This window comes from Paraburkholderia sp. Ac-20342 (genome assembly GCF_017104985.1).
Taxonomy (GTDB): Bacteria; Pseudomonadota; Gammaproteobacteria; order Burkholderiales; family Burkholderiaceae; genus Paraburkholderia.
Genome location: NZ_JAAGPQ010000042.1, coordinates 1 through 57,671, shown reverse-complemented (window position 1 = coordinate 57,671; position 57,671 = coordinate 1). Strand labels below are relative to the sequence as shown.

At 60.4% G+C, this 57,671-nt stretch carries 40 protein-coding genes and 6 pseudogenes; 34 read left to right on the top strand and 12 right to left on the bottom strand.

Annotation, left to right across the window (positions count from 1 at the left end; genetic code table 11):
* The first annotated feature begins 28 nt into the window (after nucleotides 1-28).
* From G3N58_RS18930 to G3N58_RS18915, 4 genes are all read left to right on the top strand, one after another.
* Nucleotides 29-1,798 (top strand): bifunctional alpha/beta hydrolase/class I SAM-dependent methyltransferase, encoded by a 1,770-nt coding sequence (locus tag G3N58_RS18930; protein WP_167037070.1) that lies wholly within the window; start codon nucleotides 29-31, stop codon nucleotides 1,796-1,798.
* 7 nt (nucleotides 1,799-1,805) lie between these two features.
* A complete protein-coding gene (locus G3N58_RS18925) occupies nucleotides 1,806-3,206 on the top strand; it encodes a phosphatase PAP2 family protein (protein WP_167037067.1) in 1,401 nt (466 codons plus the stop codon).
* Complete coding sequence (locus G3N58_RS18920; protein WP_167285033.1) at nucleotides 3,206-3,658, top strand: hypothetical protein; 453 nt, start codon at nucleotides 3,206-3,208, stop codon at nucleotides 3,656-3,658. The genes G3N58_RS18925 and G3N58_RS18920 overlap by 1 nt, the downstream gene beginning before the upstream one ends.
* A 648-nt stretch (nucleotides 3,659-4,306) precedes the next feature.
* Nucleotides 4,307-5,224 (top strand): alpha/beta hydrolase, encoded by a 918-nt coding sequence (locus G3N58_RS18915; protein WP_240162909.1) that lies wholly within the window; start codon nucleotides 4,307-4,309, stop codon nucleotides 5,222-5,224.
* A 333-nt stretch (nucleotides 5,225-5,557) separates the two neighbouring features.
* On the opposite strand, the gene G3N58_RS18910 is transcribed toward G3N58_RS18915, so the two are convergent.
* Nucleotides 5,558-6,826 (bottom strand): hypothetical protein, encoded by a 1,269-nt coding sequence (locus G3N58_RS18910; RefSeq protein WP_167037061.1) that lies wholly within the window; start codon nucleotides 6,824-6,826, stop codon nucleotides 5,558-5,560.
* A 545-nt stretch (nucleotides 6,827-7,371) separates the two neighbouring features.
* On the opposite strand from G3N58_RS18910, the gene G3N58_RS18905 reads away from it, so the two are divergent.
* Nucleotides 7,372-8,583, top strand: coding sequence for an NAD(P)/FAD-dependent oxidoreductase (locus G3N58_RS18905; RefSeq protein WP_167037058.1), 1,212 nt, complete (start codon nucleotides 7,372-7,374; stop codon nucleotides 8,581-8,583).
* Between the two features lie 175 nt (nucleotides 8,584-8,758).
* On the opposite strand, the gene G3N58_RS18900 is transcribed toward G3N58_RS18905, so the two are convergent.
* Entirely contained in the window at nucleotides 8,759-9,727 is a 969-nt protein-coding gene (locus tag G3N58_RS18900) for a LysR family transcriptional regulator (protein WP_167037055.1), read from the bottom strand.
* Between the two features lie 137 nt (nucleotides 9,728-9,864).
* Here G3N58_RS18900 and G3N58_RS18895 point away from each other — a divergent pair, with 137 nt between their 5' ends.
* The 3 genes from G3N58_RS18895 to G3N58_RS18885 all read left to right on the top strand — a co-directional run bounded on the left by G3N58_RS18895 (nucleotide 9,865) and on the right by G3N58_RS18885 (nucleotide 14,420).
* Entirely contained in the window at nucleotides 9,865-11,412 is a 1,548-nt protein-coding gene (locus tag G3N58_RS18895) for an acetolactate synthase large subunit (protein ID WP_167037052.1), read from the top strand.
* Between the two features lie 389 nt (nucleotides 11,413-11,801).
* Entirely contained in the window at nucleotides 11,802-13,559 is a 1,758-nt protein-coding gene (gene ilvB, locus G3N58_RS18890; RefSeq protein ID WP_167037951.1) for a biosynthetic-type acetolactate synthase large subunit, read from the top strand.
* A gap of 327 nt (nucleotides 13,560-13,886) precedes the next feature.
* Nucleotides 13,887-14,420: an Lrp/AsnC family transcriptional regulator gene (locus tag G3N58_RS18885; protein ID WP_275691485.1), complete on the top strand. Its 534-nt coding sequence runs from the start codon at nucleotides 13,887-13,889 to the stop codon at nucleotides 14,418-14,420.
* 327 nt (nucleotides 14,421-14,747) lie between these two features.
* On the opposite strand, the gene G3N58_RS18880 is transcribed toward G3N58_RS18885, so the two are convergent.
* Nucleotides 14,748-15,902 (bottom strand): hypothetical protein, encoded by a 1,155-nt coding sequence (locus G3N58_RS18880; RefSeq protein WP_167037050.1) that lies wholly within the window; start codon nucleotides 15,900-15,902, stop codon nucleotides 14,748-14,750.
* A gap of 102 nt (nucleotides 15,903-16,004) precedes the next feature.
* Between G3N58_RS18880 and G3N58_RS18875 the strand changes: the two genes are divergently transcribed.
* A complete protein-coding gene (locus tag G3N58_RS18875) occupies nucleotides 16,005-16,211 on the top strand; it encodes a hypothetical protein (protein WP_205192497.1) in 207 nt (68 codons plus the stop codon).
* Nucleotides 16,212-16,294: 83 nt separating this feature from the next.
* Nucleotides 16,295-16,576: pseudogene (locus G3N58_RS18870) on the top strand (GTP-binding protein); the annotation flags it as partial.
* On the opposite strand, the pseudogene G3N58_RS34220 reads toward G3N58_RS18870, so the two are convergent.
* A pseudogene (locus G3N58_RS34220) lies at nucleotides 16,544-16,696 on the bottom strand (SET domain-containing protein-lysine N-methyltransferase); the annotation flags it as partial. The pseudogenes G3N58_RS18870 and G3N58_RS34220 overlap by 33 nt on opposite strands.
* 246 nt (nucleotides 16,697-16,942) lie before the next feature.
* Here G3N58_RS34220 and G3N58_RS18860 point away from each other — a divergent pair.
* The 4 genes and pseudogenes from G3N58_RS18860 (at nucleotide 16,943) to G3N58_RS18845 (ending at nucleotide 19,352) form a co-directional block, all read left to right on the top strand.
* Nucleotides 16,943-17,863: an alpha/beta hydrolase gene (locus tag G3N58_RS18860; RefSeq protein WP_167037044.1), complete on the top strand. Its 921-nt coding sequence runs from the start codon at nucleotides 16,943-16,945 to the stop codon at nucleotides 17,861-17,863.
* Between the two features lie 242 nt (nucleotides 17,864-18,105).
* A pseudogene (locus G3N58_RS18855) lies at nucleotides 18,106-18,189 on the top strand (recombinase family protein); the annotation flags it as partial.
* A 403-nt stretch (nucleotides 18,190-18,592) separates the two neighbouring features.
* Complete coding sequence (locus tag G3N58_RS18850; protein ID WP_167037041.1) at nucleotides 18,593-19,108, top strand: DUF2778 domain-containing protein; 516 nt, start codon at nucleotides 18,593-18,595, stop codon at nucleotides 19,106-19,108.
* The gene (locus G3N58_RS18845; protein WP_167037038.1) at nucleotides 19,089-19,352 is read left to right on the top strand and encodes a hypothetical protein; all 264 of its coding nucleotides are present in this window, start codon (nucleotides 19,089-19,091) and stop codon (nucleotides 19,350-19,352) included. The genes G3N58_RS18850 and G3N58_RS18845 overlap by 20 nt, the downstream gene beginning before the upstream one ends.
* A gap of 21 nt (nucleotides 19,353-19,373) precedes the next feature.
* Here G3N58_RS18845 and G3N58_RS18840 read toward each other — a convergent pair whose 3' ends face one another.
* Nucleotides 19,374-19,691, bottom strand: coding sequence for a hypothetical protein (locus tag G3N58_RS18840; RefSeq protein WP_205192546.1), 318 nt, complete (start codon nucleotides 19,689-19,691; stop codon nucleotides 19,374-19,376).
* Here G3N58_RS18840 and G3N58_RS18835 point away from each other — a divergent pair.
* From G3N58_RS18835 to G3N58_RS18830, 3 pseudogenes are all read left to right on the top strand, one after another.
* A pseudogene (locus G3N58_RS18835) lies at nucleotides 19,663-19,932 on the top strand (DDE-type integrase/transposase/recombinase); the annotation flags it as partial. The gene G3N58_RS18840 and the pseudogene G3N58_RS18835 sit on opposite strands and share 29 nt — an antisense overlap.
* A pseudogene (locus G3N58_RS34215) lies at nucleotides 19,929-20,132 on the top strand (IS110 family transposase); the annotation flags it as partial. The pseudogenes G3N58_RS18835 and G3N58_RS34215, both read left to right, overlap by 4 nt.
* A 12-nt stretch (nucleotides 20,133-20,144) precedes the next feature.
* A pseudogene (locus G3N58_RS18830) lies at nucleotides 20,145-20,348 on the top strand (integrase core domain-containing protein); the annotation flags it as partial.
* Here G3N58_RS18830 and G3N58_RS18825 read toward each other — a convergent pair.
* Entirely contained in the window at nucleotides 20,323-22,008 is a 1,686-nt protein-coding gene (locus tag G3N58_RS18825) for a long-chain-fatty-acid--CoA ligase (RefSeq protein ID WP_167037945.1), read from the bottom strand. The pseudogene G3N58_RS18830 and the gene G3N58_RS18825 overlap by 26 nt on opposite strands.
* Before the next feature lie 213 nt (nucleotides 22,009-22,221).
* Between G3N58_RS18825 and G3N58_RS18820 the strand changes: the two genes are divergently transcribed.
* From G3N58_RS18820 to G3N58_RS18785, 8 genes are all read left to right on the top strand, one after another.
* Entirely contained in the window at nucleotides 22,222-22,932 is a 711-nt protein-coding gene (locus G3N58_RS18820) for an ABC transporter ATP-binding protein (RefSeq protein ID WP_167037035.1), read from the top strand.
* Nucleotides 22,929-24,317: an FtsX-like permease family protein gene (locus G3N58_RS18815; protein ID WP_167037032.1), complete on the top strand. Its 1,389-nt coding sequence runs from the start codon at nucleotides 22,929-22,931 to the stop codon at nucleotides 24,315-24,317. Before G3N58_RS18820 ends, G3N58_RS18815 begins: the two co-directional genes overlap by 4 nt.
* An 83-nt stretch (nucleotides 24,318-24,400) precedes the next feature.
* A complete protein-coding gene (locus G3N58_RS18810; RefSeq protein WP_240158699.1) occupies nucleotides 24,401-24,829 on the top strand; it encodes a FixH family protein in 429 nt (142 codons plus the stop codon).
* Nucleotides 24,830-24,912: 83 nt separating this feature from the next.
* Nucleotides 24,913-26,028 carry a DJ-1/PfpI family protein gene (locus tag G3N58_RS18805; RefSeq protein WP_205999922.1) on the top strand — a complete coding sequence of 372 codons (1,116 nt, stop codon included), beginning with the start codon at nucleotides 24,913-24,915 and terminating at the stop codon, nucleotides 26,026-26,028.
* Nucleotides 26,029-26,191: 163 nt separating this feature from the next.
* The gene (locus tag G3N58_RS18800; RefSeq protein ID WP_205989405.1) at nucleotides 26,192-26,950 is read left to right on the top strand and encodes an outer membrane lipoprotein-sorting protein; all 759 of its coding nucleotides are present in this window, start codon (nucleotides 26,192-26,194) and stop codon (nucleotides 26,948-26,950) included.
* A complete protein-coding gene (locus tag G3N58_RS18795) occupies nucleotides 26,947-28,221 on the top strand; it encodes a hypothetical protein (RefSeq protein ID WP_205999921.1) in 1,275 nt (424 codons plus the stop codon). The genes G3N58_RS18800 and G3N58_RS18795 overlap by 4 nt, the downstream gene beginning before the upstream one ends.
* A gap of 10 nt (nucleotides 28,222-28,231) precedes the next feature.
* Nucleotides 28,232-28,954 (top strand): 4'-phosphopantetheinyl transferase superfamily protein, encoded by a 723-nt coding sequence (locus G3N58_RS18790; protein ID WP_167037020.1) that lies wholly within the window; start codon nucleotides 28,232-28,234, stop codon nucleotides 28,952-28,954.
* Nucleotides 28,951-29,355 carry a RidA family protein gene (locus G3N58_RS18785; RefSeq protein ID WP_167037017.1) on the top strand — a complete coding sequence of 135 codons (405 nt, stop codon included), beginning with the start codon at nucleotides 28,951-28,953 and terminating at the stop codon, nucleotides 29,353-29,355. The genes G3N58_RS18790 and G3N58_RS18785 overlap by 4 nt, the downstream gene beginning before the upstream one ends.
* A 16-nt stretch (nucleotides 29,356-29,371) precedes the next feature.
* Here G3N58_RS18785 and G3N58_RS18780 read toward each other — a convergent pair whose 3' ends face one another.
* The 6 genes from G3N58_RS18780 to G3N58_RS18755 all read right to left on the bottom strand — a co-directional run bounded on the left by G3N58_RS18780 (nucleotide 29,372) and on the right by G3N58_RS18755 (nucleotide 35,703).
* On the bottom strand, nucleotides 29,372-30,541 hold the full coding sequence (locus G3N58_RS18780; protein WP_346778278.1) for a cytochrome c peroxidase: 1,170 nt from the start codon (nucleotides 30,539-30,541) through the stop codon (nucleotides 29,372-29,374).
* Nucleotides 30,542-30,674: 133 nt separating this feature from the next.
* Complete coding sequence (locus G3N58_RS18775; RefSeq protein WP_205989388.1) at nucleotides 30,675-31,637, bottom strand: amidohydrolase family protein; 963 nt, start codon at nucleotides 31,635-31,637, stop codon at nucleotides 30,675-30,677.
* Nucleotides 31,638-31,642: 5 nt separating this feature from the next.
* Entirely contained in the window at nucleotides 31,643-32,308 is a 666-nt protein-coding gene (locus tag G3N58_RS18770; RefSeq protein ID WP_167037008.1) for a GNAT family N-acetyltransferase, read from the bottom strand.
* 16 nt (nucleotides 32,309-32,324) lie between these two features.
* Nucleotides 32,325-33,344, bottom strand: coding sequence for a cysteine synthase family protein (locus G3N58_RS18765; RefSeq protein ID WP_205999920.1), 1,020 nt, complete (start codon nucleotides 33,342-33,344; stop codon nucleotides 32,325-32,327).
* A 186-nt stretch (nucleotides 33,345-33,530) separates the two neighbouring features.
* Nucleotides 33,531-35,423, bottom strand: coding sequence for an alpha/beta hydrolase (locus G3N58_RS18760; protein WP_205999919.1), 1,893 nt, complete (start codon nucleotides 35,421-35,423; stop codon nucleotides 33,531-33,533).
* A 13-nt stretch (nucleotides 35,424-35,436) separates the two neighbouring features.
* Nucleotides 35,437-35,703: a phosphopantetheine-binding protein gene (locus tag G3N58_RS18755; protein WP_205999918.1), complete on the bottom strand. Its 267-nt coding sequence runs from the start codon at nucleotides 35,701-35,703 to the stop codon at nucleotides 35,437-35,439.
* A gap of 167 nt (nucleotides 35,704-35,870) precedes the next feature.
* Here G3N58_RS18755 and G3N58_RS18750 point away from each other — a divergent pair, with 167 nt between their 5' ends.
* The 9 genes from G3N58_RS18750 to G3N58_RS18710 all read left to right on the top strand — a co-directional run.
* The gene (locus G3N58_RS18750) at nucleotides 35,871-36,635 is read left to right on the top strand and encodes an iron-containing redox enzyme family protein (protein ID WP_167036997.1); all 765 of its coding nucleotides are present in this window, start codon (nucleotides 35,871-35,873) and stop codon (nucleotides 36,633-36,635) included.
* 22 nt (nucleotides 36,636-36,657) lie between these two features.
* Nucleotides 36,658-38,190, top strand: a complete 1,533-nt coding sequence (locus G3N58_RS18745; protein WP_205999917.1) for an AMP-binding protein — start codon at nucleotides 36,658-36,660, stop codon at nucleotides 38,188-38,190.
* Between the two features lie 83 nt (nucleotides 38,191-38,273).
* A complete protein-coding gene (locus G3N58_RS18740) occupies nucleotides 38,274-40,520 on the top strand; it encodes an AMP-binding protein (protein WP_205999916.1) in 2,247 nt (748 codons plus the stop codon).
* A 39-nt stretch (nucleotides 40,521-40,559) separates the two neighbouring features.
* On the top strand, nucleotides 40,560-46,208 hold the full coding sequence (locus tag G3N58_RS18735) for a type I polyketide synthase (RefSeq protein WP_205999915.1): 5,649 nt from the start codon (nucleotides 40,560-40,562) through the stop codon (nucleotides 46,206-46,208).
* Nucleotides 46,205-50,959 (top strand): condensation domain-containing protein, encoded by a 4,755-nt coding sequence (locus G3N58_RS18730; protein ID WP_205999914.1) that lies wholly within the window; start codon nucleotides 46,205-46,207, stop codon nucleotides 50,957-50,959. Before G3N58_RS18735 ends, G3N58_RS18730 begins: the two co-directional genes overlap by 4 nt.
* Nucleotides 50,960-51,046: 87 nt before the next feature.
* Complete coding sequence (locus G3N58_RS18725; RefSeq protein WP_205999913.1) at nucleotides 51,047-55,468, top strand: thioester reductase domain-containing protein; 4,422 nt, start codon at nucleotides 51,047-51,049, stop codon at nucleotides 55,466-55,468.
* A gap of 660 nt (nucleotides 55,469-56,128) precedes the next feature.
* Nucleotides 56,129-56,911 (top strand): LuxR C-terminal-related transcriptional regulator, encoded by a 783-nt coding sequence (locus tag G3N58_RS18720; protein WP_240158661.1) that lies wholly within the window; start codon nucleotides 56,129-56,131, stop codon nucleotides 56,909-56,911.
* 13 nt (nucleotides 56,912-56,924) lie between these two features.
* Nucleotides 56,925-57,173 carry a hypothetical protein gene (locus G3N58_RS18715; RefSeq protein WP_167036979.1) on the top strand — a complete coding sequence of 83 codons (249 nt, stop codon included), beginning with the start codon at nucleotides 56,925-56,927 and terminating at the stop codon, nucleotides 57,171-57,173.
* Between the two features lie 128 nt (nucleotides 57,174-57,301).
* Nucleotides 57,302-57,671, top strand: a 370-nt coding sequence (locus tag G3N58_RS18710; protein WP_241017171.1) for a DUF3683 domain-containing protein, incomplete at its 3' end; no start/stop codon positions are given.

The window sequence follows — 57,671 nt, the reverse complement described above, 5'->3', positions numbered from 1 at the left end:
TGATTCGAATAACGAAACGAGAGAGCGGATGAGCGCACGTACTGCCCGCGAGGCCAACTTCACCACTCATGACGGCACGACGCTGTTCTATCGTCACTGGCCCGCAACGGGCCCGCGCTGTCGCGGCGCAATCGTCCTGCTGCACCGCGGCCACGAACATTCGGCGCGCGTCGCGCATCTCGTCGACGAACTCGATCTGGCGGATTTCGCCTTTTTTGCCTGGGATGCACGCGGTCACGGCCGCTCGCCCGGCGCGCGCGGCTACAGCCCGAGCGCGGCCGCGTCGGTGCGCGACCTGCAAGCGTTTGTCGAGCATATCCGCGACACGTACGGCATTGCCGTCGAGGACATGGCCGTGATCGGCCAGAGCGTCGGCGCCGTGCTCGCGGCCACATGGGTGCACGACTATGCACCGCCGATCCGCTGCCTCGCTGTCGCGTCGCCGGCGTTTCGCATCAAGCTTTACGTGCCGTTCGCACGGCCGGGTCTGCGGCTGATGTACAGGCTGCGCGGACTGTTCTACGTGAACAGCTACGTGAAGCCGAAATTCCTCACGCACGATCCTGAGCGGATCGCGAGCTATACGGCCGATCCGCTGATTACGCGGCCGATCGCGGTCAACATGCTGCTCGATCTGCACGACACCGCGAAGCGGATCGTCGCCGATGCAGCGGCGATCACCGTGCCGACGCAACTGCTGATTTCCGGCGCCGACTGGGTCGTGCATCGCGATCCGCAGGACCGTTTCTTCGAGCGGCTCGGCTCGGCGTGCAAAGAACGCATCGTGCTGCCGGGCTTCTATCACGACACGCTCGGCGAGCGCGATCGCGCGCAGGCGCTCTCGCCGCTACGCGCGTTCATGTTGCGCGAGTTCGATGCGCCGGGCCCGCGCGTGTCGCTCGCCGACGCCGACCGGCGCGGCGCATTCCACGACGAATACGTGGCGCTCGGCCAGCCGCCCGCGAATCCGCTCTCCCGCGCGTACTGGGCCATCACGCGCATGGGGCTGAAGGTCGGCGGCGCGTTGTCGGACGGCATCGCGCTCGGTCTGCGGCTCGGTTTCGATTCGGGCTCGACGCTCGACTACGTGTATCGCAACCGCGCGCAAGGGCGGCTCGGCGTCGGCGCGCTGATCGACCGCACGTACCTCGATTCGCCGGGCTGGGCCGGTATCCGGCAGCGCAAGGTGCATCTGCAGGAACTGATCGGCGCGGCGATCGGCCGCCTACGCGGCAATGGCACGCCGGTACGGATCGTCGACATCGCGGCCGGACACGGGCGTTATGTGCTCGATGCGATCGCCATGGCCGCCGAACGTGACGGCGCGCTGCCCGACGGCATTCTGCTGCGCGACTACAGTCCGCCGAATGTCGAGGCCGGCCGCGCGCTGATCGCGCAGCGCGGCCTCGCTCCGATCGCGCGTTTCGAACCGGGCGACGCATTCGACGAGGCATCGCTCGCGGCGCTCGAGCCGCGCCCGACGCTAGCGATCGTGTCGGGCCTCTACGAGCTGTTCGGCGCGAACGAGATGATCGAGCGCTCGCTGCGCGGGCTGGCGCGGGCCGTGCCGCCAGGCGGCTATCTCGTCTATACGGGGCAGCCGTGGCATCCGCAGCTCGAATTCATCGCGCGCGTATTGAACAATCACCGTGGCGAGGCGACGTGGGTCATGCGCCGCCGCTCGCAGGCCGAGATGGACGAACTGGTCGCGCGTGCGGGCTTCCGCAAGCTCGACCAGCGAATCGACGCGATGGGCATTTTCACGGTGAGCCTCGCGCAGCGGGTCGATGCGCCATGAGTGCATCATGAGCGAACTCGGCGGCGACGCAAGCGGTCTCGTCGCGCAAGCCAGCCGCCCGCGCGACGCGTCATTCGCGTTGCGCCTCGGCTGGCTGGCGGCGATGGGCGCGGTGTTCTTTTCCACGTACGGTTTCGCGAACTGGCTGGCCGCGCGCCGCGCGTCGGTGCCGACCTTCGCGTTCGGCTGGGAACACGCGATTCCATTCGTACCCTGGACGATCGTGCCGTACTGGTCGATCGACCTGCTGTATGCGCTGTCGTTCTTCTTCTGGACACGCCGCGACGATCTGTTCGATCACGTCAAGCGGCTGCTGACCGTGCAACTGATCTCCGTCGCGTGCTTTATCGCGTGGCCGTTGCGCTTCGGTTTCGAGCGGCCCGACGCGGGCGGCCTGGCCGGCGCGCTGTTCACGCTGCTGATGGGCTTCGACAAGCCGTACAACCAGGCGCCGTCGTTGCATATCGGTCTGCTTGTCGTGCTGTGGGCCGTCTACGCCAGGCATCTGCGCGGCAGGCTTGCGCGTTGCGCGCTACATCTGTGGTTCCTGGCGATCGGCGTGTCGGTGCTGACGACCTATCAGCATCACGCGATCGACGTGCCGACCGGTGCGGCCGTCGGCTGCCTCGCGCTGTTCCTGTTTCCTCTGCGCGATGCCGCAGGCCGGCTGCCCGAGGCCGAGGTCCGGCGGCACAGGGCGAGCCGCAAGCTCGCGCGCCGCTATGCGCTTGCGGCAATCCTCGTCGCTGTGATTGCGATGGTCTGTGTGCCGCGTGCGCCGGGCTGGGCCTTGGTCGCGGGGTGGGTTGCGCTGGCGCTCGCCTGTGTCGCATGGATTTATTGGCGCGGCGCGCCGGGTGCGTTCCAGAAGGACGCGCGGGGGCGTTTCCCGGTTTTCATCCGCTGGCTGCTGGCGCCGACGATTGCCGGCGCGTTCGTCAATTCGCGGCTGTGGACATTCCGGCAACCGGCCCCGGTGCGGATCGACGAGCGTGTGTCGATCGGCCGAACGCCGACGACGCGCGAGGCGCGGCGGCGCGGCTTGACAGGACTCGTCGATTTGACGGCCGAGATGCCGGGCTGGGTCGCGGCCGACGCATCGCTCGCGTATGCGGCCGCGCCGCAACTCGATCTCGTCGCCCCGACCGCGCGGCAATTGCAGCAGGCAGTCGCGGCGCTCGAAAGGCTGCATGGCGAAGGCCGCGACGTGCTTGTCTGCTGCGCGCTCGGCTATGGCCGCAGTGTGCTGTGCGCGGCTGCATGGCTCGCGCTGCGGCGCGGTTTGCACGATGCTCGCGACGCGCTGGTGGCGGTGCGCGCCGTTCATTCGCATGCCGTATGGTCGGACGACGGGGTGGCCGTGCTGCAGGACTGGATCGATCTCCGGCGCGCGATGGGGGCGGCGTGATGCGCGACCTGTCCTCGGCGTTCCGGATTGCCGCCGCGCGTGGCGCGCTCGATGCGGGCGTGTGGGCGGTCGCGGCGGCGCTGTGCGCGGCGGGTGCGGGCTGGTGGGTCGCATCGGGATGGCCGCCGGCGGCGACGGTGCGCGTGCTGCTGGCCGTTGTCAGCACGGGGTCGGGGATCGCGGCGCTGTGGTACGCGATACGTATCGGGATCGACCGCCGGTTGTTCGCGGCGTTGGCAGAGCAAACCGCGGTGCCGGACGCGGACCTCGACGCGATCCTGAGCGGATTGGATCACGCCATGCTGGAACTTGGCTGGATCGCTCCGGCGAAGGCAGGCCGTTTGCTGGGAGAGCGGGTGCAAGGCGCGGTCGGGCTGCTGCGGGCGAGTGTGGTTGTGGCTGGCATACAGTGGCTTGCGGTTGGTGTTGCTCTTGTTGCAAAGGGATTCTGATTCGCAGGCAATCCGGCACGAGTACGCGCGTGCGATGCTTGGGTCGCGGCCGGTTTCGTACGTGGTTGCAACGAGACAAACTGTGCATCGTCGCGTGATCGTGTCAACCAGCCGCCGAAACGGCGGTCTCGCGAGAGCATCGTCTGGTAGCAGGTGTCTGGGCCGAGGCGCATGCCTGAACTTTAAAGCAAAGGCGTGCGTATTCTGGTCGGATTCGGACATGAGCATTGATGCGCGGGACCGCACTGCTGGCCAGGGACGACGCATGTCGGACTTTGCCAGGGAGAGGTTTCCATCCTTGAGCCAGACGTTCGAAACGGCGATGTGCCGTTGCTCGTTGGGGGCATGCTCAGGGTCAAGCGCCGCACAGATCAGGGGCCGGTCTACCTGATGCCGCAACCGGTATTACTTCTTTCATCGGCGATCGATGCTGAATGGAGTACTTTCCGTACGCATGCTCTAACCCGCGAATAACTCGAATGCTCCGGCTTTATAGACGTCACGTTTGTCGACGACCGTGCGTGCATGTTTCCTATTTCAATTGCCCGAAAACCGCCACGAAATGACATGTGCGGAATGTGATCTGGTCATCGTCAATGCTGTTATATCGGCAACGTGCGACAATGCGAAATTCGCATGTGATCGCACATGACGGACATGAACGATTCCGGCTTTGGTCTATTTCATTATCTACTTCCAGGTTATATGGAAACTACTTCATATCGAGCGGCTAACGACATTGCAGTGACCGTACGTCGGCCCGACACGCAGACTCCCGCACCCGTCGTCATCTTGTGTCATGGGTTTTGCGGCATCCAGGAGTTGCTGCTTCCAAAATTTGCCGAAGCTTTTGCCCGCGCCGGCTATGCGGCTGTTACGTTCGACTATCGCGGCTTTGGCGCGAGTGGGGGAGAACAGGGCCGGCTTATCCCGGCGATGCAGATTGAGGATATCCGTACTGTTATCGCGTTTGTCAGGGAACTGCCTTATGTCGACGCCGAGCGCGTCGGGCTGTGGGGGACGTCGCTCGGCGGCGGCCATGTGCTTGCCGCAGCCGCAAGTGATCCGTCCATCAAGGCCGTTGTTAGTCAGCTTGGCTTTGCTGACGGCGAACAAGCGACGACTCGCAATATGACCGAAGCCGAAAAGCAGGCATTCGTTGCGACGCTCGAACGGATGCACGAGAAGAAACAGAGCACCGGCAGGGAAATGTTTGTCCCGATTACGAAAGTACTCACAGACCCGCAATCGAAAACATTTTTCGAGGAGAACCGGAAGAACTATCCAGCAATGGATATCAAGATTCCCTTCCTGACCGTTCGTGAGATATTGAACTACAAGCCAAAGGACTATGCCGTGCGCGTTACATGTCCGGTGCTAGTTGTTATCGCCGGCGAAGATGGTGTGAATCCGCCGAATCACGGTATCGAGCTTTTTGACGCAGTTGCGGCGACCACGAAGCAGCTTCACGTCGAGCAAACTGCCGGCCACTACGACATGTACGATGGGCAACACTTCGAAAGCAGCGTTGCCAGGCAGATCGACTGGTTTTGCAAGCATGTCTAGTTGAATGGGCCTTTTGCCGAACTCATCAGCCTGGGGTTCGGCGGGTCAAGGCATCGCTATTGCTCTCAGCGCTAGTCCCACCAGCGTCATATTGACGCGCGGAAGGGCATCGATTTGGCCAATAACTTCACCTTGAAGTCAAAGTGTTGGGCCGGAATCCGGCGGAGTTTTTTTGCGGATTCCGGCCGTGTCTCATCGTGATGCCGGAGGTGCGCGACACCGCGCCGTCCTTTGAGCAATTCATTGGCAGGGTGTCGTGCTGCGCGGCCGTGTTTATCACACGCACACGGTAAATCTCTAATCGTGCCTGTCGCAACCAGAACCAGCCCACACTCAGAACAGAATCGTCCGCCCCGATGTCTCGGCTTGCTCATTAATCTCGCGCTTCGCCTTCTCGCTGATTTTCGGATTGTTCCGCAGATCGATGTAGCGAAGTTGCGTGTTCGCTGCCAGCGCACGTGCTCCACGATCGTCGATCATATTGGACGAAAGGGTGACCTTGCTCAGCCCCGACATTCCTGACAGCGCGATGGCGCCGTCGGCCTGAATATTCGCGTGACTCATCGCCAGTACTTTCAGTCGTGGGTTGAGCGATAGCGCGATCGCACAGGCGTCGCTGGATTCCAGCGAATTGCTGACATCAAGCTCCTCCAGCGAGGGATGCTCCGCCAGCATGGCAAATCCATTTTCGTCGAGCTCGCTCTCCGCAAGGCCGAGTTTTCGCAATGCACGGTTCTTCATCAGTTCCTGTACGCCGAGATTACTGATGCTGCAACCGTTCAACAGCAACTCTCGCAGATTCTTATTCTCGGCCAGCGCTGCCGCGCAGTCGTCATCGATACCGTGACTATCGCTAAGATCGAGTTCCACCAGCTGTGGGGCGGCAGCGAGCGCTTTTACGCCGGTCAGGGTAAGGTTTTCGTTGCAAAACATCAGCTTCTGCAACAGAGGGAGCTTCGCAATCTTCATTGCTCCAGCGTCGCCTGAGCGAGTGCCGGATGCATTCAGTTCGCGAATCTTTTTACCCTTGCCCAACAGTTGCCTGAGCCCGATACTGCCGAGAGCAGAATTTTCCTGCACGTCGAGCTTCTCGGCCATGCCGAACGCCGGTAGCGTCCCAAGTTTGGAAAACGGCTTGAGCTTGGTCCACACCGGTGGCTGAATATCCAGGCCACTCGCATCGAGGTGTGTGGTATGCGGATAACGCCCATTGTTCATCGCATCCCGAACGTTTCTGAGGTGCTCGCGGTCTGTGATTCTGCGGCTGTCGGTATAAACCTCGGCAATATCATTGAGTCGACGGTTGGCAAAGCGTATCGCGTCTCGTGTTGCGGAGTCACCGTTCTCGACGATTTCACGAAGCAACTCCACCGGCAGGTTCGGACTTTGCGTCGCCTGGTCTGCACCCACCAGCCTGGTTCGATTAGCCGTCTTCGTATTACCTGTCGGCAGATTGCGAAGACCGGAGAGACTTGCCAGCGGCCCGGACATGGAACGGTCTTTCACTCTGTTTCGGACTGCGTCCTGATTCTCCTGAACGCCGTCCGATGGCGGGGTGCTCCCGCTGGTGGAGGCGATGAATCTCGTTAGCACGCTTTTCATGGCTGTATCCCGATCCCGATGCATTGCACAACGACACTCTAGTGATCCGGCGTAACGCGGTCGTGCACCAGACGAACTTTGTGTTTGATAGACGAAGCAGGCTATCCGGCGCTCAACCTTCACGGAACCCGATATTTCTAGCTGACCCGAACCGGAGAGGATCAACGCAAAGTGGGTCCGTCATTGCCGGCTCGCGGAGTCTTATGCGACTGTCGTCCAGGCCGAATTGCCGACAGGCTCCGGGGGGGAATTTCGCGGACGTTTGAACGGCATCTGAAGGTTATTCACCTAAAATTTGATGTAATTGAGGTGAAAGACATTTTTGTACCTGTTCAGTGAGAGCGGGATCGTCTGCTCTCTATTTGTAAGGGGCTTCGCGCGGAAGCCCTGGCAAGCCGATCACGGGCAGTTGCATGCCTTAACTGCGACTGATATAGTCTAAGTTAACGGCATGGTAATGAACATGTCGTCCTGATGGCTGGGACCTTTGTGCCATGCGGGTTCTCGGTCACCCGCACCGCAGACTCTTCTCAGGAGCACGACAGATGTCGCAACGCATTCTTGTTATTGGAGCCGGCTTCGCCGGTATGTGGAGCGCGCTGGCTTCGGCCCGCTTGCTCGATCAGGTCGGACGTACCGACGTAGAGATCACGCTGGTCGCGCCCGAGCCTGAACTTCATGTCCGCCCGCGTCTGTATGAGCAAAATCCGCTGGGAATGAAGGCGCCGCTGCAAGAGATTTTCAAAGCCGTCGGCGTCCAGTTCGTTCAGGGCAAAGTGCAGAACATCGACGTTGCCAGGCAAGAGGTCAACGTCATCGGCGTGGGGGCCGACACTTCGCATCACACCATCCGTTATGACCGCCTCGTGCTAGCCGCCGGCAGCCGTCTATTCTGCCCGCCCATTTCCGGCCTGAAAGAACATGCCTTCAACGTCGATCAGATCGCCGACGCGGCTGTGCTTGAAACCCACTTGCACAGTCTGGCCGAGCGTCCGGCCAGCGTGGCTCGCAATACGGTCGTGGTGGCTGGGGCCGGTTTCACGGGAATCGAGACCGCGGCGGAAATGCCCGCGCGTCTGCGTGAAGTCTTGGGCGCGGATGAGGCGGTCACGGTAATCATGGTCGAGCGCAACGCCGAAGTCGGTCCCGATCTGGGCCCCGGTCCGCGTCCGGTAATCATTGAGGCGTTGACCGAACTGGGCGTGACGTGGAAGTTGGGCTCGAGTGTTGCGGCTGTCGACGCCACGGGCGTCACGCTGGAAAACGGCGAACGCATCGATGCCGGCACGGTGATCTGGACCGCCGGAGCGCGAGCCAGCGAACTGACTCAGCAAATCCCCGCCGAACGCGACAACTTCGGTCGCCTGCACGTGGACCGCAACCTGAAGGTCAAGGGCCTGGACGGGGTGTTTGCCACCGGCGACTGCGCCTATGCCGCCACGGACGACGACGGCAATTACGCGAAGATGTCCTGCCAGCACGCCATGAATCTGGGTCGCTCCGCCGGCCACAACGTAGCGGCCGATCTGCTTGGCGAGCCATCGATTCCGTATAGCCAGCCCAAGTACGTGACGTGCCTGGACCTGGGCCCATGGGGAGCGGTGTACACCGAGGGCTGGGAACGTGAGGTCAAACTGGTTGGCGCCGAAGCCAAAGCCCTGAAGACCAAGATCAATACGGAGTGGATCTACCCGCCCAGCGCGGATCGTGCAGAGGCGCTTGCCCTCGCTGATCCCCGCCGCATTGTCGTGGCATAACGGCTCATCCGGCATGAAAAAAGCGATCCGGGTGTGGATCGCTTTTTTCTCTGTGCCTCAGTAAGGCGGCACGGGTCTGGGTTGGTGCCTTGTGTGAGCGACTCTCGGAGAAATAGAGAGCGAAATCGCAATTCTGTGGAGAAGTTCTCCAGAAAAATAGAACGTCGGAGAAAAATTACTGAGTACGGGTTCCGTTTGACTGCATCACCTGGCTCATATGTTCGGCATCCTTTTCAAGCAGGATCGGAATTTCGGTTTTCAGAAGTTCTGCCCACTCCCGGGTCTTTGCGTCGACGAACTTTCTCGATGGAAAGAGTAGATAGATTCCAATCTCAGGCGATTTCCACTGAGGAAGAACGTGTACCAATGTGCCTCTGCGCAGCGCATCCACGATGTTGTGGCTCATGAGCAAAGCGATCCCGAGGCCGTGAATGGCAGCGTGAACAACGGGCTCTGGGAGATCACCAATAATCGGTCCAACAGGATCAATGGTGAATGATTCGCTTCCATTGATAAGCTTCCAGTGAGTGGTGAGCGATGGATTGACCAGGCGCAGGCACGCGTGATTGACGAGGTCTCGCGGATGTTCGGGCACCCCATGAGTCGCCAGATACTTTGGAGAGGCGCACAGGACCGCAGAGATCGTGCCGAGGCGCTGGGCGATCAAGCCCGAGTCGGGCAGATGCTGGGAAAGATAGACGCTAACGTCGATACCTTCCGAGAGCAGGTCCGGCATGTACTGCGAAGTACTGTATTCAATCGACACCAGCGGGTGTCGCGCGGAGTACTTCGTCACCAACGGTACAACATATCGATTTCCGAAGCTTGCCATGCATAGAACGCGCAGGCGCCCCGCCGGCTGAGCCGCAGCGCCCGCAGCCATCTGCTCGGCCTCGGCCAGGAGTTCCATGATCAGCTCTGCCTGTTTGAAGTACTTTTCACCCGCACTGGTAAGCACCAGCTTGCGAGTAGTGCGTTGCAGGAGCTTGGTCTGAAGCCGCGATTCGAGTTCGGTAACCAGTCGCGAGATTTGCGGCGTCGTAACATCCAGTTGCGCTGCAGCCGCCGTAAAGCTTCCGGAATGCACCACGCGAATAAAGGCGTTCATCGCGTGGAAGACGCCGTTTTCCAGATTCTTGCGCATGATACAAAGATGATTGTAGTAGGACTATATTTTTATATCTTACCCCGGTCGATACGATCCGGCCATGACTACGCCGCGACACTTTCGTCGCCCAGCGTAGGCCGTCAGATCCGAGGATAATCAAGGGGTAAGTAGATATGAATGGTGCTGAAAGTCTTTTGCGTTCGCTCATTGCCAGCGGAGTGGATGTTTGCTTTGCTAATCCTGGCACTTCTGAGATGCACTTCGTGGCAGCTCTCGACGCAGTGGAGGGCATGCATCCTGTACTTGGTCTGTACGAGGGCGTGGTGACAGGCGCTGCGGATGGATACGGCCGCATGGCCGGAAAACCGGCGTGCACGCTTCTGCATCTCGGTCCCGGTCTTGCAAATGGCCTGGCAAACTTGCACAACGCGCGTAAGGCGTCGACTCCGATCGTCAATATCGTCGGCGACCATGCAGCGACCCATGCCCGTTATGACGCGCCGCTGTCATCAGACGTGATCGGTTTCGCGAGGCCGGTCTCCCACTGGGTACATTCGTCATCGAGTTCGCGCACGGCCGGTGCCGACGCCGCGCGCGCGGTTCACGCTGCGCGCTCAGGAGCGGGGCAAATTGCGACGCTGATTCTTCCGGCTGATACTGCGTGGGAAGAAGCGGATTTCGTCGCTCCGCCGTTGCCTGCTCCGGTTCGACAATTGGCAACTCAAAACGCAGTGGATCATGCTGCGCGTCTGCTTCGTAACGGAAAGAAGACAGTAATACTGACCAGAGGCGAGGCTCTTCAGGATCGCGGGCTTCGAGCACTTGGCAAGATCGCGGCGCAGACCGGATGCCGAATTATGTGTGACACGTTCTTCCCGCGTCTGCAGCGCGGTGCCGGACGAATTGAGCTCGAACGTCTTCCGTACTTTGCTGAGCAAGTTGTCGACGTTCTTGCTGGTACGGAGCAAATGATTCTCGTTGGAGCGCCACCCCCCGTCAGTTTCTTTGCATATCTGGACAAGCCGAGCTGGCTGACGCCTGCCGGATGCCAGCTTGCGGTACTCGCGCATCCCCACGAGGATGGTCCCGCCTCACTCGAGGCGCTTCTGCATGCCTTGGGCGCGCACAACGAAACAGCACGCGTGCTGGAACGTAAGCCGATCGGCGTCAAGAATGCAAATGTGCTTGATGCGCAGGCGATTATGCAGGCTGTGGCCAAGCATCTGCCGGAAAACGCAATCGTTGCAGACGAGTCACTGTCGTCCGGGTTTATGCACTACGGCGTTACCGCGTCAGCGTTGCCTCACGACTATCTGAATCTGACAGGCGGTGCGATCGGCAGCATGATGGCCGTGTCGACAGGTGCGGGTATAGCGTGCCCTGACCGAAAAGTCGTAACGCTTCAGGGCGACGGCAGCGCGATGTACATCCTCCAGTCGCTTTGGACGCAGGCGCGGGAGAAGGTCGACGTTACTACGGTCATTTACGCAAACCGTGGCTACAAGATTCTCAGCAACGAACTCAAGCGAGTGGGCGCAACGAACGAGGGGGCGCTTGCAGCTTCGATGTTTGATTTGCAAAACCCTTCACTGGATTGGGTGAGGCTCGCAACCGGTATGGGTGTTGAAGCGGTAAGCGTAGATTCACCCCGCGCATTTGAAGATGCATTCGCGGACGCAATGCGGAAACGAGGTCCTCGACTGATCGAGGCGCTGATCTAACGCGGTTCTCGCACTCCCTCTTCCTGGCGGCAGGCTAATGATGTCTGTGTCGGTTACGGCCGGCTTTGCCGCTATCGAAGGACAGACTTGATGTGCGGCTGCGCGAGTGTGCGGCACAAGTGCTAATCCACATACCCAATGAGCAGTGGTTTGTGCTGAAAATGCCGTCCGGGAAGACGAAATTCGGAATTTCTGAGCGCAGCAGCTGCGCTAGGATTACCAGAACTTCCGGATATTTCGTGGCCGCTTCGGCCTTCGGAGGCAGTCGCTTGCGACTGTGCAGATCCGGTCGACTGCTCGCTCGACTCAGGAGAAACCTGTTCGACCAGCAACGCTCAAGTGACGTCGTTTACGTAGGGGAGTACACCTTGAAAATCGCATCAGCAGAAATGGAGTTTATCGAAGAGGCAAGCAAGCCGGAAGGGGAGGAGAGCGTCGTCATTTCGGGCGCGAAAATGGTCGTTCGAGCGCTAGTCGCTGAGGGGGTAGATACAGTGTGGGGATACCCCGGAGGCGCGGTGCTGCCGATCTATGATGCGCTCGAGGAGACGACCGGGATCGACCATCTGCTTGTTAGGCACGAGCAGGCAGCGGTTCATGCCGCGGATGGTTTCTCTCGCGCAACCGGGAGAGTCGGGGTTGCGCTTGTCACGTCCGGTCCGGGGGTGACAAACGCGGTGACTGGAATCGCAACCGCTTACTTCGATTCGATCCCGATTGTCGTTGTCTCCGCAAATGTGCCTACGGACTCAATCGGGCAGGATGCATTCCAGGAGTGTGACACGGTCGGTATCACCCGTTCTATCGTTAAGCATAACTTTCTGGTTCGGGATGTGAATCAGCTTCCGCTGGTGATGAAGAAGGCGTTCTACATCGCGAGAACAGGACGGCCAGGGCCCGTCGTGGTCGACATTCCGAAGGATATCCTGTTGGCGCAAGGGGCGTTTGTCTATCCCGAGTCTGTCTCGATTCGCTCGTATAGGCCGGCTACCGAGGGCCATGCGGCCCAAATTGGGCGGGCGGCTAAGGCCATTGCTTCTGCCCGCAGACCGTACATCTATGTAGGTGGCGGTGCCGTCGCGGCGCAGGCCGAGGCGGAGTTGCGCATACTCTCTGAACTCGTAGACGCGCCTGTAACGACCACGCTCATGGGGCTTGGTGTTTTCCCCGCAACCGACCGGCGCTACGTTGGCATGCCGGGGATGCATGGGACCTACGAGGCAAACATGGCGATGGAGCATTGCGATGTGCTGATCGCATTGGGAACTCGCTTCGACGACCGCGTCATCGGCAATACGGAAGACTTTGCTAAAGGTGAGCGGACGATCATTCATGTGGATATCGACCCGGCGAGTATCGACAAACGAGTCAAGGTTGATGTTCCAATCGTCGGGGACGTGAAGTGTGTCCTGCGCACGCTCAATGAGCTTCTGACCCGGCAGCCGGTAAACCGGACGTCGCGCGATTCATGGTGGAAACAGGTGGAGACGTGGCGTTCGAGGCGTTGTCTTGCCTTTGAACAGGGCCCGAAGATTATCAAACCGCAGTACGTTATAGAGAAACTTTGGGAAGTCACCGGAGGCGACGCGTTTCTGTGCTCGGACGTCGGTCAGCATCAAATGTGGGCCGCGCAGCTTTACGGCTTCGACAAGTCCAGACGCTGGATTAATTCTGGCGGGCTTGGAACCATGGGAGTTGGTCTCCCTTATGCGATGGGTGTGAAGCGAGCCTTCCCGGAGAGCGATGTTGTGGCCGTAACGGGAGATGGATCGATACAGATGTGCATCCAGGAGCTGTCGACCTGCAAGCAATATGGTTTGAACGTAAAGGTAGCCTCTTTGAACAACGGTTACCTTGGAATGGTAAAGCAACTCCAGCACGTGTACTACGAGGGACGGTACGCGCAATCGTATCTTGACGCGCTTCCTGACTTTGTAGCGCTTGCGCGCGCTTACGGCCATGTCGGATTCCGGGTCGAGCGGCCGAGCGACGTCGAACCGGTTTTGCGTGAATCGATGGCTATGAAGGACCGAACCGTCTTTATGGACTTCATTACGGATCCGACCGAGAACGTATGGCCGATGGTGCCAGCGGGAGCGGGATTGTCGGATATGCTCATGGAGTCGGGTGACGTGGTACACGACTGACGCATCCCGGCCAGTCGATAGCGTTGAAAAGTACGTCGATCGCCAGTTGCAGTGCGCCGATCACGCATTTCCCCGGACGCGACGGATTTAGGACTGTCGCGCTTCTCTTTGCTCCCTCGGTAATGTGTGCCTTAGGTATGCCTGAGCCGAATAGCTCACTCCTTCGGAGTTCTGTTAAATCGTCTGCAAGTTTGGACAACGCCAAACACTAGAATGAAATACGCAGGTGAGTGGAAAGTCACTCCTTGCGGCGCTGACACGTTCTTGCAGTCCTTGCCGAACGCAGCTGAAACTCGCAAGCAGACGGACGTGCTGCCTGGATGCGCAATGAACTTCGCCGAATGCCGGCCAGTTTTCGTCCGAATGGTGTCTCATAGGGTGCATATGCAACTTGATGCAATTGATCAGAAGATTCTGGCGGAACTACAGCGCGACGCACGTTTGACTAACGTCGAGTTAGCTGCCCGCGTGAACCTCTCGCCGTCGCCGTGTCTGACTCGTGTTCGAGCGCTAGAGCGTCATGGCGTAATCCGGCAGCGTGTGACGCTGCTCGATCCCGCGAGTCTGGGACTGAATGTGAATGTCTTCATTCATTTAAGCCTGGAAAATCAGCGTCGTGACGGGCTCGATGAATTCGAACGGGCGGTAGTTGCGATACCAAACGTGATGGAATGCTACTTGATGTCCGGAGACGCGGACTACCTCCTGCGTGTGCTGGTCCGGGACACTCAGGCATTGGAGCGCTTGATCATCGATGAGATATCGCGGCTACCTAATATTCGAAACATTCGGTCGAGCTTTGCCTTAAAGCAGGTCATGTATTCGACCGCATTGCCGGTATCGAACCACCAGAGTTTCTAGTCTTTTCTTGAGATCTGCAGCGGAGCCGGAAAGCGTTGCAGTATCGTTTGATAGACTATGGCAGTGGGAATACGATCCTTAAGTCCGCACGGGGGGAGGGCAGGATTTCCGTGTTCAAGGCGGGTTGAGATTCACACGGATGGTTGAAAAAATAGCGGGCGAATCGGTCTCGCAATTGGCACGCGACTATGGCACGGCACGGCAGTCCATCATGCAACTTCGAAACAGGGCCGCTTCAGCCTGACATTCTCCGACTCGCACGCAAGTGTGGGTACGTAGTGCAGCGACTTCGGAAAATGACAGAAACGAGCGCTTTCTGATTTCCTTTTAAACATGAAATTGGGCAGGCAACTGTTCATGAATTGGCAGTTTCTCTCCGGACATCATGCCTTTCATGATTCTTCTTTCCGTCTTATTTGTAGCAATCTGCTTGCTTAAAGAAAGCCTGCTACCGAAGTAAATGCGGCCGTCTCGGTCTACGGCCGCACCATAGCCGCCGCCTGACTCGTGCCCCGCATGGGCAAAGACCACAGTTGCTCCCGCTTTGTCCGCCGCCTTCATGGCACGTTTAGCAGATTCTTCCTCGTTCCTGGCAAGCAGGGTGACCTCCGCTTTCCCGGACGCAGACAGTGATCCGAAGAATTGGTCAAGCGCCTGATCTGTGACGTATCCATCCACATGCGCCATCGCAACGTTCTCCGATTTTCCCAGAGCATTTTTGAAAACGGCAATTAAAATAACGCAAGAAGTAGCGCCTGCCGTGTACAAACCGTTGACGTCGGCTTTCGCACTCGAAAGAAAATGGGCCTCGCCTTGCCCGACAAATTTCGTATTGTGATTCGTGCCGGAATACTTTTCGATAGATGGTAATTTTTCGACACTATGCGTTTGTAGGCGCAGGGTCATTTGCTGGTCATGGGCGGTACGCTCCATCGCAATTTTCACCTGTTCCTGCGAGACGCCTACGGTAGCCAATAGATCTGGACGCAGAAGGCCGGCGGTTACCAAGCGCTGCAATTTATCCGGAGAGACCTGCGGATAGCCGGTGATACTACGAACCCTCTGCCCATCGTCAGACAGGTTGATATTCACCACCTCTTGAGCATGCCCAACATAAGTCCGGATCAGCTTGTATTCAGGCTCGTACCTCGCCTGAACTTGCCCTCCGTCAAACATCGTCCAATCGCTCCTGCCATTTTTGGGTCCCACGAGCGTGCTTGACGCCACTACATCGCTGAGCGGCAGATCAAGTTGTTTCAGGCTTTTTCCTCCGCTGCGAATGGAACTTTGCGTACTCCCGATGCCTGAGGTTCCGGCCCTGCCAATCGGTGAAACCGACACCGGTTTCGGTTTCAACCCGATGAACCGAGTGTCGGGTAACGGCATACCGGATGAGCGGGACGGATTCTCTGTCCTCGGGGTCTCGCTCTCTGGCAGGGGAACCAAACCAGGCATCCTTCCAACCCCGATATTGCCACCCATATTTAACTCCCCATGCCATCGAAAGGCATCATTTAAGCGCACGTTCAAGTAGCAGCCGGCGCAATCCACGACACACAGTCCTAAAAGGCGAAGATTGACTTTTTGGGGATTTCTAACCAGATCAAGGCCAAATCGATTCCCGGCGTGAAGCGTGATTCCGGCTACCAGGCGCAACAGAAGTGGCTCGTCGGCCTGCCTGTCGGCGACACACATCAGGACCAGGTACTGATCGGCGTTGATATGGACGAGCCAGCATGGCGCCAGCGCCGTGACGCCTGTCTGCTAACCGAGGCGGAAGGTACGGCATGAGCCCGCAGCCCGGCGCGGGCGCCAAGGAGAACGCGCAACGGCCGGATTCGGGGACGCTGGATCAACGAAACGGGGAGTGTGCGATGGACATGATACCTGTCACCCTGCTGACGGGGTTTCTCGGCAGCGGCAAGACGACGGTGCTGAACCGGATGGTGCAGCAGCCGGAAATGGCGGATGCACTGGTGCTGATCAACGAGTTCGGTGAGATCGGGCTCGACCACCTGCTCGTCGCGCACAGTCGTGAAGACATCGTGGTCGAGATGAGCAGCGGCTGCCTCTGCTGCACGATTCGCAGCGATCTGGTCCACACGCTCAAGGACACCCTCACGGTCACGTTCCTCGATCGCTTCGCAGTTGGGGGCACAGCGGTGATTGATCCAGCGTGCCGCATTGCCACCGTTGCGCGCATCGATGCAGTAGCGACCGTCGCTCAGGGCAAACAAAAACGTGTGAAACGGATTTTCAGGATGCCGGCGCAGTGCCGCGGCGTGGGTGATCAGCAGCAGGCGAACGCACCAATTCTTTACCTCCGTGATTAGCTGGTGCAAGGAATAAAATGGTTGACTTGCCTGTCTACCAACGATGGGCACTTTTTTCTGTTATAACGAGTGCGCGCTCAAAAACTGGCTTCCGAATGAGATATTTCTGAGCGGTTCAAGGTGAACCATTTATCAGCTGGGAATCTCTCAAGTTGACCACTCTATCGAAAATGCAAGGAACAGCGACACATGAGTACAGCATCGCAGAACACAAGATCTGACAATTTGAAAGACTTGCTAGGTTCGGGCGACCACACCGTCAATCTGAACGGTGTCGATCTCCACTACCGCGTGTGCGGCGAAGGGCCTCTGTTATTTTTGATTTCTCCGGGTTGGGGAGTAGGTAGCGGTTATTTGCAAAGGGGCTTCAACTTCCTGCGAGAGAGATTTCGCTTGGTTTTCATCGACACGCGGGGAAGCGGCCAGTCTGGACGCCCGGCCGATCGCATGAAGATGAGCAGCAACGATATGGCGGATGATCTTGAGGCACTACGCGAGTATCTAGGACTTTCTACTCTTCAACTTTTGGGTCATTCGAACTCCGGAGCCATCGCACTCTCGTACGCTGAAAGGTATAAGAATCACGTCAGCAAACTGGTGCTGATTGACAGTCAAATGCTTGGCTTCAGTTCGGGCAATGATACGCAGGCATTCCTGGAAGCGAGAGCTGAGGACCCCCGGTATAAGACCGCAGTTCAGGCGGCGATCGGACATTTTTCCGGCAAAGCCAAACCCCTTGCGAGCGATGCTGAACTATCAGCGTTTGTCGCAGAGCTTTTGCCGTTATACCTTCAGAGTCCGGAAAAAAATCTTGCGTTAGCTCGGGAACAGTTACTGGTCGAGCAGATCTCGCTTTATGCATTCGAGGCGCAGAACGCAGCAGACAAAGAGGCTGGCAGCGATCAGACAGCCCTGCTTGATCAGGTGCGCGCCCCGACACTGGTTATGGTGGGTAGGCATGACTGGATCTGTCCCGTGCCGGTCGCGGAGCGCTTGCATGCGGGCATTGGCAACGCTCGACTGGTGATGTTCGAGGAAAGTGGCCACATGCCTTGGATCGAGGAACCGGAAAAATTCGCAGCGGAGTTGATACAGTTTTTAGAAGAGTAACGCGGCGCCGATAACTGCCGATCAGGTCAGTTTGCTGCTGTGCGTGCCAATCAATAACCGACCCACATCAGTGATCCGCCCTCAACGACAGGCTGGCAGACTGTGTCCGATTGGAGCATAACCTATCCTGATGTCAGGGAAATGCTGTCGGGCACATCAGGATGGGGCTGGTTCCGCAATTCTTTGACACCGGACTCGGAACGTCATGGATTTCAAGCTGACATTTCACCCGACGTCCGTCCATGAACGGTCAACGGGTCGGCTATATACGTGTCAGCACCTTCGAGCAGAACACCGAACGTCAGCTTGACGGCGTTGCGCTGGACTACACCAGAACATGATCGGACTGCCCCAGACAAGACGACGCACGGTCCGATGACTGTGCCGAGGCATGCTTGCCATGCTGGCCGAGGACGCTGCCATGACGAACAGCCGTCCCGGTTCGTGGGAAGGCTCCAACATGCAGCAGGTACTCGACAGCCACGGCTACCGACGAGTCCTATGGTGATTCTGTACGTACTCTCCACTGCCTGAAAATCTAAAGTCGATCGAGTAACCGGCGGGGTCGATACGGGAATTTTCTGTCTGTTGGATTAGGAATTTTCTGATTTTTAATAATTTCGTATTGTCTGATGTTAATCGGCAACAAGGTATTATTAAGATGCCCTGCGCTTTCTCTTGTGTGGCATCCTGATTAAGGAATCTGTCGACATAAGAGGAGTGCGGCAATTGTCTTATTATGGAAAATTCATAATCGATGGGGATAATTCTTCATTGACTATTCCCGAAATTGGTACATTTAAAGCGTTTTCAGGTGACAACGTCTATAAGAACAAGGGTGGGTGTACCGCTGTTCCCGATAAAGGTCCGATTCCGGCAGGGTTGTATTGGATCGTGGATCGACCGACTGGCGGGTTAAGATCCAGATCTGTGGCACAGGCCAAAGATTGGTGGAGCGGGAGGGTCGGTCCGGCGTCTCATCATATTGAGTGGTTTGCGCTCTATCGGGACGACGGTGTTATCGATGACCTCACCTGGATCAATGGCATAGAGCGAGGTCAATTCCGGCTGCATCCGGCCGGCGGTCGAGGTATTTCACTCGGCTGTATCACCTTGCCGAGTTACGCCGATTTTGAAAAGATACGGCGCGCACTTCTGCACACGTTCACTATCCCGGCCCGCAATTCAGGAATTCGCGCGTATGGAACTATCGAGGTAGTGGCCAATGGTACGACTTGTCCGTAGCATTTTTAAAGTGGCGCTATTTATCGGACTGTTTCTGCTTTCCGTTCGTTATGTCCATACGTACCCGATGCCAATGCCTGAAAGCCAGCTGGCATTCTGGTTTGCCGCCTCGGATTGGTTTGGCATTCGTGACCCTGACGATCTCTATATTCCGACCATGGTCGTCATCGAACTGATCGTCACGATTCTGGCCTACGTGGCGATCGTGAAGCTCTGGAGACGATACCACCTTTGTCCCCGCTAAGTTCAAATGCCGTACCTCCAGCTAAATAGAAATGTCGGGGTTCAGAGCGGTTTTAGTCTTGCTTCTTTTTATGGTTTTGGGGCGGGGCGGCGCAGCCGCCCCACGTTCCTGCATTGCTTTAGCACTGACTTCCAGAACAGCATGATTGATGTCGGTAACGTCAATTGCTCGCTGTCTCTTCAGCCCGATGAGTGCCTGCTTCGCGCGAACTTCTTCACCGCAATGCGTCCGTGACGGCGAGCCCGAGGCGCAGCGGTCATCACGCATGGCCTGAATCTGCGGTGCCACCTGGAGCGCGCTGGCCAGCCGCTTGATAGAAGAGCTCGAGCTGATTTGCAAGCAGCCGGGTCGCCATGACTACAGGCGGGCTACGGTCGAGCGGATTGATATCCCGAACCATCTCAATCGTGAATTCGATGTTGGTACGCCGAATCAGGTCTGGTGTTGTGACATCACATATGTCTGGGCGCGGGGCCGTTGGCATTATCTGGCCGTAGTACTCGATCTGTTCACGCGTCGGGTTGTTGGCTGGGCGTTCTCAGCACGTCCGGATGTTGATCTGGTCGTTCATGCATTGGAGACCGTGCTGCGAACAACGCCCTATGGACCATTGCCATGGTGCGAATGCGCAGCGACCCGAGGACCCGGGCGTACGTCGAGCGACGAACCAGGGAAGGAATGTCCCACAAGGAAATTCACCGCTGCCTGAAGCGCTATATCGTCAGAGAGCTGTATCCGCTCATTCTGGCCGACCTGGCGGATTCAGCCCGCACTTCTTGACATAGGAGCGTCAACTCTCCGATGGAAAGGCTGTTCCGCAGCTTCAAGACGGAATGGCTACCGTCAGTGGGGTACATGTCGGTGCAGGAAGCACACCGGGATATCAGCCACTACCTGATGCACCGGTACAACTGGATACGGCCGCATCAGTTCAACGACGGACTGGCGCCGGCAGTCGCGGAAGAAAAACTTAACGCAGTGTCCGGGATGGGTTGACCACTACATGTCTATCAGGGCGTGCACTTGCCAGCGTATTTTTTTGCAATGCCTTCTTGTCAACTTTCCCGACGCTGGTCTTGGGGAGACTTTCAACGACGCGAATGTCGTGGGGAACAGCGATACGGCTGATCGTGCCATTTTCGACGAAAGCAGTGAGATGCTGTTGAATGGCGTCCGACGTTACATTGCCGGAAAACTCGACTTTCGGCACAACATAAGCGAGCGGGCGTTCTCCCCACTTTTCGTCCTCGACGGCAATGACTGCAGCCTCGGCAACGCCCTCATGCGAGACGATCAACTCCTCGAGTTGCACGGACGATACCCATTCACCACCGCTCTTGATGACATCTTTCATGCGATCGCGGAGGGTGAGCGTGCCACGCAGGTCGATCGAAGCCAGATCCTGCGTATGCATCCAGCCACCAAGCCAGAGCGCTTTATTTGCGGCTGCATCGGTGCCATAGCTTTGCGTCAGCCAGGGGGCGCGAAGCACCAGTTCGCCCTGGCTGCGTCCGTCATGCGGAAGACTGTTCATCTCTGGATCGACAATATCGACCTGCACCAGCGGTAGCGGCCAGCCGGCACGGCGGAGCGCCGCATCCAGCTTGTCTGGGTGTTCTTCCACATTTCTCGCAATGGCGATTGCGGGTCCCGTTTCTGACATCCCATACCCTGCAAGCGTATCGATGCCAAAGTCAGCGGCTTGCTGACGTAGTGCACGTGTAAGCGCTGAGCCACCAATCAGCATTGTCCATGGTGCAAGATCGGAGGCTTGCTCCGACCGCGCGGCCGCAAGAATCATCTGCAGGACCGTTGGTACGCAGTGTGAAAAGCTCACATTCTCATCGCGTCTGAGCTTCAGCATAAGTGCTGGGTCGTATCGACCCGGAAACACCTGTTTGATGCCTAGCATTGTCGCGACAAAGGGTACGCCCCACGCGTGAACATGAAACATCGGCGTCAACGGCATGTAGACGTCATTGCGTCGCAATCCCTGATTGTCGGGTTGCGCAGCGAGCGTGGTCGCGAGGGCGAGCGTGTGCAACACGAGTTGGCGATGAGTGAAACTGACAGGCTTCGGGTGGCCCGTCGTTCCCGTCGTGTGAAATGTCGTGGCGATTGCATTTTCATTAAACTCGCGGAAGTCGAATTTCGTGCCGGACGCCGCCAACATGGTCTCGTATTCGCCCACATCGTTCTGCCCTGAGAACGCTTCACCGTCCGCGATTACGATGCAGCGACGAAGATCCGGCAAATGAGGCGCGATCGCATTGACGAGTGTCAGAAAGTCCCGATGAACTACGAGCACGGATGCTTTCGCATCCTGCAGACACCAGATCAGTTGCTCCTGCGGCAGGCGGACATTGACCGTCTGGAGTACCGCACCCATCATTGGCACCGCGAAATAGGCTTCGAGGTAGCGATGACTGTCCCAGTCCATGAAAGCGACCGTATGGCCTTCGTCGACGCCTAGCGAAGCAAGCACGTTCGCAAGTCGATGAACGCGCTTGAAAAGATCCGAATAGGTCTGCCGGTGATGTGAGCGATAGACGATCTGCTGATCCGCATGCGCGGTGATCGCGCCATAGAGAATGTGATGGATAAGAAGCGGCTGAAGATATGCTTCGGGAGCGGGTGTGGCGAGGCGGATTGTCATCGTCGATGCGCATGTTGTAGAGAGGATGGGGCAACGATGACATGTTTTTTCCAACATTTTGATGACGAAGGAATCTACTTGACGCGCCAAAGGCCTGCCCCATCGAACAGGTTTTTCCTCGCGGACAAGTTGATATTCTGCGTAAAGGCCGTCGCCGCCATCCGTCTGCGATGAACTCCATTCGAGCTGGGAATTTTTCCATTCGCCAAGACCATGAACGCCGTCAAACTCGAAGCCGTTGAGAAGAGCTATCTCATGGGCGCCGTCAAAGTCGCCGCGTTGCAGGACATCAACCTCGAAATTCGAACGGGTCTTCTTACGGTGATAGCGGGCGCATCGGGGAGCGGTAAATCGACGCTGCTGAATCTGATTGGATGCATCGATCGTCCCGACCGCGGTCGCATCGTCGTCGCGGATGAAGACGTCTCCAGATTGCCGGACGATGCGTTGTCGGATTTTCGTGCGCGGCATCTCGGCTTCGTCTTCCAGAACTTCAATCTGCTGCCGGTGCTGACGGCGCACGAGAACATCGAATATCCGCTGCTGCTCGCCGGCATTCGCCTGACGGATGCGCAGCGGGCGCAGCGCGTGAGGGAGTTGCTCGAGGCGGTGGGCCTTGCCGACAAGGCGGGCCACCGGCCAGGGCAACTGTCGGGCGGTCAGCGGCAACGTGTTGCGATTGCGCGAGCGCTGGTCGCGTCGCCGAATCTCGTGCTGGCCGACGAGCCTACCGCCAATCTCGACAGCGGTACGGGGGATGCGATCATCGGTCTGATGCGCCGCCTGCAACGCGAGCGACAGGTCTCGTTCGTGATCTCGTCGCACGATCCGAAGGTGCTGGCCGAAGGGGACGACGTGATCGGCATCGGCGATGGGCGCGTGGTCAGCGTCTCGCGGGCAAAAGAAGAGGAGGCAGTGGCATGAAGACGCTTTCGCTCGCTCTGCGCAATCTGCTGCGCAACCGGCGACGGTCGATCACGACCCTGCTCGCGATGATCGTCGGTGCGCATGCGGTGCTGCTGTTCGGCGGATACACACGCAACATCACCTATGGACTGCAGACCGACTACGTGAAGTATGGCGGCCACCTGCAGATCGAACGGAAGGGCTATTACGAGTTCGGCAGTGGCGATCCGGCCGCGTATGGCATTGCGAACTATCGCGAGATCGCCGATACGCTGAAGGCCGACCCCGTGCTGGCGTCGATGGTGACTGTCGTGACGCCGACGTTGCAGCTGCAGGGGATCGCCGGCAACTTCAGGGAAGGGGTGTCGCGTACGGCTCTCGCGCTGGGCGTGCTCGTCGACGATCAGAACCGGATGCGGGCGTGGAACGATTATCGATTTCCGGTGACTATCCCGCCGCTTGCGCTGACGGGAACGGATACGGACGCGGCGATCGTCGGCACGGGGCTCGCACGCGTGTTGCAACTGTGCGGCCAGCTGGAGGTCAAGAACTGCGCGCCGCAGACGAGGCCGCACGACAACACGGGCCCTGATCTGCCTGCGGATGTCGCTCAGCTCGCCAGCGCGACCGAACCCGTGCCGGAGAAGGCCGCGCAATATCCGACCATCGAACTGCTCGCCGCGACGGCGCTCGGCGCGCCGAACGTCTCGGAACTGCATGTCGTCAAGGCGGAACAGCAGGGCGTGAAAGAATACGACGACATGTACGTGGGCCTGCATCTGGCCCAGGCGCAGCGCCTCGTCTATGGTAGCGATCAACCGAAGGCGACGGCCATCGTCGTGCAACTGAAGCACACAGCCGAACTGCCTGCCGCCAAGGCACGCATCGAAGAACTGCTGGGCACCAGATTCAAGGGTGAAGAAACGGAAGTCGTCGACTACATGACACTCAATCCGTTCTATGGGCAGGCGCTTGCCATGTTTGCCACGCTGTTCGGCTTCATTGCGCTGCTGATCGCCGCGATCGTCCTCTTCACCGTCGGCAATACGATGAGCATGGCAGTCTTCGAGCGTACCGTCGAAATCGGGACGCTGCGGGCGATGGGACTGCGTCGTGAGGGCGTGCGCCGGCTGTTCCTTTGCGAAGGATTACTACTGGGGATACTGGGCGCATCGCTGGGTGTGCTGAGTGCGGCCGCGCTTGCAGCCATCATCAATCACAACGGGCTCACGTGGACGCCCCCGGGACGCTCGCCCGTACCGCTGATCATCCGGGTGTGGGGCGAGAACGACCTGATTGCGGGAACGGCAGTCGGGCTGCTCGCGGTGTCGGTACTGTCTGCCTTGCTGCCGGCACGGCGTGCGTCGCGCATGAACATCGTCGATGCGCTTCGTTATGCGTAGCGAATGTTTTGATGCGGATGTTTTATGCATGTGGAATTTAATTCATCAATCGTTCTTTTATGGACGGGACAATCGTGCAGAAGATGCTCAAATTGTTACTGGCGGCGTTCGTCCTCTCATTGTTGCTTTGCAATGCGTATGGTCAGCAGGTGCCTGCCAATCTGAATCTTGCACTGACGCAGCAGACGAACGCGGGCAAGTACGTGATTGCGCTCGAACCGCCGGAACGGAACGTGCGTCTCAACCAGATCCAGACGTGGAGCATGACGCTGCGCGCACCCTCCGGTCAACTGGTGCAAGGAGCGGTGATCGACGTCGGCGGCGGCATGCCGCAGCACGGACATGGACTGCCGACGCAACCTCAGGTGGTGCAGCAGGGCGATGCCGGGCACTACCTTCTGGAAGGCATGAAATTCAGCATGCCGGGATGGTGGGTGATCAATCTGAAGGTCAGATCGCCAATGGGTACGGATGCGGTGACATTCAATGTCGTGTTGCCGCCATCGTCGTGATAACCCGGCACGATGGTCCTGCCAGGTCGAAGCAGATGGATGCAGGTTGAAGTACCTGGTGACGCAATTTTCAAGAGGTCTCCATGCGAAGAATTGTTATGTTCTGGCTGATGCTGCTGATCGCCGTCACTCCGTTTGCCGCCGTGCATCTGGCCGTTGCGGCATCGGCGAAGCCGACGAGTGCCAGGCCCGACCGTTTGCCGCCTTATCAGCCGCGCTTCGGTCGTTCGCGTCCGGTCGTGGTCGTGGTGGGCGAGAACTACTACACCGAGCTCACGGACTATGTGGTTCCGTACGGAATACTGATGGCTTCGGGGGCGGCAGACGTCATCCCGCTTGCGACGCAACCCGGTCCGATTCGCATGTTCCCCGCGCCGATGAACGTGATACCGAAGGAAACGACGGCGGAATTCGATCAGCGCGTCCCCGAGGGCGCGGACTACGTGATCGTTCCGGCCGTGCACCGCGATAGCGATGCGACGTTGGTATCCTGGGTTGCGGAGCAGGCGAAGAAGGGGGCGACGATCGTCGGCGTGTGCGACGGCGTGTGGGTCGTGGCGAGAGCGGGGCTGCTCGATGGCCGTCGCGCGACGGGGCACTGGTACTCCATGGGCGATCTGCGCAAGAAGTTCCCGAAGACGAACTGGGTCGAGGGCAAGCGCTATATCGCCGACGGCAAGGTCGTCACCACGACGGGCGTGACGGCGACGATTCCGGCATCGCTCGCGCTGGTGGAGGCCATTGCGGGGCGCGAACGCGCGGATGAACTGGCGGAATCGCTGGGCCGGCAGTCGTGGTCGTCGGAAATTCCGAGTGCGAGCTTTCACCTCGGCTTGCCGTCGATGATGACGATCGCGGGCAACTACGTGTCCTTCTGGTCGCACGACGACTTCGGCATTCCGATCGAGCCGGGCGTCGATGAAATTGCGCTCGTGCTGCAAGCCGACGTCTATTCCACCACTTTTCGTTCTACCGCCTATACGGTTGCGCAAAGCCGCGACCCGATACGCACGAAGCGCGGACTCATGATCGTGCCGGACAGGGTGGCGGGCATCGATGCGCCGAGCCGCATGCTGCCCGCGCCTGATTCCAGCCGGCCGTTGCGGGCGCTGGACGAATCGCTGAAGGCGGTTGCCGACGATTTCGGCAAACGCACCGCCGCGTGGGTTGCATTGCAGATGCAATACCCGGGCTACTAGCCGCCGCGCAAACCTTGCCGCGCGCTGCATGCGCGGCGCTCAACCGATTGTTTCGTTGCCTTCCTTTCAGGGACGGGCCGGTCCCGCACACCCTTTGACAAGCCACATCGCAAGGGAGTCTCCCATGTTGTCGATTCGTTTCGTGATCCGTGGCGCGGTCGCCATGACGGTGGCCGCCGTGGTCTGGTCCGCGGTGCAGGCGGCCTCGGTGGCGGGCGATGCGCAGGGCATCCTTGCCGCCAGCGACGCCATTCGCAATCCCGCCCAGCCGTTCTCGCTGAACGTGACGCTGACCCAATACACGGACGGCAAGCAGACGGATTCGAACGCGTTGCAGGCGTATTCACGCGTCGATCCGAACAGCGGCCAGTTCCGTAGCCTGATCCGCTTCGAGGCACCCGCACGCGATGTGAACAAGTTGATGCTCAAGACGGGCAACGACCTGTGGTTTTTCGATCCGACCAGCAAGGCCAGCATCCGCATCTCGCCGCAACAGCGCCTGCTTGGCCAGGCATCGAATGGCGACGTGGTGACAGTGAATTTCGCGCAGGGCTACAAGGCGCGCATCGAAGACGAAGAGGACGTGCAGGACGGCGACCGGCAGACGCGCCGCGCCTACAAGCTGGCGCTCACAGAAAGCGTGCCGGACATGACGTACAACTCCGTCGAGATGTGGATCGACAAGGAAAGCCAGCGGCCCATCAAGGCGCGCTTTTTCAGCGACAGCGGCAAGCTGCTGAAAACCGCGTTCTATCGACGCTATCAGGAGCAACTCGGCGCGCTGAGGCCGACTGAAATCGTCATCATCGACGGGCTCAATCCGAATCTGGTCACGGTTATGCGCTACTCGGACTTCACCGCGCGGGAGATCCCCGACAGTTGGTTCCAGCATGACTATCTGCCGAGCTTCCAGCCCGAATGATGCGTGGGTGCGTCGTCTTCGCCGTGCTATCGCTGCTGGCCGGCACGTGTCATGCGGATGATGCGGAAGAAGCCGGACTGAAGCTGGCCGATGCCACGCCGACGCAGAAGGTGGACAAGGCGGACTATCAGTTCAGCCTCGAACCGGCCTTGCGTCTTGCGACCGTGCGGCCGGACGACCAGGTGCAAACGGCCGAGCGCCTCGCCATCGAGCTGGCGGTGCAAAAGGCCTTCGCGACAGGCTGGCGCTTCAACTTCGCGGACCGCCTCGATCTGAATGGCCCGCAACGCTTCAGCGGCGACCCCGGCGCGATCAATACACTCAAGGAGTTTTACGTTAGCGGAAGCGTCGGACGCGAGGGACAGAACCTCGTCGATATCGGCCGGATCAACATGCGCCTGGGTGTGGCGACCGGCTACAATCCGACCGACTATTTCCGTGACAACGCCGTGCGCTCCGTCGCGTCCGTGGACCCGGCCAGCCTGCGCGAGAACCGCCTCGGCACCGTGATGCTGCGGGGCCAGCGAGTGTGGACGGGTGGTTCGCTGACTGCCCTGGTTGCGCCGAAGCTCGCGAGCGGGCCGAATGATGCGGACTTTTCCGTCGACCTTGGCGCAACCAACCAGAATACGCGCTGGCTGATGGCCGTGAGCCAGCACATGGTTGCCGATCTGTCGCCGCAGTTTCTGCTCTACGGCGACGGCAAGCCCGGGAGCTCGCCGCAGTTCGGTGTGAACCTCACACATCTGATCAACAACGCGTGTGTGGGGTATGTCGAGTGGACCGGCGGCCGCAGCCCATCGACCCTCGCGCGTGCGCTGGGGCAGCCGGAAAGCGATGTCGCGTTCCGCTGGAGCATGTCGACGGGCTTGACGTGTACGACGTCGCGGAATCTGTCGTTGACGCTCGAATACCAGCGAGACGGCGCGGCACTCGACAAGGCAGGCTGGGAATCGCTTCAGAAAGGCCCGCAGCAGCAGTACCTCGCTTACCGTAATCTCGCCAACGCACAGCAGGATCCGGCGACGCGTGACGATGTGTTTGCGATGCTGCGCTGGCAGGATGCGTTCATACCGCGGCTCGATCTGAGCGGCTTCATCCGTATGAATCTCGCCGATCACAGCAGTTTGACATGGCTCGAAGCACGCTATCACCTCAATCGCACCGACGTCGCGCTTCAGTGGCAACTGAATGGCGGCAGCAGCCTCAGCGAATACGGCGCGATGCCTCAGCAGACACTGTGGCAAGTGCTCGTCAAGCATTACTTCTGAGGTGACTGTCATGCTCGACATCTGGTGTTCGCTGTCCGCGCCGGCACTTGTGTCATGCCTGAGCGACGACGAGCGGCAACGGCGCGACCGGTTCAGCGCCGCTGTCGCGCGCAAGCGCTACGAACGCGCGCATTCGTTGAAGCGCCTGGTGCTTGCGCGATATGGCAACGCAGACTCACCGCTTGATCTTGCTTTCACGAGCAACAATTGCGGCAAACCGCAAGTCGTTGAGCCGTTTCCCTATCGTTTCAACCTGAGTCACAGCGGGGACTGCGTAGCGATTGCGGTGTCGGCGGTCGAGGTGGGCGTCGACGTGGAGTGGCATCGACCGATCTTGGGTGCGGCATCGCTTGCGCGGTTGGTATTCAATGTACGGGAGCGCCGCTGGCTCGAGCGGCAGCCGTGTTTCGACGATGCATTCTTTCGTCTATGGACTTTGAAGGAAGCGCTGCTCAAGGCGGCAGGCACAGGCTTTAGTCGCCCTCCACGGGATGCGTGCTGGCAAGACCTCGACGAAACGCAGCCGGGTGCGTGGTACGAAGGCCGTCAATGGACAGGGCTGAGCAGGAAGATCGGATGCGCGACGCTGGCCGTGGTCGCGAGCGCCGATTGTGCGGTTGCACGTGCACGGCTGTTTTGCATCGACGGCGCATCGGGTGTCGGCGAACTGTACTGGACCGAGATGTCCTGGAAGGCATCGCAATCCCAAACTCAAAGGAGTGACGCACTATGAGGCATTTCGTTACGTCCGGCGAAGGTCTGCCGCAATGGTCCTCGCCGATCAGTCATGCGGTCGTCGTCGACGACATGTGCTATCTGAGCGGCCAGTTGTCGATCGATAGCGATGGCCACTACGTCGCCGGTACGCCGGCGCAGGAAGCACAGCTTGCCTTCGACAATCTGTTTCGCGCGCTGGACGCTGCTGGCTTCGAGCCCGCGAATCTGGTGTTCGTCGATATCGCATTCACGGATCTCGGTGCGCTGCCAGAGGTCAACGAAGTTTTCGCCGGACGGTTCGAAGCCGGCCGACGCCCCGCACGCACGATCTATCAGGTCGCCGCGCTGCCGTTTGGCGGACAGGTCAAGGTGATGGGTGTCGCGATCAGGGAGCGCCGGTCGTCCAATGCGGCGTAAGCGTGCCGCCCGCGCATCACTGCGCGGGCGGCATCTCGATGATGGGACCGGAGAGCGCATGTAGCAGGGCGATAAGATCTTGTTGCTCGGTCTCCGAAAGATCCAGTGTTTTCAGCTCGCTTGTCCCAACCACGGCGTTCGGCGGTTTGGAATAGTGGCGCATCACGTCTGCGAGCGTTGCGAACTGGCCGGCGTGCATATACGGTGGACGGAGTGCGACATTGCGCAGCCCCGGTGTCTTGAACGCGCCTAACATGTGAGGGTCGTCTTTGGCAATGAAGCGCAATTCGCCGCACTGGTCGGGTTTGGTGTCACTGAACGGACCCATGCAGTTGAACTCATCGGTAAGCACTTTTTGAATCGCGGCGGCTCTACCCTGATCTGCATGTCTCGGGTCGGAGGGCGGAACGGCTGCGTTGTGGAACTGATGGTCGGTAAGTAGCGGGCCGGTATGGCAGGTAGCGCATTGCGCCTTGCCGAGGAAAAGATGCAGACCGGTTTTTTCGGCAGGAGTGAGCGCCGCGAGCAGTTTAGGATCGTTCTTCGAAATTCCGTCGATGTACTGATCGACGCGCGAATCTCCAAACCGCAACGTTGCTTCATAGGCCGCGAGCGCTTTGCCCATGTTCGCGAACACGCGCGATATGTCGGTGCGCGCTTGGCTATCGAGCTTTTGCCACGCGGCCTTTTCGGCCTCGGTGCCGAGTGGACTCGCGTTTTGCGGGAGCTTACCCAGGTCCGGTACCGGGCCGAAGAGGGCCTCGTAGCCGGTTCGATAGTGCTCCTGTACCAGATGCGCGTCGTGCAGGCGATTGCTGCCATGCTCCTTCTGGTCCTCCAGTGGACCGAGCGCCTGCGCCCACAAGCTGTCCTTGCGACCGTCCCAGAAGAACCACGGCCCGGCTGTCACATCGACGACGGGCATTGTCCTGCGCACCCCTTCGCTCAATCCCTGCGCGCGCGGCAGGCCGTCCTGGAATTGCCGGTCCGGGTGATGACAGCTTGCGCACGAAACAGCGCCGTTCCGGCTAAAGCGTGGATCGTTGAACAGCAGTTTGCCGAGTTGAGCTGCTTCGGGCAATGCGGCGACCCGGTTCGACGGGTCGATATTGATGGTGGCGGCGGGCGTCAAGCGCATCGCCGCCAGTTGTGCCTTTTCATCGGGCGTCCAGTGATCGAGGTCCACCGTGCCAGTGCCGCTGTTCCGGCCGTCTTGCGCGTGAGCGAGGCACGCGATCCAACCGTATGCGACGACGATCGCAAGCCGCGCAGCCAGAGCGCGTACGTGTTCTCCCGATGCTGAACGCTTCCTTTCGCGATTACGCCGCCATCGTCGCAAGCTGTTTCTCCGGAAGCAGGCGCATCGCATTATGCGACATCAGCCACGTGCGCTGATGCGGCGACACGGCCGACAACGGGCCATCCTGCGCGGTGAACATGTCCATGACCTTTCGGTGTCCACCCGAGTTCCGGAACACCGGCCAGTCGGTGCCGAACAGGATCTTGTGATTGATGCCCATCCTGAACAGGTCGGCGAGCGCGGCGCGCCAGCCTTGCGGATGCATCGAGGCGAGAAACGCGCTGATGTCGAGATACACGTTAGGCCGGTACGCACACAGGTTGACGCATGCTTCGACGTGATGGATCGCGCCGTGAGCGAGAATGAAATTGACGTCAGGGAAATCCATCGCGGCGCGCTCGAGCAGGTCCGGATGCGAGTACGAAAAGTCAAGCGTCGGACTGGTCGGGCCGATGTGCATCAACACCGGCAACTGTCGCGCGTTGCAAAGCTCGTAAAAGGGGTAGAGCAGGCGATCGCTCGGACTATATCCGCAAGGCGGATACAGCTTCAGGCCGGCAACGCCATAGCGGTCGACGCCTTTCTCGAAGAGCGCCAGCCCATCCGGGCCCCAACGCGGATCGACACCGCCGAACACGAAAAAGCGCCCGGCGTGGCGCGCGAGAATCTGGTGATGCTCGGCGAACATCTCGTCGATGGTCAGCTCGCTCTTCATCACGTACGTGAAGTCGGGCAGCAGCAGCACGGCTTGGGCGATGCCGGCCGAATCCATCTCCTTGACGAGCGCATCGCCCTGATGGTCCTGGCTCAGCTTCACATACATGTCGAGCAGTTCGCCCAGCGATTTCTTTACGCCCGTCGCCGCGAGTCGCACCTTGACGTTGCGGCACAGTCCTTCGAAGAAAGCAGGCGGGATGAATCGCGTCGATGCGATGTGACAGTGAGCATCGATGACGAGCCCGTCGTAGGTCGTGCCGCTCATGCTGCTCACGCCGCTTGCGCGCCGGACCGCGGGGAATCGGCGACGCGTGCCTGAAGCATGCCGAGCGAGCGTGCCTTGAGGTCGGCGACTTTCTGCATCATGAAGTGTCCCGCATGCGTCTTGCCTTGCGCGCGAGCGTAGTCGGGCAGCACACCGTAGGTCTGGAAGCCGAAGTGGTCCCACACGCGATAGGCGGGCGTGTCGGCGCGCACATCGAGCGTGACCAGTTCCACGCCATCGGCCTCGCATTGCAGCGCAATCTCGACGAAGGCGGCGGGCAGCACGCCGCCGCCGCGAAATGCTTCGTGGATCATGCCTTTAGCGAGATCGGTGATATGGCGATTGTTCGGATTGAGATTACGGCGCAGCGTGCACAGACCGATCAGCGTGCCGTTATCCGCGAGGATCGCGAGCAGGCGGCACTTCTGCGCGGCGAGGTTCGCCCGCAATTCGACAAGATAGTGTTCGGCTTCCGTATCGCTGATCGCTTCGGCAAAACCGATGATCGGTGCCGACTGGCTCGTATGGCGCATCAGTTCGACGATCTGCTCGCCGAGCCGCGCATCGACGTCCGGCGGCCAGCGGTAGATGACATGCGACACTCGCGCCTTTTCGAAGACGATGGCGTAATGCGCGCCATCCGCCGCGACGGTTCTCAGGGAGTCGTTCATGGCTGCCAGGATCGTGTTAGAGAGATTCGAGCGCGAGCGCGTGAGCCTCGGTCGCTTCCGCGGTGTCGAGATCGCGCAGAATGTCATGCAGTCCGTGTGCGCTCAGCCACTCGTCGTCGTAGATGGTTTCGAGGTATTTGACGCCGCTGTCCGGCAGCACGAGCACGATGTTCGCCGGATCGTTCAGCCGTTCCACATAGCACCGCGCCGCGTGCGCAATCGATCCCGACGAGCCGCCCAGCAGCAGCCCTTCGTCCAGCGCCAGTCGATGGCAGCCGGCGAAGGCGTGACGGTCCGATACCTTGACTGTTTCGTCCACCAGATCCGTGAGGATGTTGCCGGGCTTGAAGCTGAGCCCCGAGCCGTTCTGCAGATGCGGCACGTACACCCCGCCGAATACCACCGAGCCTTCCGGTTCGACGCCGATCACGTGGGTGCCCGAATCGCGCTCCTTCAGGTAACGCGCGATGCCGCTCAGATGGCTTCCCGTGCTCGCGGACACGACGACTGCGTCGACCTTGCCCGACAACTGGTTGACGATCTCGGGACCCGTCGAGTAGTAGTGTGCGTCGATGGCTGCGGGGTTGTTGTATTGATCGAGGTTGATGCAATTCGGCGTGGTCGCCGCAAGCGACTTCGCTACGGCGATGCGCTTTTTCTGGTAGCTGCCCGTTTCGTCGGGCTGATTCACCATTTCGACCTGGCCGCCAAACGCGCGCACGACGTTGGCATTCGCCTTCGGCGTCTTCGGGTCGAGCACGCAGATAAAGCGGTATCCGTGAATCGCGCACAGCATCGCGAGCGCATGGCCCATATTGCCCGAGGTCGATTCGACAATCGACCAGCCCGGCTTCAGACCGTAATCGCGCTCGGCCTGGCGCAGCAATTGCAGCGCGCTGCGGTCCTTTACGCTATAGCCTGGGTTGTGGCACTCGAGCTTGCCGAAAACGCGAATATTCCGTTGCTCGTTCGAGAGGCTCCTGAGATGAAGCAAAGGCGTATTACCGATCAGTTCGACCAGACTGTTTGCGTACATGGGAAATCCTCCAGCCAGCAGTTTTTTCCTGGCCAATCCAGAGACCGCGAGGCGCGTGCTATTCGCTAACCATTCGCCAACGTGTCGCGCTTCGGCCAAAGGCGTGGTTGATAGTGTCACTCTAGTGAGATGCAGAACCTGCGTGTAGCTGTCCGTTAGGGCAGTGTGGAGCGACGATCCCGTACGTCATATTTCTCCATGCACGACGGTTTCGTTGTGTTCCGGGTGTGCTGCTTTCAATGTGGACACGCGCGAGAGCCGTGGGTGCGGCGAAGCGGTTGCGGGACCATCGGCGACGAATGCCCGCATCAGGTGTGCGAGCAAGTCGCTGTTCTGGTTGATCAGGTGATGACTGGCGTGGTGCAGTTCAAAGTGCAGAGGCCGGCACAAGTCAGCGCAAATAGCATGCGCACGAATCGAGCATGTCATGCTGTCGTTCTTCCCGGTGACGAGCATGACGGGCAGATCACCAAGTTCGTTCGGATGACGCGCCACGATGTGATGCGTGCGAAAGTTCAGCAACTGTCTGCTGTATTCCACCATGTTCGACGCGGAGAGAAACGGCGCGTGCAGCCAGTGAACGGTCGCGCTATCGGCGAGTTCGAACACGGACGGCTGGGGGTCGCCGCCTTGTGCGTTTGCTTGCCGCTCGAGCAGCGCGATCATCGACTTCGCCATGCTTTGCGCGGCCTGTGGCGTTCGGTCGACCAGTTTGCACATCGTATGCAGGTTCTTCTCATAGACCGAGTCGGAGCCCACATGATCTTCCGCGCCGGCGAACGAGGGGGCGAAGAGACTCAACGACGCGATGGTGTCCGGTAACGCACGCGCCAGTTCGATCGCGTACTTCGCACCGCCGCACCAGCTTGCCACATGACAGGTCTCGTAGCCTTCCTCGGAGAGCATGGCCGAGACCGCTTCGGTGAAGCGTGGCAAGGCGTCGTGCGTCGAATAGTAGATTCGCGGTAAGGAAGCGCCTTCGTGTTCCGTTTCGTCGTCGATCGCAAACACGGTGAAGCGATCGAGCAACGCATGGGCAAAGTCGTGCCAGACATCGTTGGACAGGCCAAACGCGTTGACCAGCAGAATGGCGGAATGGCCATTTCCGACGCGCAGATAGCTGTGACCTGTACGAGTCGATTTGCGCTGCACCCCCGCAAGTTTTCCAAAGCACGGTGCGGTTCGCCGGCAATGCGAGCCGAGTCGAGTCGCCACACGATACGTCACGAGACTACGCCAATCGAATCCGCCTGGTGAGAGACGGTGCACATGTATCGCGTTGCTGGTCTGTGCCTCGTGCGGCCCATCGTCGAGGGCAAGAGTTTCGGCTACATGGCGCCGTTCCTGCTCGATGAGCGCGTCGATCGTTGCGGTTCCGGACTCGCTGCCGGCGTCGCGCACGGGGACGTTCGCCGCGTTCGCAACGGTCTGTACCAACGCGCGCCATGTGAACGACGCATCCGCCCGAAGCACGTGGACGCCGGGCACGCGTGTCGATGCATCGTCGGATGCGAGCCATGCCATGACGGATTCGACCGTTAGCAGGTGCACGTCGCCGGTGTCATCCGCCGGAAGCGCGAGCGGCTCACATTCAAAGTATGCATCGGCGCGACGGCGGACTTCGAAGATCGGGTTAGCGATGCTATCGGTGAGCGCATCGAGTGGCATGCATACCGCGTTGGAATCCGCGGCGTCGGAGTCTGTGGCCTTGCAATCCGCTACCGCGTTAGCCAGTACGACAATACAGGCTTCGGCAAGCGTATCTGGGGCATAGCCGAATACAACGCCGAGTATCTGTAAAAAGCGCCCGTACTCTTCATGCATCGCCAGCAGGGGATCATCGACAACCAACCGCAGACGTTCCGCTCGCCCTCGACGCAACAATGCCTGAATTGTTGGGGACTGCACCGCGCAAGCGCCGTTAGCAAGCGCGCACAAGGCACTGACGTCCCGCTTCGTCAGGAATACAGTCGATTCGCCACCTTCCGCCACACGACCACCGCCCGCCATGCGTTCGCAATAACGTGCGAATTGAAATGCGAGCGGATGCACGCGATCTTCTGCCACACCGGTAGACATAGGCATAGGCACCTCAGACCTTGACGGCAAGCAGTGTTTCGACAAGATCGACCGCATCGCCGACAGTCGCCAGATTCGCGACGGCTTCCGTGTGCTCGGCGAAACTGATGTTGAAGCGTTCTTCCGTCAGCGCCATCAGCGATAGCAGCGAAATGGAATCGAGCATCAGATCGCCGGTCAGCGTCGTGTCGCGCGTAATCGATGCCGGCGCTATGTCGATTGCGACGATCTGCGGGATCAATCCGGTGAGCGCGTCGAACACGTTGACGTGATCTTCCATGTGCTTCTCCATTGGTCACAGGCGTTCTGTTTTATAACCGCTGCGCCGGGCCCTGAAAACCTGAACTGCCGTACAGGGTGAGGCGGGACCGTCCGAACGGACAGGTTTCGGTGACAGTCATTGGGCTTTACAGTCTGATTACCCCCAACCGACAGGGAACGACGATCATGACGCCAGCCGCTGAAGCCGTTGCATTGGACAAGGATACGTTTGCACGCGCATTGCGCTCGACGCTCGAAGAACAACTCACACTCGATCATCCGATTTTCAGGGAGCTGTTCACGCCTGAGCGGAACTGGAACCTGCTGAAAATCATCACGCTCGAGGGCTATCAGATCACGAAATATTTTCTCGAATATATCGAGAATCTGTATTTTCTCTGCCCGTATCCGGAGCACAAGCGGCGTCTCCTATACAACCTGTTCGAAGAAGAGACAGGGCGTTTTTCGAAGACCAAGAACCATGTCGAACTCATGGAAGACTTCATTCGCGCGCAAGGCATCAGCGACGAAGAGCGCGATGCATGGACGCCGTCGGACGCCACACGCGAACTGATCGACTATCGCCTCGAGAACTGCAAGGGCGAGGCCACGTACCACATCGGCGCGGCGGCTGTGATGATCGCTAGTGAGGGTCAGAGCCTCGAAACGCGTGCGGGCGACGCGCGCCACACGATTCTCGCGAACTGCTATGGCCTCACGGAGGAGGACACGCGGTTCTTCTCGGTTCACCAGAAGGAGGACATCGGACACGTCGCCGAAGGCATCCAGCTCGTATCGGAACTGTGCAGGACGCCGCAGGCGCAGGAAGAAGCACTCTTCGCGGTGCGCCACACCTGCCGTCTGTTCTGGAACATGTATGAGAGCGCCGCGCAGAAATACTACGCGCTCGGTGCCGATGCCGGGGCCGAAACGTCGCGGCTGGACGCGTGACATTCATCGAGGAGCGTACGCCATGAGGCTCGACGAAATTATCGGTCGTCTGTGCGGCAAGCCCCATACGTTGACCTTCGTCGACGACAAGGGCGGACAGACCACCAGGACATTTCACGATCTGTTCGTCGACGTGCTCGCGATGGTCGAGCACGGCAAGGCGCGGGGACTTGTCCCCGGGTGCCGTGTCGGCATCGCGGCGCCGAGTAGCTACGCATGGATGGTCTGGGATCTGGCATGTATCGAACTGGGATGCGTGTCCGTCACGTTTCCGAACGACAGGCTTGCGCAATCCTGCGAGGCGTCGATCGATCAGTATCAGTTGACCCTCATGGCCGTCGATCCTGGCTGGCTCGATGCCGATGCGCCACGCTCCGATCGTGTGATTAATATCGGCTTCGTGCCCGACACAGAGGGTAGTCAGGCAAACCAGGTTCGCCGCCTGCCACGCGTGTCGCCTATTGTGATCCAGCATTTGCCTCACACGCATTCGATGGTGTTCAGCTCGGGCACGACGGGCAAGAACAAAGGCCTGATCGTCGGCCGGTGCGGTACGGAAAATCTGCTCAATCTCTATTTCGAAGCGTTCGGTGTCGAGCCCGGCGATCGCTTTCTGACGTTCCTTCCGTTCGCGAATTATCAGCAACGGATGATCTACTACTTCTGCCTCTATCACGGCATCGATTTCGTCGCCGTGCCGTTCAAATTGTTGTTCGGCGGCCTGAAGCAGCAGCGGCCTACGTTCGTGATCGCACCGCCGATTCTCTACGAGACGCTGCAAAACCTCGCACGCGCCGGTGCTGGCGCGCAGCAAGCCGAGGGTGACGCACTTTCTCGCCGGCTGAAGGAACTGACGGGCGGCAACATGCGCTACATGATCACCGGCATGGCCCCCATCAAGCGCACGGCGCTCGATTTCTTCTGGGAATGCGGCATTCCACTCTACGAGGCCTTCGGCATCACGGAGGCCGGTATGGTCGCGTGGAACAAGCCGGGCTGCGTGCGCGTCGGGACCGTGGGGCAACCCGCCGAAGCAGGCTCCGTCTCGCTGTCGGACGAGGGCGAGGTGATCGTCACGCGCAGTGCGTTGCTGTCGCTGGGGTACTTCGAAGCGTCGGAGGAGGACGCGCGCACGACGTTCGTCGGGCCGAATTCGGTAGCGACGGGCGATATCGGAGAGTTCGACGACGAGGGCTTTCTGCGTGTCATAGGCCGCAAGAAGGACGCGATCGTCACGAGCAATGGCGAGAAGTTTCATCCGGAGCCGATCGAGGCGCTGCTGCACCGCGATCCGCGCGTCGAGGTCGCTGTCGTACTGGCGGGCCAGGGCGCGGGTCTGAACGTCGTCATTTCGACGCGCCGGCATGACGATGCCGAGGTCACGCAGACATTGCGCGCGCATGTCGCTTCGGTCAACGAGACGCTTCCGGCGCAACGGCAACTGACGCACATCGTGTTCACCGGCAGCGAGTTCACCGTCGAGAACGGCTTGCGCACGAAGAATCTGAAGCTCAACAGGCGGGCCATCGCCGCAGCCTTTCTGCGGCAGGCATGAATCGGGGCCGCCACGCCGTGAGCGCGCAACGCGAGAACGCAACGCGCCGACAGACCTGACCCGCAACATTCAAGAGACTGTTCATGACCTCACATCCGTTTCCGACGACACACGAGCCCGCGTCCATCATCGAGACGCTCGCCGCATGGAGCGAGCGCGAACCGGATCGCACCGCGCTGACGATCCTGCGCGACGGGGAGACGATCGAAAGCGAAAGCACGTTCAGCGATCTGAATGCGGGGATGCGGTGTATCGCAGCAGGTTTGCGCAGCCGTGTCGCTGCCGGCGCGCGCGTCATTCTGCTGCTTCCGACGAGCTTCGAGTTTGTTTGCACATTCTACGGCTGTCTTGCCGCGGGCATGATCGCAGTGCCCGCATTCCATCCGCAGCAGCCGCGCAAGATAGCGCAGTGGAAGAAGCTGCAGGCCATCGTTGAAAACAGCGGCGCATCGCTCGTAGTCGCTCCTGTCGGCTCGATCGATAAGCTGCGGATGCTGCGCGAAAAGGAAGATCTGTTCGCCGGTTGCGATTTCGCTACCTATGAGGAGCTGTGTACGGCCGGCGCGCCCGCGGCGGATGCGCCATTGCCGTTGCCGACGGGTTCCGATCTCGCGTTTCTGCAATACACGTCCGGTTCGACGGGTACGCCGAAGGGCGTGATGATCACGCATGCGAACATCGTCGATAACCAGCGTGTGATTGCGGACCTGATGGGGCACAGCAGCGAGACGCGCATGCTGTCGTGGCTGCCGCTCTATCACGATATGGGTCTGTCGATGATGCTGCATCTCGCGTCGATCGGCACCAGCGTGATCCTGATGTCGCCGTTCGCGTTTATCCAGCAGCCGGGGCGCTGGCTGAGGGCGATCGCAGCGCATCGGGCAAACACGTCGGGCGGTCCGAACTTCGCCTATCAGCTTGCCGCGTTGGCGTTGCAGTTGCCGGAAGACACCCAGCCGCAACTCGACCTCTCTGCATGGAAGGTGGCCTTTTGCGGCGCGGAGCCGATCAACCGCAATACCGTGGCCACGTTTCTCGAGGCGGCTGCGCCGCACGGTTTCGCACCGCAAGCGTTCTATCCGTGCTACGGCATGGCCGAAGCCACGCTGCTCATCACCGGCGTGAAACACGGCGAAGGTGTCCGCTACCTTGAAGTCGACAACAGGCAATTGTCGGCGGGCGTCATCGAGCGTGCGCAGGCAGGACAGGCGGATATCAAGAGCCTCGTGTCGTGCGGCTCGACGGGACGAGGCACGGAGATTCGCATCGTCGACTCCGCGGGCGCAGCCGTCGCCGATCAGTACCGCGTCGGCGAGATCTGGGCGCGAGGCGATGGCATCGGCATCGGCTACTACGGCAATCAGCAGGCCACCCAGGACACCTTCCGCGCCACGCTCCCGGATGAGCCGCCCGGGGCCGGCGGCTTGCCGTTCATGCGCACGGGCGATCTCGGTGCGTTTATCGATGGCGAACTGTTCGTGACCGGTCGCGTGAAGGACATGCTGATCATCCGGGGCCGCAATCTCTATCCGCAGGACGTCGAGGAGTGCGTGCAGGACGCGGTGCCGGAGTTGCGGCGCGGTTGCGGCGCGGCGGTGTCGGTGACGGTGGATGGCGAGGAGAAGCTTGTCATCGTGCAGGAGGTTGGGCGCGCCCAGCGACGTGTGATGGATACCCGCGCGACGCTGCGCCAGATGATCGTGGTGGTGGGCGAAGACTTCGGTATCACGCCGCATGCCGTCGTGCTGGTTGAACCCGCGACCATCGAAAAGACCTCGAGCGGCAAGATCGCCCGTGCCCTATGCCGCCGTGCTTACGTGCAGGGCGAGTTGCGTACGGTCGCGAGCTGGACTGAAGGCCGCTATGAGGGCGGCGAACCGGGAGAAGCGCCTACGCCGCGCACGGGTCGTGAAGACAAGGCAGCGGCAGCACTGCTCGTCAAACGTGATCTGGAGAGGTGCATTGCGCGCATCGTTGCCGCGCATCTGAAGATTGGCGAGGAGCAGGTGTCTCGCACGACCCCTTGGGTCGAGATGGGATTCGATTCGATGAGCGCGCTGCAGTTCGCGCTGAAGGTGCAGCACGCGACGGGCGTCGCATTCGACGCCGCCGCACTTTGGGATTGCGCGAACGTCGAACAGCTGGCGGCGCATCTTGCGGATATGCGGGGAGCGGGAAGCGGCGCGTCGGCGACGGCCGAACCCGCGCCGCCGCCCGCGACGCAAGCGACAGCCGCCACCGGCGAGGACGAGCGGCGTAGCGCCGAACAGCTGATGGAGTTGTCGGACGCCGAGGCCGAGGCGTTGTTGCTGAAAGAACTGGACCGCTAGACGCGGCGCAAGTCGAAACGCCATTCCGGGAGTGCGATCATGACCGAGCCTACAGCCGCGAAACTGACGCCCGTCAAGCAGGCCTTGCTGAAGATCGATGCGTTGCGGCGCGAACTGAACGAGGTCCGCGAAGCGGCCAATGAGCCGATCGCGGTGGTCGGCATGGGTTGCCGTCTGCCTGGTGGTGCCGACTCGGCTGCCAGGCTATGGGAGGTGCTCGCCGCCGGCACCGATGCCGTCAGCGAAGTGCCCGCCGAGCGCTGGACCGACGCGCTGTTCGACCCGCGCCCCGGCCGGCACGATACCAGCTACAGCCTGCACGGCGCTTTCATCGACGACGTCGACCGTTTCGATCCCGAGTTCTTCGGTATCTCCGGCCGGGAAGCGCGCCATATCGATCCGCAGCAACGCCTGCTGCTCGAATGCTCGTGGCGCGCCATCGAAGACGCGGGTTTCACACGCGAGGCGATTGGCGCTTACAGGACGGGCGTGTTCGTCGGCTCGTCGCTCGACGACTATGCGCGAATCAGCGAACTGGTGCCGCACGCCGATCTCAGCTATGCGCAGACGTCGCTCGGGACGGCGCGTCCGTTCGCGGCGGGGCGTATTTCATATCTATTCGGCTTTCATGGCCCGACGCTGCAACTTGACACGGCCTGTTCGTCGTCGCTCGTCACGGTACATCTGGCCTGTCAGAGTCTGCGCAACCGCGAAGCCGACGTGGCGCTGGCGGGTGGCGTCAACCTGATGCTGTCGCCCGAAATGACGATCGCGTTGTGCGAGCTTCAGGCGCTTTCGCCGGATGGCCGCTGCAAGACCTTCGACGCGGCGGCCAACGGTTATGTGCGCGGCGAGGGCTGCGGGATCGTCGCACTGATGCGCCTGTCCGACGCGCGTGCGCAGCGGCGGCCGATTCACGCGGTGATTCGCGGTTCGGCGGTCAATCATGACGGCCGGAGCAATGGCATGACGGCGCCGAATGGCCGCGCGCAGCGCGACGTGATCCGCGACGCGCTGATCCATGCCGGTGTCGCGCCCGACGAAGTCGATTATGTCGAGGCGCATGGCACGGGCACGCTGCTCGGCGATCCGATCGAACTGCGCGCATTGCAGGATATCTATTGCCGCGATGCGAACCGCAAGCAGGACCTCTACGTCGGCAGCATCAAGACGAACATGGGGCACCTCGAAGCAGCCGCTTCCGTGTCGGGGCTGATGAAGGTGATCTGTTCGCTGCAGAAGGGCGAGATTCCGAAGCATCTTCACATGGACACGCCGACGCCGCATGTCGACTGGCAAAGCAACGGCATCAAGGTCGTCACGCAGCACATGGTATGGCCGTCGAGCCGTCCGGGCAAACGTGTCGCGGCGATCAGCTCGTTTGGCATGAGCGGCACCAATGCGCATCTGATCATCGAAGCCTGGCGAGACGATGAGGCGGACGAGGCCACGGCCCCGCGTGATCCCGGCATCGCCACGTTCGCACAGCAGTTGCCTGGGTGTCCGGAGATTTTTCCGATCTCGGCGCATACGTCCGACACGTTGTCTCGTGCCGTTGCCGGTTGCACCGCCTATCTGCGCGCGAATCCGTCCGTCGAGCCGGGCGACTTCGCTCACTCGCTGCGAGCCGGGCGCGACACGCAACGGCATCGTATCGCGCTCGTCGCCGGCACCCGCGAGCAACTGCTCGACGCATTGGCGAAGGCCGAACACGCAAGCGTCATCGAACGCTCCGCGCAAACGGACGAACCCGGCAAACTGGCCTTTCTGTTCACCGGGCAGGGCGCGCAGTACGCGGGCATGGCGCGGCAGCTCTATCAGACGTTCCCGCTCTTTCGCGAAGTACTCGACGAATGTGACGCTCATTTCGAGGCGCTCGGCGAACACTCGCTGATCGACGTGTTGTGGGGCGACAGGCAGACGTTGATTCACGAAACCCGCTATACGCAGCCGGCGATGTTCGCGGTCGAGATGGCGCTGGCGCGTCTGTGGATGGATTGGGGGATCGTGCCGGACGTGCTGATGGGCCATAGTGTCGGCGAGTACGCGGCAGCCTGTCTCGCGGGCGTGTTTTCGCTCGCGGATGCCTGCCGGCTCGTCGTGGTGCGCGGTCATTTGATGGAGACGATGACGCCGCCCGGAAAGATGCTGGCCGTGCTGACACCGGCTGCCAGGCTGGCCGGCTATCTGGGCGCTTTCACGGGCCGCGTCGAGATCGCGGCCGACAACGGGCCGAGCAGCGTGGTCGTCTCGGGCGATCCCGCTGGTATCGACGAACTCTCGCGGCAACTCGAACGCGACGGCATTCCGACACGCGCGCTCATCGTCTCGCGCGCTTTCCATTCGCCGCTGATGGAACCGATGCTCGACGCGTTCGGCGAGATCACAGCCTCGATCGACTATCGGCCGCCGCGTATCCGCATCGTGTCCAACGTGTCGGGCATCTTCGAGGCTGAGCGCTACTGCGATCCGGCGTATTGGGTCGAGCATGTGCGCGCGACGGTGAATTTCCGCCAGGGGGTCGGCACGCTGTCGGCCGATGGCGTTCAGACCTTCATCGAGATCGGACCCGGCAAGACGCTCACCCGTCTCGCCAAGGCCTGTTGTGCTGCGCAGGGAAACGCACGCGCGGTCAGCGCGCTGCAAAGTTTCGGCGATGCGGAGGTCGAATGCGAGCAGTTGCTCGGTGCGCTCGGACACGTGTACACCGCGGGGCGGCGTGTCGATTGGGCCGCCTTCGAATGCTCGCGTGCGCAGAGTATCGGGCCGCGCCGGATTGCGTTGCCGCCTTATCCACTGGAGTCGGGCAGCTACTGGATCGGCTCGCGGCAGGCGGCGGATCGCGCGAGGCCATTGAGCAGCGCGCGCGCGGCGGTGACGCAGGCGCCCAACAGCCTGCTCGGTCAGCAATTGTTGCTGCCGGCGCTCGATGGACGGCGCTATGAGAATCGGCTTGCGGTCAGCGATCTGCCTTTCCTTGAAGGACACGTCGTACATGGCGGTTTCGTCTTTCCGGCCGCAGGGTTCATCGAGATCGTGCTCGACGCGGCGCGGCGCGGCATGGCCGGCAGCGATGCCGACGGGACGCCGGCGCCGTGGCTCCATGTGCAGGAGTTGTCATTCGACAATCCGCTGGTGCTCGAACGTCAGCGGCCGGTTCTGCTGGGCACGGTCGTGCACGCGGCGGAAAACGTGAGGGGCGCAGTGAAGGCAGCGCGCGCGCAGCTCGAAATCTTCGCGCGGAACGATATCGATGCCGACCTGGAGCCACACTGGGTCAACCATTGTTCGGCCTGGCTGCCGGCGGTCGCGGACAGTGCACGGGCCGACCACGACACACCGTCGCTCCCGGCATTCCAGCACGATTGCGCGGACGTGTTGCCTGTGGACCGGTTCTATGAGCGGCTGCGCGGTTCCGGGCTCGCCTATGACGGCGCATTCCGGTCGATCCGCGGCCTGTGGCGCGGCGACGATGCCGCGCTGGCCCGCATCGAACTCGATGCATCGCATGCGTGTAAAGCGGCGCGCTCGATCCATCCCGCCTTGCTCGACAGTTGCTTTCAGACCGTGGCGGCTGCGCTGTGGGACGCCGGGCTCAAGTCCGCGTATGTGCCAATCGGCATCAATCGCATCGCCTGTCAGCCGATACCCGATACGCGTGCCGTCTGGTGCGCGGTGCGCGTCAAGTCGCGCCGTCATCTGATCAGCGCGGACCTCTGGCTCTACGACGATGCGGGGCAATGCGTCGCGTCGATCGCGCATCTGCAACTGATTGCCGTCGATCCGCGCAAGTTCAACACGGCGCCTTCACAGGCGAGCCTTTATAGCCTTGCATGGCGGCCAATGGCGGTTGAACGCGCGCGCCCGTTGTCATTGCCGGCCTGTCTGCTGGTCGGCGGTGCTGAGGCGCTCGACGATGAGATTGCCGCGCAACTACGCGCCGTCGATGCGGATTGCTACGTCGTGCGGCAGTCCGCTGACGCGTCCGATGGCGACGACGAATCCGTGCGGCGCTTTCGCAAGGCATTTTCCGAGGGCGTATCGAGCGCGGGTTCGCCCGCTCCCGTCGTCATCCTGTATGTCTGGCCACACGGGTCAGCAGACCAGGACACGGCGAACACGCCGACGAGCGAGGAGGAACTGGATCAGGTTGCCGGTGCGTATCGCCGTTTCGCGAATTTCTGGCGCGCGGTGCAGGCCACCGACTGGGCGGGCCGCCCGTTGACGGTGTGCCTCGTCACGCAGTCGGCTCAATGCATCCAGGGGCACGACCGGCTCGTCGTGCCGGCCCAGGCGGCGGCATGGGGCGTGGCGCGCAGTCTGATGCACGAAAGCGGCGACATCCGCGTGCTCGTCGCCGATTTGCCCGGTGCGGATGCCGCATCGTGCGAGGCGATGCTGTCGGTGATCAGCGAGTCGGCCAGTACAGGCGAAACGCAGTTCGCCGTGCGCGGCCGCGAGGTCTTCGTCCCGCGTCTCGTGCGGCGCAACGCGCCGGCCATGAAACCGCTCGCCCGCGGTGCCTGGCTTGTGACGGGCGGACGTGGAGCGATTGGCACACGGTTGATCGAATGGCTGATCGCGAAGGGGATGCCGAAGATCATCTCGGTGAGCCGGCAATTGCCCGCCGAGGCGGAGCGCGGCCGGCTGGCCAAATTGGCGCAGACGCGCGATGCGACGCTCGAATTCCGGACGGCGGATATCGCGTCGTCAGCGGACGTGGAGGAACTGATCAAGTCCATCGAAGCGGACGCCGCTCGTCCGCTCAAGGGCATCCTGCACGCCGCCGGCGCGCTCGAAGACGGCTTGCTATTAACACAGCCGATGTCGTCGGTCATGAAAGTGCTGACGCCGAAAATCGCAGGCACGCAAAACCTGCATCGCGCGACGGCCCATCTTTCTGTGCATCACTTCGTGTCGTTCTCGTCGATCGTGTCGTGTATCGGATCGCCGGGGCAATGCGCCTACGCTGCCGCCAATGCGTATCTCGATGCGCTGAGTCTCGGACGCAACGAAGAGGGCCTGTCGGGCCATGTGATGAACTGGGGGCTATGGGGCGGCAAAGGCATGGCCGAACAACTCGACGCGCAGCAGTTACGGCGCATCGAAGCCTATGGTCTCAAGGCGCTGGACCCCGACGCGGCGCTCCAGGCACTCGACGCGCTGATGGCCGAGCGCCAGGGCCAGAGCCAGATCTGGAGCGTCGATGTCGACACCTTGCTCAAGCGTAGTACGAGCCGTTCGCTGCGTCCGCTACTGAAGGAAATCGCGGATGCTCCGTCCCATGCTGCAGTGCCGGCGGCGGGCACATCGAGCCTCGCTCAACGGCTGGCAGGGTTGCCCGAGGGGGACCGTGAAGCGGCGTTGCGCGATCACCTGATTGGCGAAATCGCGGCTACGTTGCAGGTCGCGCGCGATCGTGTCAGTCCTGGAATCGCGTTGATCGAACTCGGCCTCGACTCGCTGATGGCGGCGGAATTCCGTAACGCGCTGCGCAATGAACTCGGTGTCGACATTCCGTTCGGACGGCTGCTGGAAGGCGCGACGCTCAACGACATCGTGCGCACGATGAGCGGCGGCTCGCCCGCGCCGGAAGCGCCACGCGTGCGGCGGGCCGCGGCCGATGGTCTCGATATCGTATCGGGCGAAGTGGCCTTTGGCGTGGAAATGGAGGGTGGCGAACTATGAGTTCGATCGACTTCATCAACGAACTCGCCGGTCGCGGCATCGAGCTATGGACGCAGGACGGCAAGCTGCAATACAAGGCGCCGAGAGACGCCGTCACGCCCGGACTGCTCGCCGAACTCAAACAGCACAAGGCGACGCTGATTGCGTTGCTCGAACAGTTCGCCGGAACGGCGGGTAGCTACCCGCTCTCGTATGCACAGAAGTCACTGTGGTCGTTGCATCAGCTCGATCCCGGCAGCGCCGCGTATAACGTGACGTACGCGACGCGGCTCGATGACGCCGTCGATCTGCCGATCCTGCAACGCTGCATCGACTATCTGATTGCCCGGCATCCGATTCTGCGTACCGTCTATCGGGTGAGCGACGGACAACCGCGTCAGCAGGTAAGCGCTGCGCCGGGCACGCGGTTCATGATCGACCGTGTATTCGACGCCGATACCATGGCGATCCATCGCTGGATCGACCAGGAGGCAAACTTGCCGTTCGATCTGTCCGTGTCGCCGATCCGCATGAAGCTGCTCGTCAACGAGCATGGCGACGCGAACGCGAACGCGGACGTGCAGTCGATCCGGTACGTGCTGCTGCTCAACGTCCACCATATCGCGGCGGATTTCTGGTCGCTCGAGATTCTCATCCGTGAACTGCACACGCTGTACCAGATGGCGATTGCGCAGCCGGCGGCGGAGCAGCCGCTGAAACTGCCGCGCCTTGCGTTGCAATACAAGGACTGCGTGCAGCACGAGACCGACCGTCTGCAGGGCGATGAAGGCGCTGCGCTTGCCGGATTCTGGCAACGCGAGCTGCAAGGCGAGCTGCCGGTGCTGAATCTCGCGACCGATCGCATCCGGACCCCGCTCAAAACCGAGCATGGCCGCGTGCATAGCGTTGCGTTGAGCGTGGAGGTATCGAGGCAAATCAGGGAAACCGCGCGCAGCCTGCACGTCACGCCCTATATGCTGCTGCTTGCCGTGTATCAATTGTTCCTGTTCCTGCACACGGGACAGTCGCGCCTGATGATCGGCGCACCGACGTCGGGCCGCAGCGCGCCCGGCAGCGAAAGCGTGCTCGGCCATTTTGTCAACACGGTGGTCCTTGCCTGCGAGGTTCGCCCCGACGACTCGTTTGGCGATCTGGTCAAACGTACGCGCGAGATGATGCTACGCGTGCTCGATCACCAGGACTATCCGTTTCCGCTACTGGTCGAAACGTTGCGGCCGCCACGCGATCCGAGCCGGTCCCCTGTCTATCAGGTGATGTACAACTGGAACCAGGCACGCAACGAGGCGAACACCGGGCGGCGGGACCAAGCGCCGTTCTACCGCGAACTGCTCGCTGCATCCAGCACAGGTACGCGCGGCGCGACGCACGACCTGACGCTGAACGTCCAGGACATGGGCACGGAGTACGTCGCCGCGTGGACGTTCAACACCGATCTGTTCGATCACGAGACGATCGATCGCTTCGCGAGCCAGTATGCCTGTCTCGTCGAGCAGATTCTCGCCGACCCGGCGCGTCGGACTGTCGACTACCGGATGACGGCACCGCCCGTGCGCGACGCGGCGTGCCGGCGCATCGCGGATGCACACGTGTTGGCGAAACCGCCGTCGCTTCAATGTGGGTCGTTCTTTACCCACGCATCGCGCAAAGGTGAACAGATCGCCTGGCGGTTCGACCGGCGTGCGATCACCTATGCTGAGCTATCCGAAGCGGTACATGCCGTACGGTCGCGGCTGCAGACGCTTGGTATTGGAGCGGGCAGTACGGTTTCCCTGCAATTGCGCGGTATCGCCGAGCTTGCCGCCGCTTTGCTCGCCGTGCTCGAGGTAGGGGCCTCGTGCCATTTGCCGGATGGGTCGCCTCATGATGCCGATGCGTTGCACATGCGCTTCGATGCAATCTGCCGCAGTGCGAGCGATGGATGGTCGGACTGGAATCCGTATGAGCTCGACGTAGTCAAGCCGCAGTCGCGTGTCGAAGCTCGCGGCGTGTATGAAGCCGCCCGCGTCGGCGCTTTCATCGACGGAATGAGCCAGCTTCTTCAGATGGACGAACAAAGTCGCGCACTGGTGATTCGTGGCATGCCCGTGCAGTTCGCGCTATCGATCATGGTCGGGGCCGTGCGCCGGGGTGGGCGGGCTCGCGTGTCCGAAAGCGTGTCGATCGGCGCGCTTGTCGGCGACAGCGATGATCGAGCCGAATGGGCGCGTCTGGAATTGAGCGAATTGATCGCACACGACCGTATTTCAGCGCTCGCGTTTCCGGCGCTCCTGCTGCCGTCACTTACCATCGACAGTCGTGCGAGTGTGAACGCGTTAATCGCGTACGGCAATCATCCACATACGCTCGAATGGGTGGCTCGGTGCCAATCGGCACCCAAGGCACGGTATTTTGCGCCGGTGTGCGATTGCGACGCCTGGAATGGACCCGTCGCGTTCGCCCCGGTTCGCGACGAATGGCAACTGGCGTCGTTGCAAGGCGCCTTTCATGTGCCGGTCGCACTCGGTCCGTTCATGGACCTCGCCGACGAGCGGCAGCGCGGACGCCTATGTCTGGTCAGCCGCGAGGTATGCGCGCTGCGGTCCTCAGTCGCGACAGACGACGATCTCTCACACCTGCTGGCGCATACCGGCATCGTCCCGACGTCCTTGACGGTCACGTGGCGCGCTGGACACATGGTATGCGCCGACCCGTCCGGGCGTGTAGTCACGCACCGGCTGGCGCCATTCGCCATCGGAGATGTCGAGCGCTTCATCGCATCGCAGCAGGGAGTGCGCGAAGCAGTCTGTCACGTGGTCGAGTCGGACGACGCGATCATGCTCACGGCGTATGTGGTGCCCATCGACGATGAGGTGCGTGGTGAGCTTGAAAGTGCGCTGCGCGGCAGCTTGAAGAGGGGGCTGCCCGACTACACTCATCCCGAAGCGTTCGTGATGCTGGAGGCGCTACCCCTCGATCGCGACGGCACACTCGATGTCAGCCGGCTGCCACCGCCGCAGCGCACGTTCACGGCGAACCGCGCCGCGGCTACCGACATCGAACGCAAACTCGCGGCGATCTGGTGTGAAGTACTCGGCAAGTCGTCGGTGAGTATCGACGACGACTTCTTCGTGCTCGGCGGCGATTCGATTCTGGCGGCCGTGATCGTCTCGAAGGCGTCGCTCGAAGGGATGTATCTGAAGCCGAAGGATATCTTCGAGCAGACGACGATCGCCGGTCTTGCGAGGGTGGTGAGCGCCGTGCCCGGCATCCTGGCGGAGCAAGGGAGCGTTACGGGTGAGGTCATGCCGGGGCCCGCGTCGCAATGGTTCTTCGACAAGGTTGACGTGGACCGGTCACATTTCAATCAGGCGCTGCTCCTCTCCCTGCGCGAGGCGCCGGACCCTACCATCATGCAGGAGGCGCTGCGGCTCGTAGTGCGTCATCATGACGTGCTGCGCTCGCGTTTCGAAGAGCGCGAAGGCGGCTGGCGTCAGGTGTTCGTCCCCGACGATGACCCTGCGCACTCGCCCGATTGGGCCATCGTGTCGTGTACGACGAACGTGGGCGAGCCCTGTGCGGAAATCTGGAGTCAGGCGATCGCCGACGCCCAGGCGGGACTCGACATCGAACGCGGCCGACTGTTGAGCGTGCGCTGGCTCGAGAGTGCAACGCTGACGGCGAGCCGCCTTCTGATCGTCGTACACCATCTCGCCATCGACGGCGTGTCGTGGAATATCCTGCTGCAGGATATCGGCGATATTTACCTGCAGTTGCGCGCGCAGTCGGCGGTGAAGCTGCCTTTGAAGACGAGTTCGACCAAAGCGTGGGTCGAGCAGTGGGACGCGCTCGTCAAAGGTGCCGTGCTGGACAGCGATCGCCAGTACTGGCAGCGCTTCGTGACTCATGTGCGCGGCGCGCTGGCGGGACCCGCCAGAGTCGCGCTGATGCGTCATGGTCTCGCGCCTATCGTGCATCACACGTATAACGAGCCGTCGGGAGGCTGTACCGCCACGCTCGACGCTGAACTGACGGAAGCGTTCCGCACGACCGCCCATCAGGCCTATGGTACGGATGCCAACGATCTGCTGATCGCCGCCTTGCACGCGGGCTTTCGTTCGTGGAGCGGCAGCGATGCGCTGCTCGTCGATCTGGAAGGACACGGGCGCGACGCATTGGCCGATGTCGTCGATCTGAGCCGCAGCATCGGCTGGTTCACATCGATCTATCCGGTGTTCATCGAGGCGACGCCATATGACGATCCCGGCCGCCTCATCAAGCACGTCAAGGAGCGGCTGCGGCAGATTCCACGCAAAGGCGCGAGCTTTGGGGCGCTGCGTTATCTCGAAGCCCCGCGGTCCGAGTCTCAGGGTACGGACGAGGCATTGCTGGCTTCGTTGCCGAACTCACCGATACTGTTCACCTATCTTGGTCAACTGGATCAGATCGCCGGATCGTCGGCATTTTATGGCGAAGTGCTCAAGCCGGCGCCTGGCATCCGAAGCGCGCGGCAACGCCGTACGCATCTGCTCGACGTGACCGCCTATATCGCTGATGGCCGGCTCACGATCGAATCCGGCTTTCACGGCGCACCCGGCATCGACGAGAGCATCGGCTGCCTGATGTGCAGGGTTAGCGATGCATTGACCATGCTGATTCGACATTGCTGTACCGAAGGTGCAGGCGGGCTGACGCCGTCCGATGTGCCGCAGCTCGATGTGAACCAGGACGGGCTGGACGAACTGCTGGACGAGATCGAAGCGCTCGAGCGCTAACAGGAAGGGCGGCGATTCATCCCGGTCACCGTTGCCAAACGTCCCGGCGCGCGGCATGGGAAAGCATGCCGAACGCAGGAATCCACGATGAGCAAAAACGTCGATACAATTTATTACCTCACGCCGCTGCAACGCGGCATGCTGCACCATTCGCGGCTCGATCCCGAATCGGGCGTGTATGTCGAGCAGTTCTCGTGCGTACTCAAGGGCCCGCTCGACATTAAGCGCTTCAGGCACGCATGGGAGACCGTCACTCATCGTCACGATGTCCTGAAGACGCTATTCATTCGACTGAACGAAGAAAAGCCCATGCAGGTCGTGAGAAGGACCGTGATGTTGCCGTTCGAGACACTGAACTGGAGCGGCCGGAATCCTGAAGAGCAGCAACGATGTTTCGACACGCTGCTGGCGGAAGATCGAAGAAGGGGATTCGACTGGAGCGTGGCGCCGCTGATGCGGCTTACTGTCGTGACGCAGGGACACGACGGGTTTCGCTTTCTGTGGACCTACCATCATGCGATTCTCGATGGTTGGTCCATGCCGATTCTTCTCGACGAAGTCTTCCAGTTTTACGCGCAACCGAACACCATACTGCCCGCTTTGTCGACGGACTTCCGGCACTACGTGGCGTGGCATCGCGGGCAGGACGCGGCGCAGGCGCGCGAATACTGGAAGGAGACGTTGAAGGGGTTTCGCGCGCCGTTGCGTTTTGCGGCGTCGATGGCGCCGCGTATAGCGCCCGCAAACGACGGCAGGCGACGCCTTGCAAGCATCACTTCGGCGATGCCGGCCGACTGGACATCGGTCGCGACGAAGCTGTGCCGCGCCAACCGTCTGACCTTGAACACGCTGTGCCAGGGCACATGGTCGGCTCTACTGGGACTTTATGGCGATAGCGATGATGTCGTCTACGGCATGGTGATGTCGGGCCGTTCGACCGAGATAGACGGCGTGGAAAAAACTGCCGGTCTGTTCATCAACACGTTGCCCGTGCGGGTGCGGCTCGATGATGAACTCGATACGATGGAGTGGCTTCGGCGAATCCAGTCCGATACGCAACGTGCCGAGCGCTATGCGTATGGGTCGCTGACCGACGTGCTGCAATGTAGCGAACTCACTGAGCGGCGCGCGCTGTTCGAATCATTGTATGTCTTCGAGAACTATCCTGGTCAGGATGCTTTCAGGGCGATGGTCGCCGCTTGCGGGCTGGCTGTCGAGGACCTGCGCGCGGTCGAGGAAACCAGCTATCCGCTCGCGCTGATCGTGTTGCCGCAAGAGCCGCTGACGTTCCAGCTGACCTACGATACCGCACGCTTCGACGGCCCCGCGATCGCACGGATGGCCGATCAGTATCGCTCTCTCCTCGAAACGATGGTACTGGCCAGGCATCAACGTGTTGGCGATCTGCATCTGCAAACCGCGCCGCGGCGTGATCCGGCAGCGGAGATGCCCGCTGGCGCGGAAACGCTGCTCGCCATGGTGATGCGGCACGCCGACAGCACGCCCGACCGGCTGGCCTTTTCCGCATCGGCAATCAGGTGCACACGCAGTTCGACATTGACTCTGTCGGCCAGTCTGAGTTACGCGGCACTGCGCTCGCGGATCGTGCGCGCGATGTGGCAATGGCAGGGGCTCGGTTATCTTCCCGGCGACCGCGTTCTGATCCGGAGCAATGAGCCGGTGGCGGGTCTGGTGATGCTGTTATCGGGTCTTGCCTATGGAATCGAATGCATCGTTCCCGATCAGGAATCGGATGTCGATGCGCTGGTGTCGGCGGCGGAATCTGCGTGGGGGCCGGAACCGGTGCGTGGCTGCGTGAGTACCGTGCGATCCGAGTCAATCCAGGGCATGCAGTGCAACGTGTTCGATGAGCGTGATCCTGCGTTCGGCCATCGCCGGGATCAACCCGACGTCCTGTCTGGGCCTGCCACAGCCAACCCGGCGTGCGGCGCCTGCACGTTGCTCGTCAGGATCGATACGGGTGCATGGAGGCTGACGCGCTACCGCCAGTCGCAGTTGTTCCGCGCAGCGCAATCGTTTGAGCGGACGTATCCCGTGCAAGCCGCGTTCGACATGGCATTGTGCGATTCCCCACTCGCCCATTCGACGATCTGGACAGGGCTGGCTGGCCTGTGCGCGGGCCTCTCGCTGCATTACGTCACATGCGCGAGAGAAGAGGCGTTCATCGGAACGCTGGCATCGTCGGGCAGGCATTGGCACAGCGTCGCGTTGAGCGCGACGCATACGCGATCCATTGGCCGGGCGGCTGCAGTGCTCCCGGCGGGCACGATCGAGTCCGATTACTGGATCGTCGATGCATGTGGGCTTACGCGGCGCGATGCGCATCGTCTTCAGGCACTGGCACCGAAGGCACGGCTGATGCGCGAACTACGCTGGCCCGCACACTCGCTGGTTCATTCGACGTTGATAGCACACGCAGAGGACGACTCGGGGTATCGGTGGTCGACCGATGCCGGTGTGCCTGCTGCCGGCGCGACGGTCGAAGTGCTCGACAACCGGTTGCACCGTGCCGCCATCGACGCACAAGGTCGGCTGACGATCGCGGGGGACACCGTCCCCGATCTGCTGCTGAGCAACGGCAAGCCGGACCGCCATGCATGGATTGCGACACGCGATGGCATTCGACTGCGCACCGCACTGCGTGCATGGATGACCGATGCGGCGTGCCATACCGAACTGCCGAATGCCGAGGCCGCGCTCGACACGTTGACCGGACAATGGGTGAAACGCGAAAGCGAACTGGCGGCTCGCGCTGGCGTGTCGGAGGCGGCCATCGTCGAGCGTGTTTCAGACATGGGCGATTGGGAGTACAGCGTCTTCTATAGCGTGAACGACGGCGCGCGGGCTGACGGCCATGCCGAACGTATACGTGAGGCGAGTGAGTTGTATGGGCTTGGTGTTGCGGAATTCGTCGAACTCGACAGATTGCCTCGCAGCGAGGGCGGGCTTGATCGTCTGTCCCTGTTGCGCGGCGAGATCACGCCGCTTGTCAGCAAGGATCAGCAGGCACCGCGCAATGCTGTCGAAACCGCGATATTCGACATCTGGTCCGCGTTGCTGAAGAGCGACAGGATTGGCGTTGAGGACAGTTACTTCGATCTTGGCGGTGACTCGTTGCAAGCGACGGTGATGCTTTACCAGATCGAGGAAAAGCTGGGCTGCAAGATCGATATGGAAACACTACTGGCCAGACCCACCATCGCAGGACTCGCCGCGGTGATTCTGAACGGAGGCGGGGAAACCGGGCGAGCAGGAATCGATCTGTCTGCGGACGCCAGGTTGGACGAAGACATCGTGCTCGCGAGTACGTATCGTCCTTGCCCCTATCAGCAAGTGCTGCTTACCGGAGCGACGGGTTTCCTTGGCGTTCATCTGCTAGAGGAACTGCTACAAGACACACAGGCCGACGTGCATTGCGTCGTGCGTGCGGCCGACGCCGCGTCGGGACATCGCAGAATCGTCGATGCGCTCAAAGGGCACGGAATATGGAACGAATCATGGACGTCGCGTATCGTTGCCGTGCCGGGGGACCTGGCGTTGTCGCGCCTCGGCATGTCCGATCAGGTGTTCTCGAATCTGGCGAGTGATATCGACGCGATCTATCACAACGGCGCACTCGTCAATTTCGTTTACCCGTACAGTTCACTTAAACAGGTCAACGTGATGGCAACCCAGGACGTCCTGCGTCTTGCCAGCCTGCACAAGACGAAGCCGGTGCACTACGTGTCGACAGTCGGCACGTTGAACCGTTTCGCCGAGACGATTCCCGAGGTCCTGGCGGTTCCATTGCACGACAGGCTGACTAGTGGCTATGAACAAAGCAAGTGGGTGGCCGAGCAGATGCTTGCCATTGCCGCACAAAGGGGCTTACCTGTCTCGGTCTATCGACCATCGCGTATCGTTGGGCATTCACGTTCCGGCCGGATGAATGTGGATGACCTGTTCTGCCGTCTCATCAAGGGCATCGTGTTGTTCGGCAAGGCACCGCGCGATACGGGGTTCGACAACATGCTGCCTGTCGATGTCGTGAGCCGTCTCATCGTCAGGACATCGATGCATCCAGCTGTGCATGGCAAGGCCATTCATGTCGTCAACCCGCAATGGAATTCGATGGATGCGTTGGTCGATTTCATCGAGGGCGAGGGCTTCGCCATCGAACGTATGGATTACGAATCCTGGCTTGAGGCATTGACCGCTCACGTACGGCGCGATCAGACTCATCCGTTGACGATGCTGATTCCGGTTCTCAGGAAGTTGAATCCGGTCGCCGATCCATCCGTGGGGCGCCAGCTTCCTATCGCAATCGCTCATTTGCGGCAACTCGCGGGCGATGTACTCAGTGAGGGAATCAGGCCGACCAACGACTGGTTGCGCGTCTATTTCGACTACTTTTACGCGACCGGCTATTTGGCCCGTCCTGCCGGTAACGAGCGGCAATTGCCACCGGGCGGTAGCGCATCGCCACGCAATCTGACCACCAGTGTCTGAACGATGTGACGCGTGCGGCGGAGTTGCATGGTAATTACCGGGCCCAAAGTCGCAACGATTTTCGCTATATGAATATGTGCTTAATTCGTTGCTGGTTCGCACATTAAATTTAACGTGCAATGAGATGGCGTTGCGCGTTTCGTGATACTGAATAGGGGATTTCTGGCACGTTATTTGAATCAGCAAATAAATTTAAAAAATAAGAAGAAGATATTCGTTTGTCTTGTGCTACACGTGTGATGAACGTCGCGAAATTACCGGTCTCAATGTAATCATTGCGAAATCTATTCCGATTTTTGAACAGTCATTCGATTTTTCGGTATTTCTCGCAGCCATGAGTGGGAAAAACCGTATCCATAAAGCATATAGTGGAATAATCGATATATTTTTTTATTCAAACTGAATTGGTGAAGCGTCGTGAAAGACCCAATATACATAGTTCTGTCATTGTAAGGATTGATACTGTGCCGTCTCCAGCAAGACCTCCTCTTGCACAGCGTCGTAGCCGAAAGCGAGAGAATGACGCTGTTTCCAATGAGTCGATAGATCCAGTGATCGCCGATAGCGGCACAGGAGGGGATGGGTCCATCATGACAAACACGGAGCGGAACGATAATTTCCGGAGGTGGTGACTTGATTTGCCTTCAATGCACCGATCAATTGAAAACACTTTCATGCATCATTAGCGAAATCCTTCGACCGACGGATCTGGCCGATCAGCTCGACCGATTTACGGAGAAAGTCAGGGAGGTGGTTGAATTCGACCGATGCGTGATCTTGCATGAGCGCAAGAGTACGGCGATTTCGCATGGCCTGGTATATCGATATGGCGTGCGCACTGATCAGGCAGATTGCTCTCCTGGCCGTACATTGTGCGGCCCCGCTGTCGATCTTGAGCAATACCTGAACTGTTTCACGATATCGAATCCGCTCGACCATGCTTTTCAATGGCAGGATTGCCGTGGCGAATTCAACGAACTCGGTCATATTACCGATGACGTCGCGTCCCATATGCGCGGCGGCGAGGGCGTCGCGGCCTGCGTGCGTTCCAGCGTGTCGAGCGCGGAAGATGTCGGCACGGTGCTGCAGCTCGAATGCGCGGATGTCACGGTGCATCTCGCGTTACTGGTCAGCTTCATCGCGATGCATCTGCATGCAACTCTGGCGATGAAAATCATGGAAGTGGATCAGTCCGATGCCGGTTTCAATCTCGGCGAAACGGTCGCCAATCCTTCGCTCGATCTGAGCGGCATCCGGTTGACCAGGAAAGAGCGGGACGTCATCAAGTGGGTCATCGAAGGGAAAACCGCCTGGGAGATCGGCAAGATTCTGTGTGTCTCGGAGCGGACCGTGAAGTTCCACCTGACCAATGTCTATGAAAAGCTGAAAGTCTCGAACCGGGCTCAGGCGGTTGCAAAAGTCAGCCGTCTCGGTCTGATCTGAAAGGGGCATGGCAATGTCGTTCAAGGACAAGATCAAGGCGTTCGTTGCGAAGCACGGTTTTACCTATCGCAGCTATGTACTCTCGATCCTGTTTCTTCCGCCCGCTGGCGTGTACATCGCCTGGAAGAAACCCGATCTGCCAATCGCGGGCCGCCTGTTCCTGGGAGCTACGGCGATCATCGCGCCGCCGTTCATCGGGGGCGCGACACTGATGATGCTCAAGACTGCGCTGGATCTGATTCGTACCACCTTTCTTGCGTAATCCGAATCAATGCGCTTGCGTCGATTGAACCCGGCAAAAAGAACAGGCCATGCGCACCCGGAAACCTATATTGGCTCAACCCGATGAATGTCCATGTGCCCGCGGCGCGCCTGTGCGCTGACACGAGAATGCCCGTCGACGCGAAAGCAAGGTATCGAGACATCCCGTACAACTACACGTCTTTTTCTGATCGTGAGATCGTGATTCGCCTCCTGAGTGAGGCCGTGTGGGACGCACTCGTTCGCTTGCGCATCGAACCGGGACTAGGGCAGTCTTTGCGAATTCTGCATGCGTTGCTCGGCGACATCTGGGTCGTGCGCCGCAATCCGTATCTGCAGGACGATCTGCTCGACAACCCGAAGCGCCGCGCGCTGCTGATCGAGGCGCTCAATCACCGCCTCGCCGAAATCGAGAAGCGCCGCCGCGCCGATCTGCGCGACCATGGCGACGAAGCCGGCGTCGAGCGCGCCGCGCGCGTCGAAACACTCGTGCAGGCCG

Bases quoted from the DNA above. Each gene is read 5' to 3' on its own strand.
- G3N58_RS18930 (WP_167037070.1), top strand. From the start codon at position 29: ATGAGCGCACGTACTGCCCGCGAGGCCAACTTCACCACTCATGACGGC.
- G3N58_RS18925 (WP_167037067.1), top strand. From the start codon at position 1,806: ATGAGCGAACTCGGCGGCGACGCAAGCGGTCTCGTCGCGCAAGCCAGC.
- G3N58_RS18920 (WP_167285033.1), top strand. From the start codon at position 3,206: ATGCGCGACCTGTCCTCGGCGTTCCGGATTGCCGCCGCGCGTGGCGCG.
- G3N58_RS18915 (WP_240162909.1), top strand. From the start codon at position 4,307: ATGACGGACATGAACGATTCCGGCTTTGGTCTATTTCATTATCTACTT.
- G3N58_RS18910 (WP_167037061.1), bottom strand. From the start codon at position 6,826: ATGAAAAGCGTGCTAACGAGATTCATCGCCTCCACCAGCGGGAGCACC.
- G3N58_RS18905 (WP_167037058.1), top strand. From the start codon at position 7,372: ATGTCGCAACGCATTCTTGTTATTGGAGCCGGCTTCGCCGGTATGTGG.
- G3N58_RS18900 (WP_167037055.1), bottom strand. From the start codon at position 9,727: ATGCGCAAGAATCTGGAAAACGGCGTCTTCCACGCGATGAACGCCTTT.
- G3N58_RS18895 (WP_167037052.1), top strand. From the start codon at position 9,865: ATGAATGGTGCTGAAAGTCTTTTGCGTTCGCTCATTGCCAGCGGAGTG.
- ilvB (WP_167037951.1), top strand. From the start codon at position 11,802: ATGGAGTTTATCGAAGAGGCAAGCAAGCCGGAAGGGGAGGAGAGCGTC.
- G3N58_RS18885 (WP_275691485.1), top strand. From the start codon at position 13,887: ATGAACTTCGCCGAATGCCGGCCAGTTTTCGTCCGAATGGTGTCTCAT.
- G3N58_RS18880 (WP_167037050.1), bottom strand. From the start codon at position 15,902: ATGGGTGGCAATATCGGGGTTGGAAGGATGCCTGGTTTGGTTCCCCTG.
- G3N58_RS18860 (WP_167037044.1), top strand. From the start codon at position 16,943: ATGAGTACAGCATCGCAGAACACAAGATCTGACAATTTGAAAGACTTG.
- G3N58_RS18845 (WP_167037038.1), top strand. From the start codon at position 19,089: ATGGTACGACTTGTCCGTAGCATTTTTAAAGTGGCGCTATTTATCGGA.
- G3N58_RS18825 (WP_167037945.1), bottom strand. From the start codon at position 22,008: ATGACAATCCGCCTCGCCACACCCGCTCCCGAAGCATATCTTCAGCCG.
- G3N58_RS18820 (WP_167037035.1), top strand. From the start codon at position 22,222: ATGAACGCCGTCAAACTCGAAGCCGTTGAGAAGAGCTATCTCATGGGC.
- G3N58_RS18815 (WP_167037032.1), top strand. From the start codon at position 22,929: ATGAAGACGCTTTCGCTCGCTCTGCGCAATCTGCTGCGCAACCGGCGA.
- G3N58_RS18810 (WP_240158699.1), top strand. From the start codon at position 24,401: ATGCTCAAATTGTTACTGGCGGCGTTCGTCCTCTCATTGTTGCTTTGC.
- G3N58_RS18805 (WP_205999922.1), top strand. From the start codon at position 24,913: ATGCGAAGAATTGTTATGTTCTGGCTGATGCTGCTGATCGCCGTCACT.
- G3N58_RS18800 (WP_205989405.1), top strand. From the start codon at position 26,192: ATGACGGTGGCCGCCGTGGTCTGGTCCGCGGTGCAGGCGGCCTCGGTG.
- G3N58_RS18795 (WP_205999921.1), top strand. From the start codon at position 26,947: ATGATGCGTGGGTGCGTCGTCTTCGCCGTGCTATCGCTGCTGGCCGGC.
- G3N58_RS18790 (WP_167037020.1), top strand. From the start codon at position 28,232: ATGCTCGACATCTGGTGTTCGCTGTCCGCGCCGGCACTTGTGTCATGC.
- G3N58_RS18785 (WP_167037017.1), top strand. From the start codon at position 28,951: ATGAGGCATTTCGTTACGTCCGGCGAAGGTCTGCCGCAATGGTCCTCG.
- G3N58_RS18775 (WP_205989388.1), bottom strand. From the start codon at position 31,637: ATGAGCGGCACGACCTACGACGGGCTCGTCATCGATGCTCACTGTCAC.
- G3N58_RS18770 (WP_167037008.1), bottom strand. From the start codon at position 32,308: ATGAACGACTCCCTGAGAACCGTCGCGGCGGATGGCGCGCATTACGCC.
- G3N58_RS18765 (WP_205999920.1), bottom strand. From the start codon at position 33,344: ATGTACGCAAACAGTCTGGTCGAACTGATCGGTAATACGCCTTTGCTT.
- G3N58_RS18760 (WP_205999919.1), bottom strand. From the start codon at position 35,423: ATGTCTACCGGTGTGGCAGAAGATCGCGTGCATCCGCTCGCATTTCAA.
- G3N58_RS18755 (WP_205999918.1), bottom strand. From the start codon at position 35,703: ATGGAAGATCACGTCAACGTGTTCGACGCGCTCACCGGATTGATCCCG.
- G3N58_RS18750 (WP_167036997.1), top strand. From the start codon at position 35,871: ATGACGCCAGCCGCTGAAGCCGTTGCATTGGACAAGGATACGTTTGCA.
- G3N58_RS18745 (WP_205999917.1), top strand. From the start codon at position 36,658: ATGAGGCTCGACGAAATTATCGGTCGTCTGTGCGGCAAGCCCCATACG.
- G3N58_RS18740 (WP_205999916.1), top strand. From the start codon at position 38,274: ATGACCTCACATCCGTTTCCGACGACACACGAGCCCGCGTCCATCATC.
- G3N58_RS18735 (WP_205999915.1), top strand. From the start codon at position 40,560: ATGACCGAGCCTACAGCCGCGAAACTGACGCCCGTCAAGCAGGCCTTG.
- G3N58_RS18730 (WP_205999914.1), top strand. From the start codon at position 46,205: ATGAGTTCGATCGACTTCATCAACGAACTCGCCGGTCGCGGCATCGAG.
- G3N58_RS18725 (WP_205999913.1), top strand. From the start codon at position 51,047: ATGAGCAAAAACGTCGATACAATTTATTACCTCACGCCGCTGCAACGC.
- G3N58_RS18715 (WP_167036979.1), top strand. From the start codon at position 56,925: ATGTCGTTCAAGGACAAGATCAAGGCGTTCGTTGCGAAGCACGGTTTT.